The organism is Amycolatopsis pithecellobii (assembly GCF_009707865.1).
Lineage (GTDB): Bacteria > Actinomycetota > Actinomycetes > Mycobacteriales > Pseudonocardiaceae > Amycolatopsis_E > Amycolatopsis_E pithecellobii.
The window spans coordinates 1-54,365 of the sequence record NZ_WMBA01000046.1 but is presented as its reverse complement, the minus strand read 5'-3'; the positions used below and the strand labels follow the sequence as shown (position 1 = coordinate 54,365).

The 54,365-nt window shown below is 66.9% G+C and carries 62 protein-coding genes, 2 tRNA genes and 3 pseudogenes (1 of these 67 running past the window's edge); 41 read left to right on the top strand and 26 right to left on the bottom strand.

The genetic code is table 11. From position 1 onward, the window contains the following. The 6 genes from GKO32_RS40255 to GKO32_RS25620 all read left to right on the top strand — a co-directional run. On the top strand, positions 1–838 hold the 3' portion of the coding sequence (locus GKO32_RS40255; protein ID WP_154759466.1) for a sugar ABC transporter substrate-binding protein. The gene continues 209 nt to the left of window position 1, outside the view; 838 of the gene's 1,047 nt are visible here — the last part of the coding sequence; its start codon lies off the left edge, out of view; the stop codon is at positions 836–838. After that, positions 835–2,385, top strand: a complete 1,551-nt coding sequence (locus tag GKO32_RS25640; protein ID WP_208024539.1) for a sugar ABC transporter ATP-binding protein — start codon at positions 835–837, stop codon at positions 2,383–2,385. The genes GKO32_RS40255 and GKO32_RS25640 overlap by 4 nt, the downstream gene beginning before the upstream one ends. Before the next feature lie 95 nt (positions 2,386–2,480). Beyond that, positions 2,481–3,368: an ABC transporter permease gene (locus GKO32_RS25635; protein WP_154759465.1), complete on the top strand. Its 888-nt coding sequence runs from the start codon at positions 2,481–2,483 to the stop codon at positions 3,366–3,368. A gap of 108 nt (positions 3,369–3,476) precedes the next feature. Then, positions 3,477–4,358 carry an MBL fold metallo-hydrolase gene (locus tag GKO32_RS25630; protein WP_312868531.1) on the top strand — a complete coding sequence of 294 codons (882 nt, stop codon included), beginning with the start codon at positions 3,477–3,479 and terminating at the stop codon, positions 4,356–4,358. Positions 4,359–4,392: 34 nt separating this feature from the next. Continuing rightward, positions 4,393–5,343 carry a fumarylacetoacetate hydrolase family protein gene (locus tag GKO32_RS25625; RefSeq protein ID WP_246244663.1) on the top strand — a complete coding sequence of 317 codons (951 nt, stop codon included), beginning with the start codon at positions 4,393–4,395 and terminating at the stop codon, positions 5,341–5,343. 48 nt (positions 5,344–5,391) lie between these two features. Further along, entirely contained in the window at positions 5,392–6,915 is a 1,524-nt protein-coding gene (locus tag GKO32_RS25620; RefSeq protein ID WP_154759463.1) for an AMP-binding protein, read from the top strand. Between the two features lie 145 nt (positions 6,916–7,060). On the opposite strand, the gene GKO32_RS25615 is transcribed toward GKO32_RS25620, so the two are convergent. The 3 genes from GKO32_RS25615 to GKO32_RS25605 all read right to left on the bottom strand — a co-directional run bounded on the left by GKO32_RS25615 (position 7,061) and on the right by GKO32_RS25605 (position 8,721). Further along, a complete protein-coding gene (locus GKO32_RS25615; protein ID WP_208024537.1) occupies positions 7,061–7,801 on the bottom strand; it encodes a DUF2182 domain-containing protein in 741 nt (246 codons plus the stop codon). A 77-nt stretch (positions 7,802–7,878) separates the two neighbouring features. Further along, positions 7,879–8,481 (bottom strand): DUF1326 domain-containing protein, encoded by a 603-nt coding sequence (locus GKO32_RS25610; protein WP_281354030.1) that lies wholly within the window; start codon positions 8,479–8,481, stop codon positions 7,879–7,881. Between the two features lie 167 nt (positions 8,482–8,648). Next, positions 8,649–8,721, bottom strand: a tRNA-Arg gene (locus GKO32_RS25605). A gap of 146 nt (positions 8,722–8,867) precedes the next feature. On the opposite strand from GKO32_RS25605, the gene GKO32_RS25600 reads away from it, so the two are divergent. From GKO32_RS25600 to GKO32_RS25565, 8 genes are all read left to right on the top strand, one after another. Next, entirely contained in the window at positions 8,868–9,524 is a 657-nt protein-coding gene (locus tag GKO32_RS25600; protein ID WP_154759461.1) for a response regulator, read from the top strand. A gap of 41 nt (positions 9,525–9,565) precedes the next feature. After that, entirely contained in the window at positions 9,566–10,258 is a 693-nt protein-coding gene (locus GKO32_RS25595; RefSeq protein ID WP_154759460.1) for a response regulator transcription factor, read from the top strand. 8 nt (positions 10,259–10,266) lie between these two features. After that, positions 10,267–11,676, top strand: coding sequence for a sensor histidine kinase (locus GKO32_RS25590; RefSeq protein WP_154759459.1), 1,410 nt, complete (start codon positions 10,267–10,269; stop codon positions 11,674–11,676). 95 nt (positions 11,677–11,771) lie between these two features. Then, a complete protein-coding gene (locus GKO32_RS25585) occupies positions 11,772–12,539 on the top strand; it encodes a DeoR/GlpR family DNA-binding transcription regulator (RefSeq protein ID WP_154759458.1) in 768 nt (255 codons plus the stop codon). After that, positions 12,536–13,615, top strand: coding sequence for a galactose-1-phosphate uridylyltransferase (gene galT / locus GKO32_RS25580; protein ID WP_154759457.1), 1,080 nt, complete (start codon positions 12,536–12,538; stop codon positions 13,613–13,615). Before GKO32_RS25585 ends, galT begins: the two co-directional genes overlap by 4 nt. A 75-nt stretch (positions 13,616–13,690) precedes the next feature. After that, a complete protein-coding gene (locus GKO32_RS25575; RefSeq protein WP_154759456.1) occupies positions 13,691–15,049 on the top strand; it encodes a S1C family serine protease in 1,359 nt (452 codons plus the stop codon). 857 nt (positions 15,050–15,906) lie between these two features. After that, positions 15,907–16,407: a MogA/MoaB family molybdenum cofactor biosynthesis protein gene (locus GKO32_RS25570; protein WP_154759455.1), complete on the top strand. Its 501-nt coding sequence runs from the start codon at positions 15,907–15,909 to the stop codon at positions 16,405–16,407. Between the two features lie 3 nt (positions 16,408–16,410). After that, positions 16,411–16,593, top strand: coding sequence for a hypothetical protein (locus GKO32_RS25565; protein ID WP_154759454.1), 183 nt, complete (start codon positions 16,411–16,413; stop codon positions 16,591–16,593). Positions 16,594–16,882: 289 nt separating this feature from the next. Here the strand turns inward: GKO32_RS25565 and mscL are convergent, their stop codons facing one another. The 4 genes from mscL to GKO32_RS25545 all read right to left on the bottom strand — a co-directional run bounded on the left by mscL (position 16,883) and on the right by GKO32_RS25545 (position 19,121). Next, the gene (mscL, locus tag GKO32_RS25560; protein ID WP_154759453.1) at positions 16,883–17,308 is read right to left on the bottom strand and encodes a large-conductance mechanosensitive channel protein MscL; all 426 of its coding nucleotides are present in this window, start codon (positions 17,306–17,308) and stop codon (positions 16,883–16,885) included. 26 nt (positions 17,309–17,334) lie between these two features. Next, positions 17,335–17,601, bottom strand: coding sequence for a hypothetical protein (locus tag GKO32_RS39315; protein ID WP_246244660.1), 267 nt, complete (start codon positions 17,599–17,601; stop codon positions 17,335–17,337). Positions 17,602–17,943: 342 nt separating this feature from the next. After that, positions 17,944–18,312, bottom strand: coding sequence for an FmdB family zinc ribbon protein (locus GKO32_RS25550; RefSeq protein WP_312868528.1), 369 nt, complete (start codon positions 18,310–18,312; stop codon positions 17,944–17,946). 212 nt (positions 18,313–18,524) lie between these two features. After that, entirely contained in the window at positions 18,525–19,121 is a 597-nt protein-coding gene (locus tag GKO32_RS25545; protein WP_154759450.1) for a 5-formyltetrahydrofolate cyclo-ligase, read from the bottom strand. A gap of 24 nt (positions 19,122–19,145) precedes the next feature. Here GKO32_RS25545 and GKO32_RS25540 point away from each other — a divergent pair, with 24 nt between their 5' ends. From GKO32_RS25540 to GKO32_RS25520, 5 genes are all read left to right on the top strand, one after another. Next, entirely contained in the window at positions 19,146–20,048 is a 903-nt protein-coding gene (locus tag GKO32_RS25540) for a UTP--glucose-1-phosphate uridylyltransferase (protein ID WP_154759449.1), read from the top strand. Further along, the gene (gene glp, locus GKO32_RS25535) at positions 20,048–21,316 is read left to right on the top strand and encodes a molybdotransferase-like divisome protein Glp (RefSeq protein WP_154759448.1); all 1,269 of its coding nucleotides are present in this window, start codon (positions 20,048–20,050) and stop codon (positions 21,314–21,316) included. The genes GKO32_RS25540 and glp overlap by 1 nt, the downstream gene beginning before the upstream one ends. A gap of 15 nt (positions 21,317–21,331) precedes the next feature. Further along, positions 21,332–21,991, top strand: coding sequence for a GNAT family N-acetyltransferase (locus GKO32_RS25530; RefSeq protein ID WP_312868527.1), 660 nt, complete (start codon positions 21,332–21,334; stop codon positions 21,989–21,991). Positions 21,992–22,134: 143 nt separating this feature from the next. Beyond that, positions 22,135–22,911, top strand: a complete 777-nt coding sequence (gene sepX / locus GKO32_RS25525; RefSeq protein ID WP_154759447.1) for a divisome protein SepX/GlpR — start codon at positions 22,135–22,137, stop codon at positions 22,909–22,911. A gap of 53 nt (positions 22,912–22,964) precedes the next feature. Next, positions 22,965–23,037 (top strand) — tRNA-Ala (locus GKO32_RS25520). Here GKO32_RS25520 and GKO32_RS25515 read toward each other — a convergent pair. The 3 genes and pseudogenes from GKO32_RS25515 to GKO32_RS40635 all read right to left on the bottom strand — a co-directional run. Continuing rightward, on the bottom strand, positions 23,029–23,706 hold the full coding sequence (locus GKO32_RS25515) for a hypothetical protein (protein ID WP_154759446.1): 678 nt from the start codon (positions 23,704–23,706) through the stop codon (positions 23,029–23,031). The genes GKO32_RS25520 and GKO32_RS25515 overlap by 9 nt on opposite strands. A gap of 2 nt (positions 23,707–23,708) precedes the next feature. Beyond that, positions 23,709–23,873, bottom strand: a complete 165-nt coding sequence (locus GKO32_RS39310; RefSeq protein ID WP_246244657.1) for a hypothetical protein — start codon at positions 23,871–23,873, stop codon at positions 23,709–23,711. 25 nt (positions 23,874–23,898) lie between these two features. After that, positions 23,899–24,171 (bottom strand): annotated as a pseudogene (locus tag GKO32_RS40635) (recombinase family protein); the annotation flags it as partial. 234 nt (positions 24,172–24,405) lie between these two features. On the opposite strand from GKO32_RS40635, the gene GKO32_RS25505 reads away from it, so the two are divergent. Continuing rightward, a complete protein-coding gene (locus GKO32_RS25505; RefSeq protein ID WP_154759445.1) occupies positions 24,406–24,603 on the top strand; it encodes a hypothetical protein in 198 nt (65 codons plus the stop codon). Here the strand turns inward: GKO32_RS25505 and GKO32_RS25500 are convergent. Next, positions 24,590–25,303, bottom strand: a complete 714-nt coding sequence (locus GKO32_RS25500; RefSeq protein ID WP_154759444.1) for a TetR/AcrR family transcriptional regulator — start codon at positions 25,301–25,303, stop codon at positions 24,590–24,592. The two genes, GKO32_RS25505 and GKO32_RS25500, sit on opposite strands and share 14 nt — an antisense overlap. A gap of 95 nt (positions 25,304–25,398) precedes the next feature. Here GKO32_RS25500 and GKO32_RS25495 point away from each other — a divergent pair, with 95 nt between their 5' ends. Then, complete coding sequence (locus GKO32_RS25495; RefSeq protein ID WP_154759443.1) at positions 25,399–26,280, top strand: patatin-like phospholipase family protein; 882 nt, start codon at positions 25,399–25,401, stop codon at positions 26,278–26,280. Between the two features lie 5 nt (positions 26,281–26,285). Beyond that, the gene (locus GKO32_RS25490) at positions 26,286–27,320 is read left to right on the top strand and encodes an NAD(P)-dependent alcohol dehydrogenase (protein WP_154759479.1); all 1,035 of its coding nucleotides are present in this window, start codon (positions 26,286–26,288) and stop codon (positions 27,318–27,320) included. A gap of 15 nt (positions 27,321–27,335) precedes the next feature. On the opposite strand, the pseudogene GKO32_RS25485 reads toward GKO32_RS25490, so the two are convergent. From GKO32_RS25485 to GKO32_RS25465, 5 genes and pseudogenes are all read right to left on the bottom strand, one after another. Continuing rightward, positions 27,336–27,470 (bottom strand): annotated as a pseudogene (locus GKO32_RS25485) (helix-turn-helix domain-containing protein); the annotation flags it as partial. A 437-nt stretch (positions 27,471–27,907) separates the two neighbouring features. Beyond that, a complete protein-coding gene (locus GKO32_RS25480; protein WP_154759442.1) occupies positions 27,908–28,240 on the bottom strand; it encodes a LysR substrate-binding domain-containing protein in 333 nt (110 codons plus the stop codon). A 184-nt stretch (positions 28,241–28,424) separates the two neighbouring features. Then, a complete protein-coding gene (locus GKO32_RS25475; protein WP_154759441.1) occupies positions 28,425–28,943 on the bottom strand; it encodes a DinB family protein in 519 nt (172 codons plus the stop codon). Positions 28,944–29,148: 205 nt separating this feature from the next. Beyond that, entirely contained in the window at positions 29,149–29,502 is a 354-nt protein-coding gene (locus GKO32_RS25470) for an NAD(P)/FAD-dependent oxidoreductase (protein WP_154759440.1), read from the bottom strand. 54 nt (positions 29,503–29,556) lie between these two features. Continuing rightward, a complete protein-coding gene (locus GKO32_RS25465; protein ID WP_208024536.1) occupies positions 29,557–30,072 on the bottom strand; it encodes a MarR family winged helix-turn-helix transcriptional regulator in 516 nt (171 codons plus the stop codon). A gap of 26 nt (positions 30,073–30,098) precedes the next feature. Here GKO32_RS25465 and GKO32_RS25460 point away from each other — a divergent pair, with 26 nt between their 5' ends. Continuing rightward, on the top strand, positions 30,099–30,263 hold the full coding sequence (locus GKO32_RS25460; protein WP_208024535.1) for a hypothetical protein: 165 nt from the start codon (positions 30,099–30,101) through the stop codon (positions 30,261–30,263). 25 nt (positions 30,264–30,288) lie between these two features. Here GKO32_RS25460 and GKO32_RS25455 read toward each other — a convergent pair whose 3' ends face one another. Beyond that, positions 30,289–30,942, bottom strand: a complete 654-nt coding sequence (locus GKO32_RS25455) for an ArsR/SmtB family transcription factor (protein ID WP_154759438.1) — start codon at positions 30,940–30,942, stop codon at positions 30,289–30,291. An 85-nt stretch (positions 30,943–31,027) separates the two neighbouring features. Here GKO32_RS25455 and GKO32_RS25450 point away from each other — a divergent pair, with 85 nt between their 5' ends. Genes GKO32_RS25450 through GKO32_RS25430 form a run of 5 tightly spaced genes read left to right on the top strand, consistent with a single transcriptional unit; the run spans position 31,028 to position 35,337 of the window. Further along, the gene (locus GKO32_RS25450) at positions 31,028–32,386 is read left to right on the top strand and encodes an MBL fold metallo-hydrolase (RefSeq protein ID WP_312868526.1); all 1,359 of its coding nucleotides are present in this window, start codon (positions 31,028–31,030) and stop codon (positions 32,384–32,386) included. Beyond that, positions 32,383–33,687 carry an MFS transporter gene (locus GKO32_RS25445; RefSeq protein WP_312868525.1) on the top strand — a complete coding sequence of 435 codons (1,305 nt, stop codon included), beginning with the start codon at positions 32,383–32,385 and terminating at the stop codon, positions 33,685–33,687. The genes GKO32_RS25450 and GKO32_RS25445 overlap by 4 nt, the downstream gene beginning before the upstream one ends. Beyond that, the gene (locus GKO32_RS40630; protein WP_154759437.1) at positions 33,684–34,274 is read left to right on the top strand and encodes an aminotransferase class V-fold PLP-dependent enzyme; all 591 of its coding nucleotides are present in this window, start codon (positions 33,684–33,686) and stop codon (positions 34,272–34,274) included. Before GKO32_RS25445 ends, GKO32_RS40630 begins: the two co-directional genes overlap by 4 nt. Continuing rightward, positions 34,268–34,621: a Cd(II)/Pb(II)-sensing metalloregulatory transcriptional regulator CmtR gene (gene cmtR / locus GKO32_RS25435; protein WP_154759436.1), complete on the top strand. Its 354-nt coding sequence runs from the start codon at positions 34,268–34,270 to the stop codon at positions 34,619–34,621. Before GKO32_RS40630 ends, cmtR begins: the two co-directional genes overlap by 7 nt. A 29-nt stretch (positions 34,622–34,650) precedes the next feature. After that, on the top strand, positions 34,651–35,337 hold the full coding sequence (locus GKO32_RS25430; RefSeq protein WP_376766000.1) for a cation efflux transmembrane domain-containing protein: 687 nt from the start codon (positions 34,651–34,653) through the stop codon (positions 35,335–35,337). A gap of 202 nt (positions 35,338–35,539) precedes the next feature. On the opposite strand, the gene GKO32_RS38145 is transcribed toward GKO32_RS25430, so the two are convergent. Next, positions 35,540–35,782, bottom strand: a complete 243-nt coding sequence (locus tag GKO32_RS38145; RefSeq protein ID WP_166459724.1) for a hypothetical protein — start codon at positions 35,780–35,782, stop codon at positions 35,540–35,542. A 176-nt stretch (positions 35,783–35,958) separates the two neighbouring features. After that, positions 35,959–36,573, bottom strand: a complete 615-nt coding sequence (locus GKO32_RS25425; protein WP_154759435.1) for a TetR/AcrR family transcriptional regulator — start codon at positions 36,571–36,573, stop codon at positions 35,959–35,961. A gap of 180 nt (positions 36,574–36,753) precedes the next feature. On the opposite strand from GKO32_RS25425, the gene GKO32_RS25420 reads away from it, so the two are divergent. Further along, positions 36,754–37,482 (top strand): SDR family NAD(P)-dependent oxidoreductase, encoded by a 729-nt coding sequence (locus tag GKO32_RS25420; protein ID WP_246244654.1) that lies wholly within the window; start codon positions 36,754–36,756, stop codon positions 37,480–37,482. Positions 37,483–37,761: 279 nt separating this feature from the next. Here the strand turns inward: GKO32_RS25420 and GKO32_RS40625 are convergent. Together GKO32_RS40625 and GKO32_RS25410 are read right to left on the bottom strand one after the other, a co-directional pair. Next, positions 37,762–38,181, bottom strand: a pseudogene (locus GKO32_RS40625) (nuclear transport factor 2 family protein); the annotation flags it as partial. A 188-nt stretch (positions 38,182–38,369) separates the two neighbouring features. Next, positions 38,370–39,074, bottom strand: a complete 705-nt coding sequence (locus GKO32_RS25410) for a GntR family transcriptional regulator (protein WP_166459727.1) — start codon at positions 39,072–39,074, stop codon at positions 38,370–38,372. Positions 39,075–39,282: 208 nt separating this feature from the next. On the opposite strand from GKO32_RS25410, the gene GKO32_RS25405 reads away from it, so the two are divergent. Continuing rightward, the gene (locus tag GKO32_RS25405; RefSeq protein ID WP_154759432.1) at positions 39,283–39,681 is read left to right on the top strand and encodes a YciI family protein; all 399 of its coding nucleotides are present in this window, start codon (positions 39,283–39,285) and stop codon (positions 39,679–39,681) included. 241 nt (positions 39,682–39,922) lie between these two features. Here GKO32_RS25405 and GKO32_RS38520 read toward each other — a convergent pair whose 3' ends face one another. Beyond that, positions 39,923–40,174 carry a hypothetical protein gene (locus GKO32_RS38520; RefSeq protein WP_154759431.1) on the bottom strand — a complete coding sequence of 84 codons (252 nt, stop codon included), beginning with the start codon at positions 40,172–40,174 and terminating at the stop codon, positions 39,923–39,925. Between the two features lie 83 nt (positions 40,175–40,257). On the opposite strand from GKO32_RS38520, the gene GKO32_RS25395 reads away from it, so the two are divergent. The 8 genes from GKO32_RS25395 (at position 40,258) to GKO32_RS25360 (ending at position 48,620) form a co-directional block, all read left to right on the top strand. Next, the gene (locus GKO32_RS25395; protein WP_154759430.1) at positions 40,258–41,181 is read left to right on the top strand and encodes a VOC family protein; all 924 of its coding nucleotides are present in this window, start codon (positions 40,258–40,260) and stop codon (positions 41,179–41,181) included. Between the two features lie 22 nt (positions 41,182–41,203). Further along, positions 41,204–42,070 (top strand): SMP-30/gluconolactonase/LRE family protein, encoded by an 867-nt coding sequence (locus GKO32_RS25390; RefSeq protein ID WP_154759429.1) that lies wholly within the window; start codon positions 41,204–41,206, stop codon positions 42,068–42,070. A 10-nt stretch (positions 42,071–42,080) separates the two neighbouring features. Next, entirely contained in the window at positions 42,081–42,482 is a 402-nt protein-coding gene (locus GKO32_RS25385; protein WP_166459725.1) for a YciI family protein, read from the top strand. A 56-nt stretch (positions 42,483–42,538) separates the two neighbouring features. After that, on the top strand, positions 42,539–44,044 hold the full coding sequence (locus tag GKO32_RS25380; protein ID WP_154759427.1) for a bifunctional 3-(3-hydroxy-phenyl)propionate/3-hydroxycinnamic acid hydroxylase: 1,506 nt from the start codon (positions 42,539–42,541) through the stop codon (positions 44,042–44,044). Further along, the gene (locus GKO32_RS25375; RefSeq protein WP_154759426.1) at positions 44,044–45,387 is read left to right on the top strand and encodes an aminomethyltransferase family protein; all 1,344 of its coding nucleotides are present in this window, start codon (positions 44,044–44,046) and stop codon (positions 45,385–45,387) included. The genes GKO32_RS25380 and GKO32_RS25375 overlap by 1 nt, the downstream gene beginning before the upstream one ends. 120 nt (positions 45,388–45,507) lie before the next feature. Further along, positions 45,508–46,833: an aminomethyltransferase family protein gene (locus GKO32_RS25370; RefSeq protein ID WP_154759425.1), complete on the top strand. Its 1,326-nt coding sequence runs from the start codon at positions 45,508–45,510 to the stop codon at positions 46,831–46,833. Positions 46,834–46,880: 47 nt separating this feature from the next. After that, positions 46,881–47,756, top strand: a complete 876-nt coding sequence (gene purU, locus GKO32_RS25365) for a formyltetrahydrofolate deformylase (RefSeq protein ID WP_154759424.1) — start codon at positions 46,881–46,883, stop codon at positions 47,754–47,756. Between the two features lie 18 nt (positions 47,757–47,774). Continuing rightward, positions 47,775–48,620: a methylenetetrahydrofolate reductase gene (locus GKO32_RS25360; protein WP_154759423.1), complete on the top strand. Its 846-nt coding sequence runs from the start codon at positions 47,775–47,777 to the stop codon at positions 48,618–48,620. Positions 48,621–48,878: 258 nt separating this feature from the next. Here the strand turns inward: GKO32_RS25360 and GKO32_RS25355 are convergent, their stop codons facing one another. Continuing rightward, positions 48,879–49,451: a nuclear transport factor 2 family protein gene (locus GKO32_RS25355; RefSeq protein WP_154759422.1), complete on the bottom strand. Its 573-nt coding sequence runs from the start codon at positions 49,449–49,451 to the stop codon at positions 48,879–48,881. A 551-nt stretch (positions 49,452–50,002) separates the two neighbouring features. On the opposite strand from GKO32_RS25355, the gene GKO32_RS25350 reads away from it, so the two are divergent. Further along, the gene (locus GKO32_RS25350; RefSeq protein WP_154759421.1) at positions 50,003–50,728 is read left to right on the top strand and encodes a class II aldolase/adducin family protein; all 726 of its coding nucleotides are present in this window, start codon (positions 50,003–50,005) and stop codon (positions 50,726–50,728) included. Between the two features lie 31 nt (positions 50,729–50,759). Here GKO32_RS25350 and GKO32_RS25345 read toward each other — a convergent pair whose 3' ends face one another. After that, on the bottom strand, positions 50,760–51,620 hold the full coding sequence (locus tag GKO32_RS25345) for a helix-turn-helix transcriptional regulator (protein ID WP_154759420.1): 861 nt from the start codon (positions 51,618–51,620) through the stop codon (positions 50,760–50,762). A 138-nt stretch (positions 51,621–51,758) separates the two neighbouring features. Here GKO32_RS25345 and GKO32_RS25340 point away from each other — a divergent pair, with 138 nt between their 5' ends. Both GKO32_RS25340 and GKO32_RS25335 read left to right on the top strand, forming a co-directional pair. Next, complete coding sequence (locus GKO32_RS25340) at positions 51,759–52,619, top strand: SDR family NAD(P)-dependent oxidoreductase (protein WP_154759419.1); 861 nt, start codon at positions 51,759–51,761, stop codon at positions 52,617–52,619. Further along, complete coding sequence (locus GKO32_RS25335; protein WP_154759418.1) at positions 52,616–53,611, top strand: alpha/beta hydrolase; 996 nt, start codon at positions 52,616–52,618, stop codon at positions 53,609–53,611. The genes GKO32_RS25340 and GKO32_RS25335 overlap by 4 nt, the downstream gene beginning before the upstream one ends. A 56-nt stretch (positions 53,612–53,667) precedes the next feature. Here GKO32_RS25335 and GKO32_RS25330 read toward each other — a convergent pair whose 3' ends face one another. Beyond that, positions 53,668–54,198: an OsmC family protein gene (locus tag GKO32_RS25330; RefSeq protein ID WP_154759417.1), complete on the bottom strand. Its 531-nt coding sequence runs from the start codon at positions 54,196–54,198 to the stop codon at positions 53,668–53,670. A 16-nt stretch (positions 54,199–54,214) separates the two neighbouring features. Continuing rightward, positions 54,215–54,365, bottom strand: a 151-nt coding sequence (locus tag GKO32_RS25325) for an SDR family oxidoreductase (RefSeq protein WP_154759416.1), incomplete at its 5' end; no start/stop codon positions are given.

Sequence of the window (54,365 nt, the reverse complement as noted above, 5' to 3'; positions counted from 1 at the left end):
CGGGATCAAGGCGACGATGTTCGACGCCGTGTTCGACCCGGCCAAGACCGTCTCCTCGTGCAAGGACGCGATCGCTTCGGGCAAGTACAACGCGATCTTGGTGAACTCCGCGATCCCCTCCGCGAGCGTGGCTTGCGCAACGGCGGCCAAGGCTGCAGGTATTCCTGTGCTCGGCATGTTCGGTCCTATCGGGACCGACACCTCTACCGCTGCGCCCACGACTCCCGGTGTTCTGTCGCAGGTCCTCGTCCCGCTCGACACGCAGATCGACACCCTCATCAACGACATCGTGATCCCGGCATGCGCCGACAGGCACCCGTGTGAGATCGGGTGGCTGCGGACCACGAACAGCCTCCCCCAGGGCGACGCGATCATCGACGAAAAGCTGAGCGCGGCGATCAAAACGAACCCCAACATGAGGATCGTTGGGGAGATCTCGAGTGAGACCGATACCGGAGCGGCCGTAGCGGCTACAAAGACCTTCCTCCAAAAGAGCCCCGGGCTCGACCTCATCCTGTCGTACGCGACGCAGGGAACGTCGGGAGCGATCACCGCGCTGAAGGCGCAGGGACTGGTGCCCGGCAAGGACGTCCTGATCGCGACGGCCGGAGGCAGTGAGGAAGTCATGGCGGCTATGCGGCGCGGTGAGATTTACGGTTCGACGATCAATCTGCCCGCCACGGAGATGAAGATCGCGCTGGGCCTCACGGCGGATGCCGTGCACGGGAAGCAGATTCCCACCTCGGTCAATCCCCTGCAGGCGGCGGGCCTTCCGCTCGCCATGACCCAGAAGAACCTCCAGGACTTCCCGGGCTTCAAGGGTGAGTACACGCAGTGAACACGTTCGTCGGAACTGCGAGCAGCCAGCCCTCAGCTACGGGCCGGGGGTTGGCTCTCACCGTCAACGAGGTCGAGAAGCGGTACGGCGCGATCCATGCACTCAAAGGCGTATCGCTCACCGTTGAGCCGGGGGAGATTCGCGGCCTGTGTGGCGAGAACGGCGCCGGCAAGTCGACGTTGGGCAAGATCATCGCCGGCGTGGTTGCCCCGGACGCCGGCGAGATAATGGTCGATGGCAAGCCGATCCGGCTTCGAAGCACCGCAGAAGCTCTGGCGCACGGCATCTCGATCGTGGCGCAGGAACTCGCTGTAGTGCCCTACCTGACAGTCGCCGAGAACGTAATGCTCGGGCAGGAGCCCCGGCGTGGAATTGCAGTAAACCGGAAGCAGTTGCGGAAGCGATTCCTCGAGTTGAGTGAGCAAGTCGGGTTTTCGCTCGACCCGAACGCTCGGCTGGGGGCGCTCCGCAAGAGTGAACAGCAGAAGGCAGAGATTCTCCGGGCAGTCGCCCGCGACGCACGACTCATCGTCATGGACGAACCGACGGCCGCACTGAGTTCCGACGAGGCACGGCAGCTTGTCGCCGCGACCCGCCGTCTGGCCGCGGAGGGTCGAACGATTGTGTTCGTGTCGCATCATCTCGACGAAGTCTTGGCGGTCTGCGACAACATCACGGTTCTCCGCGATGGGAGATACGTGCGAACCGGTTCCGCGGGAAACGAGACACCCGATTCCCTCGTCACCTCGATGACGGGACAGAGCCTTGCCTCGGAATACCCGGCAAAGATCACGCCGGACCGCAGGGGGACGCCCGCATTGCGCGTCTTGGATCTCGGTTCCGCGTCGGGTCTTGAAAGCATCAGCCTCGAGATCTGGCCAGGCGAGATCCTCGGTGTCGCCGGTCTTGTCGGGAGTGGCCGCAGTGAGCTGGCCCGCGCGATCTTTGGCGCTGACCCCCACGATGGCACCATCCAGATCAATGGTGAGACCATTCGAATCAACTCGGTGCGACGAGCAATCAACGCTGGTATCGCCATGCTTCCCGAGAACCGCAAGGAGCTCGGACTCATGCTGGAACGCTCGGTGACCGAGAACGTCAGTCTTCCGCGGTTGCGCCGCCTTGCTGCCCTGACGCGAGTTCGCAGACGCGAGGAGCGGGACTCCGCCAACGAAATGCTGGCGAAGGTCGGCGTACGAGCATCGGCCGCGAACGCAGCCGTGGGAACACTTTCCGGTGGGAATCAGCAGAAGGTCATGTTCGCGAAATGGCTCATGACCTCGCCGAAGATCTTCATCGCGGACGAGCCGAGTCAGGGTGTCGATGTTGGCGCGAGGGCACGAATTTACGAGCTCATATCCGAAATGGCGCGGCAGGGCATGGCCGTCCTGATCATCTCGTCAGAACTCGAAGAGGTCATCGGGTTGGCGAACCGCGTTTTGGTCATGAGAAGGGGTCAGATAGTGGGTGAGGTTGCAGATGCAGACGGATCGCTGTCCGCGGACGTGATCCTCGGACACGCGTTCGGAACGGCGGTGGCATCGTGACGACTAGTCAGGAGATCGACATCGCGTCGACCGGCCGGACCGGGTCACGAAGTGGCTCGCTGGCCAAGGTAGTCCGTGAGTACGCCGTCCTCCTGTTGGCGGTCGCGCTCTTCGTCTACCTGTCCATCGCCGCCGACAACTTCCTCACGGTCCTCAACCTGCGGAATGTTGCCAGCCAGTCAGCAATCTTGGGCATCATGGCATGCGCGGCAACGCTCCTGATCGTGGCGGGCAACTTCGACCTATCGGTGGGAGCGATGTTCGCCGCCTCGGCAATCGTGACGGTGAGGGTGGTCGAGAATCATCCGCTGATACTGGGAATTGCCGCCGGCATGCTCACCGGAATGCTGCTGGGCACGGTGAACGGCGTTATTGTCACGAAGTTCGGAGTGAACTCCTTCATCGCAACGCTCGCCTCGAGCTTGGTCATGGGCGGCGTCATTCTCGTCGTCACCGGTGGGCGGACTTCCAACACCACCAACGTCGATTTCATCACCCTGTCAGCTCGACAATTTCTCGGGCTCGATCTGATGACCTGGGTGTTCATCGGCTGGGTAGTCTTGCTCGGCTACCTGCTGGCGCGGACGATCTACGGCCGATACATGTACGCGGCCGGCGGCAACGCCCTCGCTGCTCAACTCTCAGGTGTCTCGGTCACCGGAATTCGGATGGCGACGTTCGTCATCAGCGGACTCGGAGCGGCAATCGCCGGAATTCTGTCGGCGTCACAGTCAGGCAGCGTACCGGTCACGGCCGGATCGAACCTCGTGCTGATCAGCATCGCGGCTGTCGTGGTAGGCGGAACCAGTATCCGGGGCGGTGACGGAGCGGTATGGAGAACCGTTGTCGGTGTTCTCTTCCTTGCGCTTATCGAGAACGGGTTCAACCTCCTCGACCTGGATCCGCTCTACGGAAACATCGTCTACGGCAGCATCATCCTGATCGCCGCGGCAATCGACGTGCAAGCACGGCGCAGCGGTTGAGGGCCACGCCGTTCGGGAATCGCCGGCAGTCGTGACGAAACGAAGGAAACGCAATTGAGCACTCAATCCGAAATTGGGGATGGCGCCCTTTCCGAGGTTGCGCCGAGGGTGTGGGCTTGGACGCAGGGTGACGGTTCGTGGTGGATCAACAACGCTGGTCTGGTCGCGGGTGACGACGGCGACATACTCATCGACACCTGCGCCACCGAAGTGCGCACCCGCCGGCTCCTGGAACAGGTAAACGCTGTGCGGCCCGAATCACCGATTCGATTCGCCGTGAACACCCACTTGCACGGGGACCACACGCACGGCAACAGCCTGCTCCCGAGCACTACGAGCATCGTCGGCCACTCGCAGATGCGGGCCGGGTTGGCGGAGGACACCATTATTGACGCGTGCCCGCCATTCTGGAGCCCGCCTCCGGACTGGGGAAACGTCACGAAGCGGCTTCCTTCGGTCACCTACGAGGACCGACTGGTCCTTCACAGCGGAAGCACCGAAGTACATGTCGTTCATCCCGGCTATGCCGCACACACCACCGGCGACTCGGTTGCATTCGTCCCGACAGCCGGGGTGCTGTTTACAGGTGACCTGCTGTTTCACGATGTGACGCCCTTGGTCTTCATGGGGTCACTCGACGGCGCGCTTCGCTGCCTGGACTGGATGGCTGAGTTCGACGCAAGCGTGATCGTCCCTGGCCACGGAGAGGTACTCGAGCGCCAAGAACTCCAGACGGTTCTGGAGTCGCACCGCAACTACTACCGGCTGATCCAATCCGCAGCCGAGAGCGGAATCGCATCAGGACTCTCGCCGCTCGAGGCGGCCAAGCGCACCGAGCTCGGCGACTTCGCGACGCTCCCTGATGCCGAGCGTGTCGTGCTCAACCTGCACCGTGCCTACGCAGAGATCTCGGATTGGAAGTTCGACCTTTTCGCGGCGTTCGAAGACGCAGTGCAGTACAACCAGGCGCTCCTCGCGACCTCAGTTTGACCGACTCGATCGACTAGGACACCACATGCGATTCATGACCGTCTTGCACAACGGCATAGAGCGACTGACCGTCGCCGCCGGCGACAAGGTGTACACCCTTCCTGAAGGCGTCACGCTATTGGGTCTTCTCCAGGAAGGCGGGGTCGCGCTTCGCCGAGCCGGTGAGGACGCCTTGACGAGATTGGACGAGGAACTGGCCGTCGAGGGGCTTGAAGTCCTGGCGCCTATCCCGACGCCACCGACTGTTCGCGACTACATGACCTTCGAGCAGCACGTCCAGGGCGCGATCCGGCTGGCCGACCCCGAGGCCGGGGTGCCGGAGCGCTGGTACGCCGCGCCCATCTTCTACTTCACCAACCCGTACGCCACCTTGGGCGCCTACGACGACGTGCAGATCCCGCCCGGCGAGACGATGTTCGACTTCGAGCTCGAGGTCGCAGCGGTGATCGGGGGAGCAGGACGCGACCTGAGCGTCGCCGAAGCCGAAGAACTCATCGCCGGCTACATGATCTTGAACGACTGGTCTGCCCGCTCCGTCCAGTTCAAGGAGATGACCGTGCGTCTGGGGCCGTCGAAGGGCAAGGACTCGGCCACCACCATGGGTCCCTGGTTCGTGACGCCCGACGAGCTGGAACCCTTTCGTCGCGGAAACGCATTCAACCTTCCCATGCGGGCTTACGTGAATGACGAACTCATCGGTAGCGACACCTGGTCCAATATGGCGTTCAGCTACGGGCAGATGATCGCCTACGCCTCGCGAGGGACCGAGGTTCGCCCTGGCGACGTCTTCGGCTCCGGCACGGCCGGTGGCGGCTGCCTGGCCGAGGCGTGGGGCAACGAGGGTCTCGAGGCCCACTCGCCTCTCAAGCCCGGCGACGTCGTCACCCTGGAAGTCACCGGACTGGGGACGCAGCGATCAACGGTCGTCGACAGGTACCAGCCCGCCCAGGACGCTGACATCTACCAAGCTCGGACCCCAGCGTAAACAGCGGCATCACGAGGTTCCTCGCAGGTACGAACCAGGAGTACGAACATGGAGTTCCCGCTTACGGTCAAGGACTTCCTCGATCGCGCCGTCACGGTCTACCCCGAGCGCGTCGCGGTTGTCGATGAACCTGACCAACCCGCACCATCGCTGGGCACCCTGACGTATCGGGATGTCGATCGGCTCGCCCGCTCCCAGGCAATCGCGCTCGATGACATGGGCATTCCAGTCGGAGCTCGTGTGGCCGTCCTCTCTCAGAACTCAGCTCGGCTCCTCATCTCCTTCTTCGGAGTGTCGTGTTGGGGGCGGGTCCTGGTTCCGGTCAACTTTCGCCTTGCTCGTCCTGAGGTCGACTACATCCTCGAGCAGTCCGGTGCTGAATTGGTCTTCGTAGACCCGGAGCTGGCACATCTCGTCAGTTCCGAAATGTCAGAGCGCACCGTCGTCTTTGGCGAAAACGACGACGACATATGGAACAGGACAGGTGAGCCGAATCCCTGGGCAGCCGACGAATCCGCGGCCGCAACGGTGAATTACACATCCGGTACGACATCCAAGCCCAAGGGGGTCGTACTGACACATCGCAACCTCTGGCTCAACGCCACCACATTCGGGTGGCACGTTGGCGTGAACGACGACGACGTTTATCTGCACACACTCCCCATGTTCCACGCGAACGGCTGGGGGATGCCATACGCGACCAGCGCGATGGGCGTGAAGCAAGTAGTCCTCCGGAAGGTCGATGGCGCGGAGATCCTGCGAAGAATCGACACCCACAGAGTGACGCTCCTGTGTGCCGCGCCCACGGTCCTGTCGGCCGTTCTCGATGCAGCGCAAGACTGGGAGGGAGTCGTTCCCGGACGCGACCGGGTGCGAGCTGTCGTGGCTGGGGCACCGCCACCGACCAGACTCATCGAGCGCATCAGGGACGAATTGGGGTGGGAGTTCATCCAGATCTACGGGCTGACGGAGACCTCACCGCTACTGACCGTCAACCGTATGCGAGCCGAGTGGTGCGACAAGCCGCGCGATGAACAGGCGCGGCTGCTCGGCCGGCAGGGCGCTCCGGCCTTGGGAGTTCGTCTGCGCACCGACGCCTCCGGGGAGGTACTTGCTCAAGCCAACCAATGCATGGCCGGCTATTGGGAGATGGAGGAGGAGACGGCGGCGGCGCAGGAGGGTGGTTGGTTTCACTCCGGCGACGGAGGTCTGATCGAGGATGGGTACCTGACGATCATCGATCGCAAGAAGGACGTCATCGTCTCAGGCGGCGAAAATGTCTCGTCGATCGAAGTGGAGGATGTGCTCCTGTCACATCCGTCTGTCCGCGAAGCGGCAGTCATCGGAATTCCCGACCAGACCTGGGGCGAGCTGGTGATGGCGCTCGTCGTTGCCGACAACGCCGCGGGCGAAGGAGAACTGATGCGGCACTGTCGTGAACGACTCGCTGGGTACAAGTGCCCGAAGCGCATCGAGTTTCGGGAGAACCTGGAACGCACCGCAACTGGGAAGCTCCAGAAGTTCCTGCTGCGTGAGCCCTTCTGGGCAGGTCGCACCAAGCAAGTGAACTGAACCTTCGCCTCTCCGAGACGCCGCCGCTGCCAACGAGCGGGTGCCAAGGCTTCTCGCTTGACACGTCCGCGCGGCCAGCAGGGTCGCGCCAACCGACGCCACGTGGGCCCGCCTCACGGTCGTTTCCACGCCAAGTCTGGATTCCTCAGGACCCCATCGTTGTCATCACCATCTGAGGGTCACCCGGAACGTTAAAACCGGGTAGTGCCTCTGGGGCGGCGAGTACGAGCACGCCCAGTACGACGAGGATGAGTGTCGTTCCATAGATCGCCGCGCTGCGCCACGGAATGACCTTCTCGAGCGCGATGAGTCCAGCGACGACTGCCATCCAGGTGACACTCATGACGCCCAACGCGAAGAGCGACGCCATCAGAGCCCAGCAGCAGCCGACACACCACGCGCCGTTGACGGCTCCCATTCGAAGTGCCCCGGTCCATCCGTCGCGCCACGACCCGAGAAGCGTGCCGAGCGGACTTCGGCACCTGCCCAGGCAGGCGTTCTTGAGGGGGGTCAACTCGTAGACGGCGGCGGCGATGAGTGTTGCTCCGGCGATGTAGCGCCCGGCGTGGTCCCAGGCGAGGTCTTTGCCCGCTGCATGTCGCCCGGCTACACCGATCATGAAGGCAATGACGCCGGCGCCGGTCCACGTGGTGAGGTATCCGGTGGTGAAGGCCAAGGGCAGCCACCGCGAGTTGCTCATGCGCGAGTACAACGCAACTGTCGGAGAGACCGACGGGAACATCATCGCCGCCATCATTACGACCCAGACCCCGAGGAACCAGCCGAATGTCCCCGGGCTCGACCACGGCCCGTTGTCCATGCCGCGCGTCTCCCGGACCGTCCACCACCATCCGACAGCAGCGAGCGCGAGGAGGACGACGACCAAGCCCAACCGGGTGCGGCTAGCGGCGAAAGCGGGACCTGGACCCGAGCCGGGAGGCGACTCGACGTCGGTGATTCCCCTCAGGCGGCCCACGAGAAGTCCGACTTCGACAAGCCCGTCTTCCCCTCGTACTCGATGCCGAAGGCGCTGATCCGGGTCCTCTTCGCCTCGGCCATGGTCAGATCCGACCCCACCGGGTGGAACATCCCCGAGAACCTCACCGGCTCACCGGACTCCACACCGAACGGAACGATGTCCTCGATCTCGAAGTCGATCACGTCGTCCACGTGGACGCTGTGGAGCAAGCCGTCATCCCGGAGATCGATTGCCGCGCGCTGAACGCCCAGCATCTCACCGATGAGTGGGGCCAGCCCGGCCATGGGTCCACCCAACTGGCCACTGAAGACCTGGACAAGTTGGTCGAACTGCGCGTCCGTGGCGCCGTCGTCGATGAACACCCCGACCCGCCAGTTGCCCTCGGTCATCACCTTCGGGGTATCGGCGATAAGCACGACCTTGCGCCCGGCGATGTCCGTGCCCTCGACCTTTCCTTCACGAATGTTGAAGGCGAGAGTCACGCGGCAGTAGTCGTAGGTGGCCCCATGGTCGAATGACATGTTGCATGGGCACATGAGCTCGCACGAGCAGGTTTCGCTGTAACTACCGGCCAAGTTCCAAGCCATTGGACCCTCCTGGCACTCTCCGCCAGTCTCCATCTCTCCGACAAGGGCGTCAACGGGGCGGAGCGTCTGGAGTGACCGTGGAGGAGACGACACGTCATGCCGGAGAAGCCATCGACGACCGCGCTGGCTGACCGAATTGTTCAACGAGCACATATGGATCATCAATGTGCCCCCGGCAAGATTCGAACTTGCGACACCCGCTTTAGGAGAGCGGTGCTCTATCCCCTGAGCTACGAGGGCTGGCATGCACAGCCTATCGGTTGCCCGATGTGGCTCGGAAGGCAAGGTGGACAAACGGGCCAACTTTGTCGACTCTACCGCTACCAGTGGGTAACATTCCGTAATGGGATGCGGAAACCCCGCTCCACCGAACTCCGGAGGGCCCGTTGATCAAGCTGGTGTTCGCGGACGACGAAGAGCTGGTTCGATCGAGTCTGCGCGGGATGATGGGGGGCGCGCCGGACATCGAGGTCGTCGGCGAGGCCAGTGACGGGCGCTCGGCGGTGGAAACCGCGCGCCGGGTGCATCCCGACGTGGTGCTGCTCGACATCAAGATGCGCGGCCCCGACGACGGGATCCGCGCGCTCCGCGGCATCCTCGCCCTTCCGTCGCCGCCGACGGTGGCGATGCTCACCACATTCGACATGGACGAGTACGTCAGTCTCGCCCTGCGTCTCGGTGCCAACGGGTTCCTGCTCAAGGACATCGAGCCCGCCGCCCTCCTGCGCGCGGTCCGCGACCTCGCGCGCGGCGGGGCGGTGCTCGACCCCGGCGTCGCCGCCCGCATGGTGCGCGCGCACCGTGAGGGCCAGCGCGCCGCCCAGCCTGCCCGCAAGCTCCTGGCCAGCCTCTCGGAGCGTGAACGCGAGGTCGTCGCGCTCATCGGGCAGGGTCTGTCCAACGCCGAGATCGGGGGCAAACTCCACCTGTCCGAAGCGACGGTCAAAGGCTACGTTTCCGCGGTCCTGTCCAAGATCGGAGCCGCGAACCGGGTGCAAGCCGCGTTGCTCGCCTACCGGGGTGGGCTGCTCGATCAACTCTGAGTTCTTAGGCGAGTCTCAGCACGGTCAGTAACACTGTCCACATGCGCATTCTCGTTGTCGACGACGATCGGGCGGTCAGGGAGTCCCTGCGCCGCTCTCTGGAGTTCAACGGCTACGAGGTGGAACTCGCCGGTGACGGCGCGCAGGCACTGGAACGCGTCATCGCCGACCGGCCCGACGCGATGATCCTCGACGTCATGATGCCCCGGCTCGACGGTCTCGAGGTCGCTCGCCGGCTGCGCAGCACCGGCGATGACCTGCCGATTCTGGTCCTGACCGCCCGCGACACGGTGTCCGACCGGGTGTCCGGTCTCGACGCCGGCGCCGACGACTACCTGCCGAAACCCTTCGCGCTGGAGGAGCTTCTCGCTCGCCTGCGCGCGCTGCTGCGCCGCGCCGCGCCGGACAACCAGCCCGGTCCCAACGCCGAGCAGCTCACTTTCGCCGACCTGACGTTGGACCCCGGCACGCGCGAGGTCCGCCGTGGTGAGCGTGACATCAGCCTCACCCGCACCGAGTTCGCGCTACTCGAACTGTTCCTGTCGTACCCGAAGCACGTGCTGACCCGCAGCCGCATTCTGGAGGAAGTCTGGGGCTACGACTTCCCGACCTCCGGCAACGCGCTCGAGGTGTATGTCGGGTACCTGCGGCGCAAGACCGAGGCCGGCGGGGAGCCTCGGCTGATCCACACCGTTCGCGGGGTCGGCTACGTCCTGCGGGAAACCCCACCGTGAGTCAGACCATGACCGAACCGGTGGCCGTCGTCGATGTCGGCGAAGGTACGGAGCGCAAACCCCGCCGCCGCATGTCGCTTCGTGCCAGGGTCACCCTGCTGGCCGCGGCCTGCGTCGCCGTGGTGATGGCACTGGTGTCGATCGGCGCGTACGTGACCGTCTACAACAACCTCTACCAGCAGGTGGACGACAACCTGCAGGTCCGCGCCATCGCAGCGGCGCAGACCCCGCAGGTCCGGCAAGGGCTCCAGGAGTTCCCCGGCGCGATCCTGAGCAGCACCGACATCCAGATCTGCCTGCTCGACTCCAGCGGCGCGGTCACGTTGCCGAAAGCGGGAATGCAGCCACCCATCAGCCAGGCTGAACTCGCCGTCAGCCAGGGCAGCGTGTCCTCGTCGATCCGCACGGACAGCAAGACCGACATGCGGGTGGTCGCGCTGCACTACGGACCGGGCCAGGCACTGGTGCTCGCCCAGTCGCTCACCCCGACGAAGCAGACGCTCAACCAGCTCGCGATCGTGCTCGCACTGATCGGCGGCGGCGGGATCATCGTCGCCGCGCTCGCCGGCACGGCCGTCGCACGCACCGGCCTGAGGCCCGTGGAAAGGCTGACCGCGGCGACGGAATACGTGACCCGCACCGGTGATCTGCGCCCGATCCCGGTCAGCGGTGACGACGAACTCGCCCGGCTGACGACGAGCTTCAATACCATGCTCGGCACGGTCGCGGAATCGCAGGAACGCCAGCGGCAGCTCGTCGCGGACGCCGGCCACGAACTGCGCACCCCGCTGACTTCGTTGCGTACCAACCTGGAACTGCTGCTCTCGGCCAATCGTGCCGGTGCGCCCTCACTGTCCGAAAAGGACAGAGTCGAGATCGAGGCGGACATCACGGCGCAGCTGGACGAGCTGACCCAGCTGATCGGTGACCTGGTCGAGCTCGCACGGGAAGACGAGCCCCGCACCGAGTATGAGCGGGTCGAGATGGTGGAGGTCGTCGAGCGGGCGCTGGACCGGGCGCGGCGCCGCACAAGCGACATCGAGTTCGATGTGGCGCTGCAACCCTGGGTGCTGACCGGAGATCACAGCGCACTCGAACGCGCCGTGCTGAACCTGCTGGACAACGCGGTGAAGTTCTCGCCGCCCGGCTCGACGGTCCGGGTCCGGATGCGCCCGCTTGGCGACGGCAGCGCGGTCGTCGAGGTCGCGGATTCGGGGCCGGGCATCGCCGAAGCCGATCTCCCCAGGGTGTTCGACCGGTTCTACCGTTCGTCGGAAGCGCGCACGCTGCCCGGTTCGGGGCTCGGACTGTCGATCGTGAAGCAGGCCGCGCAACGGCACGGCGGTGATGCCTACGCCGGCCGGGCGCCCGAAGGTGGCGCACTGCTGACGATCCGCCTACCCGGGGCACCCGCCTGAGCGAGTCCCTGCCGATGTTTGATCGTGTAGGATTTTGTGTGGTTGCGGGTAGTTGAGGATGGGGAGCGGCAGTGCTGGCGCGGCAACGGCAAGCGATGATCTTGGAGGAGGCCCGGCGGGTGGGCGCCGTCCGGGTCAGCGATCTCGTTGCCAGGCTTGGTGTTTCGGACATGACGATCCGCCGCGACCTCGATGCGCTGGCAAGTCATGGTCTCGTCGAAAAGGTCTACGGCGGCGCCACGGCGAACGTCGGCAAGAGCACGGACGAACCCGGTTTCGAGGCGAAGTCCGAACAGCAGCAGGCACAGAAGGAAGCGATCGCGAAGGTCGCGGCCGGTCTCGTCCGGCCGGGCACCGCGATCGGGATTTCCGCCGGCACCACGACGTGGACCTTCGCTCGTGCGCTGGACGCGGTGCCGGGCCTGACGATCGTGACGAACTCGATCCGGGTGGCCGACGTGCTGCGTGAGTCAGCTCAGACCGAGCGCACGGTGGTGCTCACCGGCGGGGTCCGCACGCCGTCGGATGCGCTGGTCGGTGGGGTCGCCGTCGCCAGCCTGCGGCGGCTGCATTTGGACCAGGTTTTCCTCGGTGTGCACGGGATGGCTGCCGGGCCGGGATTCACCACACCGAACCTCGACGAGAGCGAGACCAACCGGGCCCTGGTCGAGGCGGGACGCAGCCTCATCGTGCTCGCCGACCACACGAAATGGGGGATTGTCGGTATCTCCACGATCGCCGATCTCGAAGAGGCGGACGCCGTGGTGACCGACGACGAATTACCGGCGGCTGCCAGGGAAACGCTGTCCGAGCACGTCGGTGAGCTGAAGATCGCCGAGGTGGACGAGGCGGAGGAAAGTTGATTCGGACCGTGCGGCAGCTGGCGGATGGCCGCGAGATCATCTACTACGACGAGGCGCCGCACGAGCGCAGAGCGACCGACACGCGTGATCTTCCGTCGGTCGCGGCGAGTTCGGAAATCCGGCGTGACCCGCTCAGCGGTGAGTGGGTCGCGATGGCCGCGCACCGGCAGACCCGTACCTACAAGCCGCCGGCCGACCTGTGTCCACTGTGTCCCACCAAACCGGGAAAACCCAGCGAGATTCCCGAATCCGACTACGACGTGGTGGTGTTCGAGAACCGGTTCCCGTCTTTCTCGCAGCACGTGACGGGCGAGTCGGGCAGCGTCGACGGGATGGGTCTCGTGCCGACGGCGCCCGGGCGTGGCCGGTGCGATGTCGTGTGCTTCACCAGTGATCACAACGGTTCCTTCGCGACGTTGGGCCCGCGGCGGGTCCGCACAGTGGTGGACGCCTGGGCGGATCGCACCGAGTCGATGTCCACTTTGGAGGGTGTGGCCCAGGTCTTCCCGTTCGAGAATCGGGGCGAGGAGATCGGCGTGACGTTGTCGCACCCGCACGGGCAGATCTACGCCTATCCTTTTGTCACGCCGAAAACGCAGCGCATGCTCGACGTCGCCCGCGCTTACCGGGCCGAACACGGCCGGCCGGTGCTCGGCGATGTGCTCGACGCGGAACGGAAGTCCGGCGCCCGCGTCATCGTGGACAGCACGCACTGGACGGCGTTCGTGCCGCCGGCGGCACGCTGGCCGGTTCAGGTACTGCTGGTTCCCCGTCGTCAGGTGCCGGACATCCCGGCGCTCAGCGGAGCCGAGCGCGATGACTTCGCCGAGGTGTACCTCGAGGTTCTCCGTCGGTGCGATGCGTTGTACGACAGGCCGTTGCCCTACATCGCGGCGTGGAACCAGGCGCCCGTGCAGATCGACCGTGAGCTGGGCTGGCTGCACCTCGAGCTGTTCTCCATCCTGCGCGCCAAGGACAAGTTGAAGTACCTCGCGGGTTCGGAGTCCGGGATGGCGGTGTGGATCAATGACGCCACGCCGGAGCAGATCGCGGACCGTCTCCGGGCCGTCCGGTAGCACTAGCGGCATACTCATGTCGGAGCCTCAGGCTGGGCTCAGCCAGCTCTCAGGACCGACCAGCATGGTGAGGACATGACCGAGAACGACCCCAGCGCGTCCCATGGCAGCGATGCCCCGCAGGAGCGGCAACAGCCGGAGCCGCAGCCGCCGGAGCAGGACGACAGCACGCCGCCGCGCGGCACCCCGGTGGGTGGGGCGCAGCAGCCGAGTCCGTGGTCGGCTCAGGGGCAGCAGGCGGGACACGGGCAGCAGGCCTATCCGTGGACGTCGCCGTCTCAGCAGGCGCCCTACGGCACCGCGACTTTCCCTGCGCAGCAGCCGGCGGTCCCGCAGCAACGCCGGGGTTCGGGCCGGCTGGTCGCGGGGGTCGCCGTGCTCGCGCTGGTCGTGGGCGGGGCGGCCGGTGGGCTCGGTGGTTATCTCGCCTCGGGGAACTCGGGCGCGGGCAGTTCCTATAACGCGCTCAGCCAGCCGGTGCCCAGCCAGCAGACGAGCACCGCGCCGGCGGGCAGTGTCGAATCGGTGGCGCAGAAGGTTTCCCCGAGCGTCGTCGAGCTCGTGGTGTCGGGTCGGCAGGGGCAGGGCGAGGGTTCCGGGTTCGTGCTTTCGACCGATGGCTACATCCTGACGAACAACCACGTGGTGGAGGTGGCCGCGAACGGCGGCACCATCCAGGCGGTGTTCCAGGACGGGACGAAGACGGGCGCCTCGATCGTGGGCCGCGATCCGACGACGGATGTCGCCGTGGTCAAGGTGCAGGGCGTGCCGAATTTGACTCCGGTGTCGCTGGGCAATTCCGATCAGATGCAGGTGGGCCAGTCGGTGGTGGCGTTCGGTTCGCCGTTCGAGCTGACCGGCACGGTGACGTCGGGCATCGTGAGCGCGCTGCACCGGCCGGTGCGTGCCGGGGGCAGCAGCGGCGACCAGGCGACGGTGATGAGCGCGATCCAAACCGACGCGGCGATCAACCCGGGTAACTCCGGTGGCCCGCTGGTGAATCTGGCCGGCCAGGTGATCGGTATCAACTCGGCGATCTACAGCCCGCAGTCTTCGGGCGGACTCGGCCAGCAGCAGACCGAGGCCACCAACGCCGGCATCGGGTTCGCGATCCCGATCAACCAGGCGCGGCGGACGGCGCAGGAGATCATCAATACGGGGAAGGCGACGCAGACGTACATCGGCGCGACGGTCAGCGACGCACAGTCCGGTGGTGCGCAGATCCAGGATGTGGCGCAGGGCAGCCCCGCCGCACAGGCCGGCCTCAAGGGCGGCGACGTGGTGACCAAAGTGGACAACCAGGTGATCAACGACGCGGACGGCCTGATCGCGGCGATCCGCACCCGCGCGCCGAACGACAAGGTGACTTTCACGTTGAGCGACAACCGCACGGTGCAGGTCACCCTCGGCGGGCAGCCGGTACAGGTGAACTGAGCGTCGAAACCCTCGGCCGTCAAGGTGCGGTCGAGACCAACCCGAGCTCCCGGCGCATCCCCCGCCCGGGAGCCGCGTTGTTTTCAGGCGGCGTTTCCGCGTCGCCGGTGACCGCAGGCACGAGCTGGCTCTCTGGGGCTCGGGCTCGGCGGATGTGGCGGTGTTGTCCACAGAGGACAGTCGGGTGCGGGTCGTCATGCGGCGTGGTGTCTCGGCCCGCGCTTCCCGGCCCCGGCCCATACTTCGGGGCCCCGGCACGCCCTGTGCGCCGGGCCGTGGCACACGCCGCCTCCCGGTGTCTGCGGTGTCGAGGCAGGCGCCGCATCCGGTATCTCCGCAGGCGCGTGGTCCGCACACCGCCAGGCGCGTGGCCCGGCACCTCCGCATGCAGCTTTTCCCTGGCGCCCGCCGCATTCCGCTGTTCCTGGAGGCACATGGCCGCCACGCATCCCCGCCGAGTGGCCCGCCCCCAAGCGAGTGGGCCGCACCCGAGGCGCGTGGCCCGGCCCTGCCAGGCGCGTGGCCCGGTAGCCGCCGCGTTTTCGCACCCGGCAGGCGCGTGGCCGGTGGTTGGCGCATTCCGTTTCCGGCGCCCAGGTAAGCCTGTTCCCCCGCGCCCACGCACCCCGCGCCGGCCCTAGTGTCAGCCGCAGTGGGACCCGGTCTGCGCCAGCCCCGCGCATTCGCGCGCTGTCGACTGTGGAATCCCCCGGCAGCGGTACTTGGGCGTCTGCCAGGTGGGGTTTTGGGCGCCTTGCGGTGGCCGATTGGGCGAACCCAAGTGTCGTCGGGGGTGGCGCTGTCGGTAGCTGGACGTGGCCGTCAGGCTTGGGTAACAACGGGCTAACGTGTCTTCCATGGAACGCAGTGCACAGCGGCTTGGCCGGGCCCTTGTCGTGATTGTCGACGACCGCGCGGCACATGGTGAGCACGACGACACCTCCGGGCCCTTGGTCACGGAGCTACTGGAGGAAGCCGGGTTCATCGTGGACGGCGTGGTTGTCGTGCACGCGGACACCGTCGCGATCCGCAATGCGCTCAACACCGCGGTCATCGGTGGCGTCGACTTGGTGATCACTGTCGGCGGCACCGGCGTGTCGCCCCGTGACGTCACTCCCGACGCGACAGCCGGTGTGCTGGACCGTCCGATCCCCGGTATCGGCGAGGCACTGCGCTCCTCCGGCTTGGCGGCAGGCGCGGTCGACGCGGGGATTTCGCGGGGCTTGGTCGGCGTGTCCGGTAGCACCCTCGTGGTCAACCTGGCCGGCTCCCGCGCGGCGGTGCGTGACGGCATGGCGACGCTGTCCTCGCTGGTGCCGCACGTCATCGACGAACTCTCCGGCGTCGGAGAGTCCTGACCCTTGCCCGGCGACGACAGCCATCGCCCGGAGCGACCCGCCCCGAAACGCGACCGCCGCGAGCTGGACGCGATCTTCGGGGACGTCCTGCCGGAGACCACCTCCGACGAGCGCGAACCAGCGTCACCGAGCAGCGACCGCGAGGCCTGGTACCGCGAGAACCGCCCTCCACACCACGACCGGTAGCCCCACGCAGTAGAGCTAGCTGCGGTCGTTGGACCGGTACCCCTCGCCATCGCGGCCGGGCGACTGCGCGTGTGGGCGCACCGGTACGGGCCCGCATGTATGGCCGAGGCGGTCGCACGGCACGAACCCCCACCGGGAGGGGGCTGACGGGTCGTTTGCGCGTCCGCTGAGCCGCGGTTGCGGCTTCGTGGGCGGCCACGTTGCAGTTGCGGTCTGCGGGCATGTTGCCGTGGCGTGCGCGGCCACGGTGCTGCGGCGGGGTTAGCCACACCGCGGTGGCTTGGCCGGGTTACGACCCGACGCTCTCCTCACTTCGTTCGCGGCCCGACTGCTCACGCAACAGGTCCCGGATCTCGATGAGTAGTTCGACGTCTGTTGGCTCCGAGGGACCCGCCTCCTTGCCCTTCTTCCGGCGCTCCTGGATCTTCTGAACCGGCAGCACGATCGCGAAGTACACGACGCCGGCGATCAATACGAAGTTGATCGCGGAATTGATGACGCCACCGAAGTCGAGGAACGTGGAGTCATTGTCGCTCAAGACATTGAACCCCAGGCCTTTCGCAGCCTCGGTGCCGCCGATGGTGTTGATCAGCGGCTTGATCAAACCGTTGGTGAATGCCGTGACGATCGCCGTGAACGCAGTACCGATGACGACCGCGACAGCGAGGTCGACGACGTTGCCGCGCATCAGAAAATCTTTGAAGCCCTTCAGCATGTGTACTCCTTCCTCACCGGATCTGGCTAACGGAGGGTAACTGCTACTGGATTCCGTAGTGACACTGCCGCCACTTGTGTCGCGATATCGGTGGGTACGGCGATCAGCACCAGCGGCCCCTTGGACTCGCTGCCCATGAACCTGCTGCCACCGTCCGGCGGCGGGCGGATGTCGACGACAGTGGCCATGCTCGCCAGGACTTCCCTTGCCGCGTAACCATTGTCGGTGGCGACAACGTCCACTCGGGTACCGGGCGCGAGCAACTCCGCCACGCTGGCGTCCGCCAGGTGCACGGGAACTGTGGACAACCCTGCGGGCGCAGTGGGACTCGCTCGTGCTCGCGCGGGCTCGGCCGACGTTGGGGGCGCGGAGGCAGGCCGCGTCGCAAGGACTGCCGCAACGAGGAGCAGGGCTACGGCCAACGCCCGCCGGGCGAGGAGAAAGCGCTTACTGCGCACCAGAGAACGCAGGCGGTCACGTAAGGAAGACAGCGGAAAACGCATAGCGAGCACACTCCGTGGGCTTCGGTGCGGCGGCGCTGGTTCGCCGCCGACACCTCGACGTTAGGAGTGCACCCGCTGGGAAGAACAGAAAAAATTCAGGCACCTGTGGACAACTGGGTGCCTGTGGATAAGTCAGGAGGCTGCCGCAGCTTTGGTGGACGAAGTGCTCGACGAAGACGACGAAGAAGAGCCGGACGACGAGTCGGACTTGCTGCTCGACCCGTTGCTGCTGGACCCATTGCCGCTCGAACCGCTGTCGCCGTTGGAACCGCTCGCCGACGACGAAGACGAGGACTTGCTCGACCCGGACGAGGACTTCGAGTCGGACCGCGAGTCGGTGCGGTAGAAGCCGCTGCCCTTGAAGATCACGCCGACGGCGCCGTAAAGCTTACGCAGCGGGCCGGTGCACTGCGGGCACTCGGTCAGGCTGGCGTCGGAGAACGACTGCACGACCTCGAACTGGTGGCCGCACTCCTTGCAGGCGTACTGGTACGTGGGCACTGGTGCTCCTTCGCGCATTGGCACTCGATCCGCGAGAGTGCTAACGCTGAACGATACTGGCCCATTCCCACGCAGGTCAAACGGGGTTTTCACAGACTCGAACCGAGACCCCGCGTCCCTCGGTGATCAGCCGCGCCCCCGGTGTCGATGGCCTGCTTGTTTGCTCCGTCGCCGCATCGACGATCCGAACGGCGTGAGATATTGCTCACCAGTCACGGAATCGGCAGCGGAACTAGCCCCTGCCGCGGAGTCAGGGCCCCCGTCATCCGGATATCATGCGCTTCGGCGGGCAGCCGCTCGACGAGTTCCGTGTCCCGGACCACCGCGATGAGAGCCGCGTCGTCGGCGGCATGCACCAGGGAACGGTCGTAGTGCCCCGCGCCGCGACCGAGGCGTGCGCCGCTGCGGTCGACGGCCAGTGCGGGCACCAGCACGAGGCCGGCGTCGCGCAACGCCGCCGGCCCGAGCCGGGGGCCGGAAGGCTCAAGAATTCCCCGGACGCGGCCTGGTGAAAGCGTTTGCGGACCGGTGTATTCCGCCCAGTCGAGTGCGGCGGCGCCTGCTGGGATCACCGGTAGCAGCACGCGTGCACCCGTGCTGCGGATGACGTCGAGCCACGCGAATGAACCCGGCTCGGTGCCGAAGGGGACGTAGCAACACACGGTGTCCGGCAAGGACATCGAGGCGACCGAGTTGACCAGCGCGCTGGCCTCCGACACGCGCTCGGCCTGGGAAAGGTCCCGGCGAGCGGCCTTCAACCGGGCCCGCCACTCCGTCTTGCCCAGCTCGCCATTCCGCCCGTCACCCATATCTGCAGGTTAGGCTTTACCTCCATGACGGGCGCCTTCCACGACAGTTCCTTCCGCACCGCGATCGTCCCCGCCGCAGGGCTCGGGACACGCTTCCTACCTGCGACGAAATCGGTCCCCAAAGAGCTGCTGCCGGTGGTCGACACGCCGGGCATCGAGATGGTCGCCGCGGAAGCGGCGCAGGCCGGTGCGAAACGTCTGGTGATCGTGACCTCGCCCGGCAAGGAAGCGGTCGTCAACTACTTCCGGTCCGCGCCGGAGCTCGAGGACAACCTCGAACGCAAGGGCAAGACCGCGTTGCTGGAAAAGGTGCGCCGGGGGCCGGGGCTGCTCGACGTCGAGGTCGCGATCCAGGAAGAGGCGCTCGGCCTCGGACATGCCGTCGCGCAAGCGGAGCCGAACCTGACCGATGAGGACCGTGCCGTCGCGGTCCTGCTGCCCGACGATCTCGTGTTGCCGACAGGCGTCCTCGAGCGAATGGCGGAGGTCCGGGGGAAACACGGGGGCAGCGTGCTCTGCGCGTTCGATATCCCGAAGGAGCAGATCTCACCCTATGGCGTGTTTGACGTCACCGAGACGGAGGACGAAGACGTCAAGCGTGTGCACGGAATGGTGGAGAAGCCGAAGCCCGAAGACGCGCCTTCGACCTACGCGGCGGCCGGCCGTTATCTCCTTGACCGGGCGATCTTCGACGCGTTGCGGCGGATCAAGCCCGGTTCGGGCGGCGAACTCCAGCTCACCGACGCGGTGGCACTGCTGATCGAAGAGGGGCACCCGGTACATATCGTGGTGCACCGGGGCGGTCGGCATGACCTGGGCACCCCCGGCGGGTTCCTGCGGGCCGCGGTGGACTTCGCGCTCGACCATCCCGACTACGGCCCGTCGCTGCGCACCTGGCTCGCCGAGCGAATCGAGAACGAAGGCTGATGACCCCTCCCATCCCGGAGCCGCCCGAGCCCGCTGATCAGGAGTTCCGTCCCGTCGACGAGCAGATCGCGCTCGTGCTGGACTCGGCAGTGCGCCCGCGTCCGGTGCGCGTCGCGATCTCCGAGGCGCAGGGGTTGCTCTGCGCCGAAGAGGTCGTCGCGGAACACGCCCTGCCCGGTTTCGACCAGGCTGCCGTGGATGGGTATGCGGTGCGTAGCGTGGATGTGCGCCCGGTCGAGGACGAGCCGGTGCAGCTACCCGTGGTCGGTGAGATTCCGGCCGGCTCACGTCAGCCGCGTCGGTTGCAGCCTGGCCAGGCTGTCCGCGTCGTGACCGGCGCGCCGCTGCCGACACTGGCCGACGCCGTCGTGCCGACCGCGTTCACCGATGGGCATCCGGCCAACGTCACGGTGCACCGCTCGGTGCCGTCGGCCGGATATGTCCGCCGCACCGGGGAGGACGTGCAGATCGGCGACGTCGCGGTCCGCCAGGGCGACACGATCGGCTCGGCACAGGTGGGGCTCCTCGCCGCGGTCGGCAGGTCCAAGGTGCTGGTCTACCCGCGGCCGCGGGTGTCGATCGTGTCCGTCGGCGATGAGCTGGTCGACATCGATCGCACGCCCTCTGTGGGCCAGGTGTACGACGTGAACTCCTATGCGCTGGCGGCGGCCGCGCGTGACGCGGGCGCGGAGGTCAGCCGCGTCGGGATCGTGTCGAGCGAGCCGAAGCGCCTGCGGGAAGTGGTCGAGGGCCGGCTGTTGATGTCCGAGGTCGTCGTGGTCGCCGGTGGTGCCGGCGGCAACTCGGGCGACGAGGTACACGCCGCGCTGTCCGATCTCGGGCACGTCGACATGACCCGCGTGGCGATGCACCCGGGATCCGCCCAGGGTTTCGGACGTCTCGGTCCGGACTCGGTGCCGACTTTTCTGTTGCCCGCCAACCCGATGAGTGCGCTCGTCGTGTTCGAGGTGCTCATCCGCCCATTGATCAGAGCAGCTCGGGGCACGCGAAATCCCCATCGCCGCGTGGTGAGCGCGCGGCTGCTTTCACCGCTCACGTCCGCCAAGGGACGCCGGGGTTTCCTGCGCGGGCAGCTGCTGCGCGACGAGAGCACCAGCGAGTACCTGGTGCAGCCGCTCGGTACGTCCGGCGCGCATCTGCTGGCTTCGCTCGCCGAGGCCAACTGTCTGATCAACGTGGACGAGGATCTCACCGAGGTGCCCGCGGGAGAACAGGTACGGGTGACCTTCCTCGCGCAACGGGTGTAACGGTTAAATACGCCGGTGCAGGCAGGGACTTACGACCTCGAAGCCCGGCATCCCGGCTGGCCGGCGCGACTCGGGCCGCTCAAGGTGCGGGCAGGCGTGGTCGCGCTACGGCCGATCCGGCTGCGGGACGCGGGGGACTGGTCCCAGATCCGGCAGCGGGACCAGCAACATCTCGAGCGGTGGGAGCCAACGGCGCCCGGCTCGTGGGCCGATCGCAACGGGTTCTGGTCGTGGCCGCCGCAGTGGATGGCGTTGCGCGGGCTGGCGCGGCGGGGCCAATCCCTGCCGTTTGTGATCACGGCCGACGGCGACTACGCCGGCCAAATCACGCTCGGTAACGTGATCCGGGCCTCACTCCGCTCCGCTTGGATCGGCTACTGGGTGTCGTCGACGTCGGTCGACGGCGGCGTCGCGACGGCTGCGGTGTCCCTGCTTGTGGACCACGCGTTCGGCCCGGCCGGGCTGCACCGGATCGAGGCGACCGTGCGCCCGGAGAACGAGCCGAGTATCCGGGTACTCACCAAGACCGGCTTTCGTCAAGAAGGCCTTTTCCAGCGATATCTCGATGTCGCCGGAGATTGGCGGGACCATCTGTGCTTCGCCATCACCGCCGAGGAGACCGGGCCCGGGCTCGTTGCGCGGCTCGTCCAGGAGGGACGCGCCGAACGCGTGTGAGATCGGCGTTACCACATCGGCTCCGTTTCACCGGATCCGGTGGCTACTTTTCGCCGCCGCAGCGGCGTGGCTCCCCACAATCTGTTACTCCTGTGACTAGCGTGACGGTATGTAGCAGGAGTCGGGGGAGGTGACAGAGGGAGATGCCCAGCTCGCTGATCATTGTTGCCCTTGCGGCGGCGTGGCTAGTCGTGCTCGTGCCCATGGTCGCGCGGAAGCGTCAGGCTGTGGTTCAGACGACGGACGCCGCCCTCGCAGCGCGTGTCGTTCGGAGCGGCAGCGGCACGGATGAGGCTGACACCTCGCCGGACGTCGCCGATCCCGAACCGGAGGAGCCTGAGGAGGACGAGCGCGAGTACCGACAGGCTCGCGCCGAGGCTGATTCCGAAGAGACATACCGCTCGCGCGGGGATTTCACCGAGGCTGATGAAGGCCGTCGTTATAGGCCTGGCCGCGGCGGATTCGACCCGGAAGCGGCGGAAATTGCAGCTCGCGCCAGGTACGCGGTGCGGCAGCGTGTCGTGGTGGCGCTGCTGTTGCTCGCCGTGGTGACGGCTGTTGCCGCGGGTTTCGTCTCGGGAATGCTGTGGTCGGTCCACGGTGTGGTCGACATCGCGCTCGTCGGGTACCTCGCGTACCTGCGGCGGCAGGTCCGGATCGAGGACGAGATCCGGCAGCGGCGCCTGGCGCGGCTGGCCCGGGCACGCCGCCGTCCCATGCCGCGCCGTGCGCCAAGGGAAGAGCGCGAGGAGCCACCGGAAGAGCCGCGGCGTGAACTGGTCAGCATCGAGCGCCGGTCGTCACCCACGTCCCAGCTCCGCAGCCAGGCGGTCGTCGTTGACGTGGACGACGAGGACCCGGCGTTCCATGAACTGGACGACCCAGGCCAACTCCCCTTCCGGCGGGCGGTCGGCGAGTAACCCCCCTCGCTGCCCGCCGCCGGGCGGTTGCTATGCTTTCCAAGCTTCACCGAGGGGCTGTAGCGCAGTTGGTAGCGCGTCTCGTTCGCATCGAGAAGGTCAGGGGTTCGATTCCCCTCAGCTCCACCCTAGAGGTCTTACGAGAACAAGTGCCTGAATGAAGGCCACGGAGTAGGACTGCGACGCCTGACGGCGTGCAAGGACCACCTGCATTGCGGGTGGTCCTTTTGTTTGTGTCCTCTGCGCTGGTTGCTGCGGTCCGCTGTCTTCGCTGTAGAGGGCGTGGAAGATCGCTTGGTTGAGTAGACGCCGTTGCTGGTCGTTGCAACGTCGGTACAGTTTGTCGGGCTGTGCGAGCAGGGCAAGGCTGGCGTTGATGAGTTGGGCGCTGTCGGTGAGGTCGGCGTTGGCTGTGTCCAGGCGAGCCTCCAGGCGGCGCTTGCGTGGGATGTCGAGTAGCTTTTCCTTGACCTTGGCCCGCGGGAGGGTGCTGTCTGCTGCGAGGTCGATCAAGTTTTCCTCGTTTGTGTCGAGTTCTTTGAGTTGTGCGGTGATCTGCTTGCGCAGCAGGCGTGCGGATTTTTCCTGTTCGCCGAGCACAGCATCGACCTGGTCGCGCATTTCTGTGATGAACGGCTGGCTGAAGCGAATCGTGGCGTAGTGGCGCTCGACCGCGTCTTCGACGAGCGTGACGTTGATGTGGGGTGCTTGGCACAGCCCCTTTTGCCGGCCGCGGCAGAAGAAGTACAGGTCGACATACGGGTCGATGAGCGAGAAGCCAAGTTCCTTGGCCATGTTCAGGCATGCCTCGCGCTGGACTCGGTCTCGCGCCGTCCCGGCGAGGACGCACGCCGGTAGATCACTACGCGGTCGTCGGGCTCAGGAGCTTCCGACCGCCGCTTGGCGCGGACAGGGCTGCCCTGCTGTAGTTCGTTTTCCGGTTGGGCATAGGCGTTGTTCATGACACCTCGCTGTCTTGTGACGGAGGCGATCACGCCGGTCTGCGAGCGCGCCCGTGTACTCGATCTCGGCAACGGCACTCACCACGCGTACGAGAAAGAGGCCGAACGGGGACCCGGTATCGAGGCCGGGATCCGCGGCCGAGACCAACCGCACACCTAGCGACGTCAACTCGTCGAGCAAGTCGGCGAGTTGCCGAGTTGTGCGGGACAGGCTGTACATGTGCTTGACGACGAGCACGTCGATGTCGCCGGATCGGGCTGCTGTCGTCGCTGCTGCGAAGAGTGATGCGCCACTCAGGTTGGGAGGCGACGTAGGTCTGCAGGAAGTCGCTTTCGCCGAGCGTGGGCGCGGGATTCCTGCCGCATATCGGAAGCGTGGCGTACAGCGCCGCGAAAGCGGGGCTCAACTCCCTCATCCGGGCGGCCTCGGGCACACCGTCGCCGAGGGTGCCAGGTCCATCGTCGCCCTTGCGACGATCGGCCCGGACGGGCCGACCGGACAGTTCATCGACCGGTCCGGGATCCTCCCCTGGTGAACCTGCGCAAAGTTGCCGGTGGTCGTGCTGCTGCTGGCGCTACCGTGGCGGACGACCTGTCGCTCGGCACGATCGGGCTGGGCGTGCTGTTACGCGATGTCGTGCTGACGCTGGCGATCGCGATCGTCGAGCGGCGGTGGCAGAGCCCGACCCGCCGGCACACCGAGGACGATGCGATGGTCATGGCGGATTGACCTGACTCGAGTTTTCACCCTGTGCGGAGTCCGCGAGGACCATGGTGCCGACGAGGTGGGCGCTGAGGCTCATGCGGAGATACTCCTCAAAGGACTCCTTGTCCTGTTCACCCAGCTGCCGAGCGGCTTCCACGAGGTTGTCGGAGGGGCGCGCGAAGGGCCAGAGGCTACCGGCGAGGATCACGACCGCCGTGGCGAAGGTCAGCGCCGATCGGTCGTCCAGTCCGGACAGGCGGTCGATCAGCCAGCTCCGGAGCTTGAGCTGGAGCTCGCGCGACCAGGTCTTGAACTCGAGGGCGTACTCGATGGAGATGTTCTGCTCCAGTACCACACCGAGACTGCTGAAGAGTTCGCACAGCAGGGGCCGGTCGGCCAGCGAACGGGCCAACGTGCCGGCGACGGCGAGCGGCGGCACCAGCCCGTCAGCCGGTGAGCCGCCGTTCGGCGCCGGCGGCGGTTCCTCGAGGGCTTCGAGCCAGGCGGACCACTCGACCTTCAGCAGTTCGAGGAAGATCCCCTCCCGGCTGTCGAAGTAGCGCAGCACATTCGACTTCGCGAGGCCCACCTCGGCGCTGAGGTCGCGGAGGCTGATCTCGGTGACGCGCCGCTGGGCGAGGAGATCCCTGGCGACGGCGAGGATCGCGGTTCGCCGCTCCGCGACCTGCTCGGGTCGGCGCGCACGTTGGAATCCGGCCTCCATGTGCTCAAGGTTATCGACCCACCCCCCTTTGCTTAAGAGCCCACTGGTCCGATAATGTAAATTACGAAACACTGGTCTCTTATTGGAGGGAAAGCATGACCGATAGTTCGCGACGTGCGGTGGTACTCAGCGGGGGTGGCCTTCTCGGTGCCGCGTGGCAGGCGGGGCTCCTGCGTGGGCTGACTGAGGCTGGGGTCGACCTCGCCGGTGCCGACACGGTGATCGGCACCTCGGCGGGTTCCCTCTCCGGTGCCTCGTTCACCATGGGCGGAGATCCGCAGGAGTTGCTGCGCATCCTGGATCAGGCAGTGGCGTCTGTCGAGTCGTTCGTGACCCCGGAACGATTCGGCCGGATGTTCGAGATCATGGCGCAGGCAGCCGCCGAGGACTCACCCGAGGCGGGGCGCCGGCGGATCGGCCAGGCCGCACTTGAGGCCGAGACCATCGCCGAGGCCGATTTCGGTCCGAAGTTCTCGTTCCTCGGCGAGAAGTGGCCGGACGGATTCGTTTGCACGGCCGTCGAGGCCACGTCGGGCGCCTTCCAGGCCTGGGCGTCCGGTTCGAACGTCCCGTTGTTCCGGGCGGTCGCGTCCAGCTGCGCGGCACCGCTGGTCTTCCCGGCGGTGGACATCGATGGCCGGCGCTACCTCGACGGTGGGCTCAACAGCAACCTCAATTCCGAACTCGCGCGCGAGTTCGGGCGCATCCTGGCCGTGTCCTGCCTTCCCGTCACCACGCCGGTACCGGATGCCGGGCCGATGGCCGACTCCATGGCCGCCCAGGTGGCCGCGGAACTCGAGGAGCGGCGCGCGGCCGGTAGCCAGGTCGAGCTGATCGAACCCGGCCCGGAGTTCCTGGACGTCACCGACGGCGGGCGCAACTACATGGTTCGCGCCAACGTCCAGCCCGCCTTCGAAGCAGGTCTGCGTCAGGCGCTGGGGGCGGCGCAGCGCGTGAGCGAGATGTGGACGGCGTGAACGGCATGCGACAGACCACTGGTTGGGCCGTCAACGAACCCGGGGCGGCACTGGCCCCGTGGGCCTTTCCGCGCCGCGACCTGCGTGAGGATGACGTCGCCGTACGGATCGAGTACACCGGCATCTGTGGCTCGGACCTGCACGCCGTCCGCCACGGCGATGCCGCGGCCATGCCGCTCGTGCCCGGCCACGAGATGACCGGAACCGTCACCACCGTAGGCACGGCCGTCACTGGCTTCAAGGCAGGCGACCGCGTCGCCGTCGGCAACGTTGTGGACTCCTGCGGGACCTGTCCCGCCTGCGTCGAGCACCGCGAGAACTGGTGTTTCGCGTACCCGACCGTCACCTACGGCGGCATCGACCGCGTGGACGGAACCCTGACCCAGGGCGGTTTCTCCAGCGAGTACGTCGCCCGCGAGGCGTTCGTCTACCACCTGCCGCCCGGACTCGACCCGGCCGGCGCGGCGCCGCTGTTGTGCGCGGGCGCCACCATGTTCGGTCCGTTGCGGCACTGGCAGGCGGGTCCGGGCAAGACGGTCGGCATCGTGGGGATCGGCGGTCTCGGCCACCTCGGGGTGAAGTTCGCCCACGCACTGGGGGCCCACGTCATCGCCTTCACCACCTCGGCCGCCAAGGCGGCCGAGGCGCTCGAACTGGGTGCGGACGAAACGATCCTGTCCACCGACTCCGCGCACCTCGACGCGGCGAAGTGGCGCTGCGATCTGATCCTCGACACCGTCGGCGTGCCGCACGACATCAACGGCTACCTCCGCGCCCTCAAACTCGACGGCACCCTGTGCACGCTCGGCATCCCACCCGAGGACTGGCGGGTCGAGCCGACGAGCCTGCTGTACGGCGCCAAGCGGCTGACCGGAGGCAGCGGCGAGGGCACTCGCCTGGTCCGCGACATGCTCGACTTCAGCGCGAAACACAGCATTACCGCCCAGATCGAGCTCGTTCCCGCCACCGCGATCAACACTGCTCTGGATCGGCTGGAACGAGGCGACGTCCGCTACCGGTTCGTCGTCGACATGACCTGACCCGGGCTCCGCCAGCTAGCCGGCGCGGAACGCGGCGCGATAGGACTTCGGCGTCGTACCGACGACGCGCTTGAACCGGTCCCGAAACGCTGTCGCTGAGCCGAATCCGACCTCGCCGGCGATGCGGTCGACGGCGTGGTCGGTCGTTTCGACCGAGGCCGGGTCGAGCCGCTTCTGCGCTTGCCGAGTGCCCGGCACCGGGCCGGGCGTGACAGATTGCGGCCCCTGCTCGACCACCGACGCTCCTGCGGACAGCCCGCTGACCAGGAACTTTACGATCGGGGGCAGGGTTGGAACGTACTCTCGACACTTCCACAGTTCTCAAGATCGCCCGACCTGCGAGTTTACGTAGGTCGGGCTTTTTTTGGCTATGCCGGAAATTTGTCTCTTGTGGGGCAGCCGTGACCCCGTTTGAAAACGGGTCACCCAAAACTGTCCCAGGGTGCTCACCTGTCTGGGTAAGGTTCTTTCGGTTACGGGGCCGGGTATTGAGCGGCGCGGAAGTCGGTGGCCAGTGTGCGCGGCCGGTCGGTGTTGCGAGCTCGGTCGGCGGGCAGCTTCGAAGCCGCCGAGAGTGGCGGACTTCGTCAGCGAGTCAGCAAGCTGCGAGCGAGGCGGCTGAAGGCGGTCTGGGCTTGGGAGGGCACGAGCGAGACGTGGCTGACCAGGGGGTCTAGTTCGGCGACCGATCGTGGCACGAGAGCCACTCCCAACCGGCGCTTGACGAGCGCGAATGCCGCGGACAGGTCAGCGCTTTCGAAGCTCGCCTGCGGGACGCGGTCGATCGCGGCGAAGGCGTCGAGCAACGCCTGGTGGGTGCTGGCGCCGCGATGGAAGGTGATGAACGGCTCGTCGACCAGGCCGCTGATCTTGGCGGTGTCCCGTCCGGCCAACGCGTGATCGCGAGACACGATCACCACTAGCTCTTCCTAATCGGTAGTGGGCGATGCCTGGGTTTTTCCCGTCGTTTGACGACTTAGGAGAGAACGGCGCGTCTGCAGGTGCGCTTGTCTCAGACCGCCGTCACTCGAAGTGAGTTGTGCGGTCAACCCGAGGCAGCCATGCAGGTTCCAGCGAGAGACCGACGGAGGTTGGATCGGCTCCTCAGCCCTGGCTGAGTGTCAACTGATCCCGGTGGAAGTCGAAGTGCTGGGTCGGGAAGTGGTAGACGTCCGCGAGGATCATTTTCTCGCGGAAGAACGGATCCCAGCGGGTGGGGAACTGCATCGCCCGGGAGAGCTCTGCCTCGGTCTCGGCATTCAAGCGTCGCTGCAAGGCGGCGATGGTCCGGTCGAAGAGGGCGTTGAGGATCCGTCGGGGCAACACCGAGCCCGCCAGCCAGGCGCCCGCATAGTTCACCACGTCGAAGGGCACGGTCACCGCGTTGAGCAACTGTGCGAAGCGCCTATTCGCGGCGGCGGGCAGCCGGTCGAAGGTCACGACCAGTCCGCGGAGAGCCCGCACGAGCAGGTATCCGAGCAGCATGTGGAACAGCAGTTGCTTGTTGTTCCACCGGGTGCCATCGGACCGTCGACGGAGATCGGCATCGGACGCGCCGTTGAGCAACTCATGGAAGCTCGCCCGCGCCCGTTCCATCTCCTCGTGCACCGCCTGCCGATCCATGCTCTCAGTGTCCTCGCGAACCGGGCAGCCGGCGTGGCTGAATCAGCGGCCGCGGACCTGGCGAACATGGCGTGGTTGTCGTGCGTGCCGGTCAGGCGTGGCCGGAGGGTGGTGCCGGCTCGGCGAAGGTCTCGGGTGGTCAGACCGATGATGGTTTGGGAGGTCGTGCCCGAGCGGGCGTTGGGGGACGAGCTGTGCAGCTGGGTCACCTGGTGGGCGAGCCCGGTGGACAGCGCGGGGATCTCCGGGGTTGGAACGGGCCGGTGGCCACGACCACGCTGCGGGCGTGGACCGTTGTGCTGCCGGCGGTAAGCAGATAGTTGTCGTGGTCAGGGCCGCGGTCCAGCGCGGTGACGCGGGCCGGTAGGTCGAAGGTACCCGCGTAAGAGGCGAGGTAGTCGGCCACCTGGTCTTTGGTGGGGTAGGTGTCGCGCGGTGCGGGGAACGGAAGTCCGGGGAGGCTGGCGTACTGCCCCGGGGTGAACAGTCGCAGCGAGTCCCATCGGTTGCGCCACACCTGCCCGATACCCGGGGCCGCGTCGAGAATCTCGAAGGCCAATGCCGAGGGTCAGTCCGGCCTGCCCACCACCGACCGCGGCCACATCCAGCACGGTCACGGACCGTTCTCCCCTCGTGGCACGGTGACGCGATGCAGGATGCGATCGGCCACGCGCATGAACGCGGCCAGGTCGGCGGCTGGCAGGTCGCCGAGGGTGGCCCGCGCGGAGTCGTGGCGTCGGTCGGCCATCCAGCTGGCGGTGTCGGCCCCTTGCCCGGTCAGTACGACGGAGATCGCGCGGCGGTCGGAGGGGTGCGGGCGCCGTTCGACGAGTCCGTCGTGTTGCAAGGTGTCGATCAGGCCGGTGACGTGGCGGAGACTGCAGCCCAGTGCGTGCGCCAGTTCGCGTTGGACGAGGGTGCCCTCGCTGGCGAGCAGGTAAATCACCTCGGCGCGGTTGGCGGTGAGCCCGCGCTCGGTCAGGGCCAGGCGCATCGCCTCCGCCAGGCGCGCGGCCAGCTCGAACGCCTTCTCGAATTCAGTCCGGCGATGCTGGAGCTGGCGCGCCGCGGATCTTGGGAGATGCACCGGGTGTTGCGTCCCGGTGGGCGGTTGCTGCTGCTCGATCACGTCGGCAGTTACCACAAGCTGATCTGGTGGGGCAGCGACTGCTGGAGAGGTTCACCGTGCGGATGCTGGGCGATTACCAGACCCGCCGCCCGCTGCCGCTCGTCAAGGAAGCTGGGTTCGTCGTGGAGCGGACCGAACGCCTCAAGGTCGGCACCGTAGAACGCGTCGCCGCGCGCAAACCAGCCGACTGAGCCGGGTGGCTCCTGCTCTGCGTCGTCAGGTGGCGATGGGTAGGTCGGCCAGGCGCCATTCCAGCATCCCGTCGGCCAGCCGCCGGGCCGGGCGTCCGTGGGCGGTGAGCAGGCGGACGGCGTCGTGGGCGAGCACGCAGTAGGCGCCGCGGCAGTAGGCGACGATCTCCTGGTCGGGTGGGAGTTCGGCCAGCCGGGCCGCGAGCTCCTCCAGGGGAATCGACACGGCGCCGGGGATGTGCCCGGCGGCGAATTCCTCGGCGGGGCGCACATCGAGCACGGTGGCCTGCCCCGAGTCGACGCGGCGCAGCAATTCCTCGCGGCTGACGTGGTCGGTGTCCGGTCCGAGGTAAGCGGAACGGGCAGCCGGCACCTCGGCCAGGTGCTCGCCGGCCACCGTGCGCACCAGCGCGTACAGGGCGGCGACGTCGGCGCCGGCGAGCCGGTAGTAGATCTTGGTGCCGTCGCGGCGGGTGGCCACCAAGCTTGCCCGCTTCAGGGTCTGGAGATGTGCCGAAGCGGTGGTCAGCCCGAGGTCCGCGGCCCGCGCCAGCGCCTCGACCGTGCGCTCGCCCTGGGCCAGCAGGTCGAGCAGTTCCAGGCGCTTGCCGCTGCCCATTGCCTTGCCGACTTGGGCGAACAGGTCGAACAACGCGGTCTTCGCGTCCCGGTCACCCATGTTTCTCCAATCATCTGTGGAATAGTGTAGAACAAGGGGCGGCCGGGGCTGCGGCCCCGGTGGGAGCAGGGGCGAGGAGGTGCCGGTGAACACGGTCGAAGTGGTTCCTCTCGTCGACGAGGGGCTGGGCAACTCCGCCTACCTGGTCGATCTCGGCGACGGTCGGGCGATGGTGGTCGACGTGAGCCTCGACCTGCGCGCCTCGTCCGCTGCCGCGCGACGCCGGGGGCTGACGGTCGCGTTCGCCGCCGACACGCACCTGCACGCGGACTTCCTGTCCGGAGCCCGACAGCTGTCGGCGACCGAGGGCACGCGGGTGCTGGCCTCGGCGGCCGGGCACCGCGAGTTCACCCACAGCGGCTTGCGCGACGGCGACGAGGTCGACCTCGGTGGCTTGCGGCTGCGCGCGTTGGGCACACCCGGCCATACCCAGGAGCATTTGTCGTTCCTGCTGCTGGACGGTGACCGTCCGGTCGGGGTGTTCACGGGCGGTTCCCTGCTCGTGGGCTCTGCGGCCCGGACCGACCTTGTCTCCCCGGAACAGACCGAGGCGTTGGCTCGCGCCCAGTACGCCTCGCTCCGGCGGCTCGCGGAACTGCCGGACGACGTGGCCGTGTGGCCGACGCACGGCGCCGGCTCGTTCTGCTCGGCCCCGCCCGGTACCGAACGGGTCAGCACCATCGGCCGGGAGAAGTCCACGAATCCGTTGCTGCAGAGGGAAGACGAAGACGGCTTCGTCGCCGCGCTGCTCGGCTCGTTGGGCACTTACCCGCCCTACTTCCGGCGGCTGGGCGAGATCAACCGCCGCGGACCTGCTGTCCTCAACGAAGACCCGGCCCTGGCCGGGCTGGACGCCGCCACTGTGCGGGCGATGCTCGCCGAGGGTGCCCGGCTTGTGGACGTCCGGCCCGTGACGGAGTTCGCCGGCGCGCATGTGCCGGGCGCGTTGTCCATCCCGTTGCGGCCGGTGTTCGCCTCCTGGCTCGGATGGCTCGCCCCGCACGATCGGCCGCTGATCATCGTGCGCGGCTCCGGGCAGGATCGGGCGGAGATCGCTTGGCAGGCAACGAAGATCGGTTACACCGACCTCGCCGGGGAACTCACCGGCGGCATCGACGCCTGGACCGCCGCCGGCCATCCCACCACCAGCACCCGCCTGGTCGGCCCCGACCAAGTCGACGGCCGGGTGCTCGATATCCGGCAGACCCCCGAGTTCGCCGCCGGGCACCTGCCCGCCGCGCTCCACCTCGAACTCGGTGACCTTCCCGACCGCGCCGACGAGGTACCCGGCGAACCGCTGGTGGTCATGTGCGGCCACGGGGAGCGCGCGATGGGCGCGGCCAGCCTGCTCGAACAAGCCGGCCATCGTGATCTCGCCGTGCTGACCGGCGGCCCCGAAGACTGGGCCACAGCGACCGGCCGAAACCTGGAGACCGGGCAGTGACCCGCGTCGGCGCGGACCTGCGGCTGGGCATCCGCGCCAACCTCGCCCAGTTCAGCCTGCTCGTCGCGGTCAACGCCCTGGTCGGTGGCGTGCTCGGGCAGGAACGCACTGTGCTGCCGCTGCTGGCCGAGCAGACTTTCCACCTGACCGGCTACACCTTCCTGCTGACCTACGTGCTGGCCTTCGGCGCCACCAAGGCCGCCACCAACTACTTCGCCGGCACCTGGTCGGATCGGTTCGGCCGCAAGCCCGTGCTGCTCGCCGGGTGGCTCGTCGCGATCCCGATCCCCGTGATGCTGATCTGGGCGCCCTCGTGGGGTTGGGTCGTGGCCGCCAACGTGCTGCTGGGGATCAACCAGGGCTTGACCTGGTCCACGACGGTGATCATGAAGATCGACCTCGCCGGCCCCGCCCGCCGCGGCCTGGCGATGGGGCTGAACGAAGCCGCCGGCTACACGGCCCTCGCCGTCACCGCCTTGGCAACCGGCTACCTCGCTGCCCATTACGGACTGCGGCCCGCGCCGTTCCTGCTCGGGGCGTCCTATGTCGTGCTGGCTCTCGGGCTGTCCGGGTTCGTGGTGCGCGAGACTCGTGAGCACGCTCGCCTGGAAGCCACCCGGCACACCGCCCGCGGCGACGGCCGACACGACCACCTGCACGCCGAGTTGACCAACCGTCAGGTCTTCGGCCACACGAGCCTGCATGAGCCCGCCTTGTCGGCGGCCAGCCAAGCCGGGATGGTCAACAACCTCAACGACGGCCTGGCCTGGGGACTGTTCCCGATCCTGTTCGCCGCCGCCGGGCTCTCGGTGTCGCATATCGGCATCCTCGCCGCGGCCTATCCCGCGGTGTGGGGGCTGGGCCAGTTGGTCACCGGGCCGCTGTCGGACCACTGGGGACGCAAACACCTCATCACCGCGGGCATGCTCACCCAGGCTGCCGCGCTCGCCCTGGTTGCCCTGTCGGACACCTTCGCCCTGTGGCTGGTGGCCGCCGTGTTCCTCGGCGCCGGCACCGCCATGGTCTACCCGACGCTGCTGGCCACGATCGGCGACGTCGCCCACCCGGCGTGGCGTGCCCGCGCGGTTGGTGTGTACCGGCTGTGGCGCGACGGCGGGTTCGCGGTCGGCGCCGTGCTCGCCGGCATCGTCGCCGACCTGTGGGGGCTGCGTGCCGCGGTCTGGGTCGTCGCCGCGCTCACGGCTGTCTCTGGCGTCATCGTCGCGGTCCGGATGTACGAGACGCACCCGAAACCCGATCGCTCCAAGCACATCACCGCGTCGGAGGAAAGCGCCTCATGACTGTCCTCAGTGGACTCGCCGAGGGGCCGATCTATCTCGACTACAACGCCACCACGCCGGTCGACCCCGCCGTCCCCGCGCCGCGATCGGGGCACCCGGCGTCGACGCACAAGATGTACGCGCCCAAAGGCATCGCCGCCCTGTACGTGCGCTCCGGCGTCTCCCTGGAACCGGTGGTGTACGGCGGCGGGCAGCAACACGGTCTGCAAGCGGCACCGAGAACGTCGCGCTCGCCGTGGGACTCGGTACCGCCGCCCAGCTCGCACAACACCTTCGCCACCCCGGTCAACCAGAACCCGCTGCACCACGACGCGGACCTGGTCATCCACTCCGCCACCAAGTACCTCGGCGGGCACAGCGACCTCACCGCCGGAGCCGTCGCCGGCCCCGCCGAATTCCTCGCCGACCACCTGCGCGTCACCAAGGTCAACCACCGGCGACCAAGCCACCATCATCAAGACCCAGATGCGCGGCCACCAGCGCGGAGTAGACAGAAACCGACGAGCAGCCGATCCCGTCTGGCACGAGCGAACTGTTCAGCTCTTGCTGTCATATCAGCCCCCGCTGTACTGTTCTGCTCATGCTGACGTGTGAGACGCGGGAGTCGGCGCTGGCCCGCCTGGGCCGGGCGCTGGCCGACCCGACCCGCTGCCGGATCCTGGTGGCGCTGCTGGACGGGGTGAACTACCCCGGCCAACTCGCCACGCAGCTCGGGCTGACCCGCTCCAACGTGTCCAACCACCTGTCCTGCCTGCGCGGGTGCGGGCTGGTTGTGGCCACCTACGAGGGCCGCCAGGTCCGCTACGCGCTGGCCGACGCGCACCTGGCCCGCGCATTGAGCGAACTGGTGCAGGTCGTGCTCGCGGTGGACACCGAACAGCCCTGCGTCGACGACGACAAGCCAGCGGCGCGCGCCGTGGAGGTGGGCAAGTGAGCAAGGACACCGGCCGTCCGCTCGACCTGTTGTCAACGACCTCGGACGCAGAACAGGACGGCTGCGCCGACGGCTGTTGCGCGCCGGCTGCCACCACCAAGACCGGCTCGGCCCTGGTGGATGCGCAACGGCGTGCGGTGTTGTCCCATCGGGTGCGGCTGCTGGTCGCTGCGACGATCACCTACAACGTCATCGAGGCGATCGTCGCGATTTCCGCGGGGTCGGTGGCATCGTCCACCGCGTTGATCGGGTTCGGGCTGGACTCGGTCATCGAGGTCGCCTCGGCCGCCGCGGTGGCGTGGCAGTTCTCCGGCCGCGACCCCGAGGCGCGCGAGCGGACCGCGTTGAAGGTGATCGCGGTGTCGTTCTTCGCGCTGGCGCTCTACGTCACCGTCGAATCCGTGCGGAGCCTGCTGGGCGCGGAGTCCGCCGGGCATTCCACTGTCGGGATCGTGCTGGCGGCCGTGTCATTGGCGGTCATGCCGTTCCTGTCCTACGCCCAGCGGCGCGCCGGTCGCGAACTCGGCTCGGCCAGCGCGGTGGCCGATTCCAAGCAGACCCTGCTGTGCACCTACCTGTCCGGCGTGCTGCTGGTGGGACTGCTGCTCAACTCCCTGTTCGGCTGGTCGTGGGCGGACCCGCTCGTCGCGCTGGTGATCGCCGCTGTCGCGATCAAAGAAGGGCGCGAAGCCTGGCGGGGCGAGCACTGCTGCTGACCGATTATCGACAGGAAAGCCTGGAACTTTGGCACGCTTCGTATCCGGCGGAACATTGGCGAGCTGCTGACGTCCTTCTGCCCGCGCCTGAAACTCCGAGCGCACGGACTTGACAGGCTGCCGCGCCTGCGCGGCACCTACACCCAACCGAATGCGAAGCGTGTCTGCTGAAAGCCGGGGCCGACCTCCGCCCAGCCAATCTTCAGCAGCCGACGACCCGGCGAGCGCCAGGTGCCGAGTGCCCGGAGGGCGAGTTGAGGACGTTGCCGAAGCCGAACATGAATGTGAGGCCGACAACGACGCCCATGATCATGGTGACGGCCTCACGACGGCGGCCCGGTCCGAACCGGATCGAATCGACATAGCTGCACGCCGTGTCATCGGGCACCACCTGTTTCGACGCGCGGACGGCCGTGGGTGTCCCGCGTGGGGATGCCGCGTTCACGGAGCTTGTTCAGCGCGGTGGTGTGGTTGACGCCGAGGTGGTCGCCGGCTCAGGCGAGAGTTTGTAGAGGTGTATAGCGTCGTCGGCACTTAACGTCGTCCGTTGCGCAACGGTCGGATTTCGCTTCGGGACGCAGTCCAGCGCGGCGCCCTCAACGGATCCAGCAGTGGCGAGCACTACCGGACGGTCGCGGAGTAGGTGGCAGGCGCCGGCAAAGCTGACAGGGCCACTTCCACAACCTTCATGAGGCTCTGTTTGGACGCACCGCCCGAGGCATCGACGCAGATTCCTTGCGCGACGGCTGCGACGTAGGCGCCGAGTGACGCGGCATCGGCGTCGGCGGGCAGCCGGCCAGCCTTGATGGCCCGCGCGAACAGGCGCTGAAGGTCCTTCCGAACATCCATTCGCAGGGCGGCGAGCTGATCGGCCACGTCGCGGTTGGCGTCGCTACATACCAGCGCGCCTCCGACCATAAGACAGCCCTTCGGATGGCCAGGCATAGTTCCGTCGAGGACGACTCCCTCCAGGTACTTTCGCGATGCTTCGACGGGGTCGTCAAGGGAGAGTGCCTCCGCCCGGCGGGCGAGCCTGGTCTGCATGTAACGGTCCATGACTTTGTCGAAGATCTGGCGCTTGTTCCCGAATGCTGCATAGAGGCTGGGGGCGCTGATACCCATGCTCGCGGTCAGGTCGGTGATGGACGTCCCGTCGTAACCCTGACGCCAGAACACATCCGTTGCCTGGTCCAGCGCCTGGTCAGCGTCGAACTCTCGCTGCCTGCCACGGGGCATTCTGGCCTCCTTTGCTGAATCTGACCCTAGCAACCGCCGCAGGCCGGCAGAACTTCCCGGCGGGGCGGTCGGCGGCTTGCATGCCTGAGATCCCCGTGATATCTATATCGAACGTTAAATATAACGTTCACTACATTGGAGAGGCCGAGAGGCAGCATGAGCTCGAACAGGAAGAATGTCTTGATCACCGGGGCGGGATCGCGGGGTGGAATTGGCGCCGCGATCGCGCACACGTTCGCGCGCGATGGGGCCACGGTTCTGATCACGGGTCGGCACCAGGAGCGCGGGGACGAGGTCGTCGCCGACATCCTCGCGGCGGGCGGTGAGGCCCGCTTCATCCTCGCCGACCTCAGCGACCACGCCGACGTCGATAGGCTCATCAAGGAGGCTGGTGACGTCGACGTCCTTGTCAACAACGCGGCGAGCTACCGGGCCAGCATCGGGCCAAGCCTGGACCAGGACCTCGCCGCGAACGTTGAGTCCTGGGATGTGAACATTCGGGCAGCCTTCGCCCTGACGACAGGCTTCGCCCGAGGGATGGCCGCCCGTGGCGGCGGCGCGGTCGTGAACATCAGCAGCATAGCCGGAACGCGCCACATGCCTTACATGTCCACCTATGGCGCGCAGAAGGCTGCAATCGACGCCTACACCCGGTCGTGGGCCGCCGAGTGGGGCCATGCCAACGTCCGGGTCAACGGTATCGCGCCGGGCAACGTGTCGAGCGAGAACGTCACCGAATTTATCGGTGCCGAGAGGTTCCAGGAAATGTCCGAAAGCAGCCCGCTCGGCCGTCTCGGCACGCCGGAGGAGATCGCCGAGGTCGTTGTTTTCGTCGCGAGCGACCGCGCGAGTTTCCTGACCGGCCAGACCATCCTCGTGGACGGCGGCCACATGGCGAAGGCGATCTGACGCCTCCCACCTAGAACAAGCCGGATGGTCGTGCTCGCCCGGCTGCTCCGCGCGCTGAGACCGCCGCACTGGTGCTCCAGCAGGGAGACCGTTTTGGTCCGTCGGTAGCAAGCAGCCACCGTCAAGTCTCAGCGGTTGTGTGGACTGCGGAGAACTCGGCGGTGGCTGCCACGACCGGTCGGGTGGGCAGTGATCTCGTAGCAGGCTGACCCAACCAGGTCCCATCGCAGTCCTGTCCGCCCGATCAGCGGAACCGAACGCATGCAGTCGCCGGCGCTTGATCCGCCAACCAGCCTCTGTTCGTACGAGCTCGTCATCGTAGGTCAAGCTGAGGATGCACTCGGCAGGTCGAGCGGTGTCCTCTGGTGCCTGATTGAGCAGCCAGTGGATAGCAATCAGGTTCACCCGTGACCGGGCCTTGTCGCCATCGATCGCACAGTTGTGGTTGCCGATGAGGTGGTTGAACCTCCGTGAGATGCGCACTTTCCGGGGAGTACTTCTCGACGCGGAGAATCTGGCCTCTGCCTCGAACCAGAAGTCGGCGATGTCGCTGACCGCCAGCGATAATCCGTCGACACCGACATTCAGGTGATATTTCCGTCCTGCCCGATAACAACGTCGCCGCTGCCGGGAACTCGAGCGAGTCCAAAGCCACCGTCGACGATCCTCGGGCAGTGTCGACACCAGGTCGCGCGGCATGCGGGTGTCCACCACCCCGGGCAGATCGCGTTGACCCGGATGCCCGACGCGAGGTCGACGGCGCAGCACTTGGTGAACCCGATCACTGTCGGGCTCACGGCTGCGCCACGCTCGCCGCCGTCAGCGTTTTCGCGGCTCCTGATGAAGGAGTCGTCGTCGCCAGATCCGTTGTACATCGCCGATGTCTCTCATCGGGGTTTCGTGGTCTCGTCTGCTCTCATCAGGTGGCTTGTCATGAGGATCTCCGTTGTGCGCCGGATGTGTCGTTCCAGCAGAGTGGCTGCGAGCTCGTCATCGCGCGCGATGGCGGCATCTGCGATGGCCGTGTGTTCCGAGTGGACATCGCGGGGCTCGCGCTCCGCCGGTCCCGCCCAGCGGCGGTAGACCTCGGCGGCGTCGTAGGGCCCGCTGCGCAGTTCCATGAGTAGCGGGCTGCCACAGCCGGCCGCCAGCGCGGTGTGGAACTCCGCGTGTGCGATCGACCATGCCTCCGAGAGCTCGTCCTTCGCCCCGGGGGTGTTCTGTGGTGTCTTGCCCAGCCGGTAGAGCGCGGCGACCAGCGCCGTCTCCCACTCCAGGTCGCCGCGCTGGATCGCCCAGCGCAACGCCAGCGTCTCGAGGTGTACCCGGACGTTGGTCAGGTCCAGCAGGCCGCTCCTGTCCAGCGGCCGGACCGTGAAGCCGACCTGCGGTACGGATCGCACCAGGCGCTGTTCGGTCAGGCGGGTCAGGGCTTCCCGGACGACCGACAGGCTCACCTCGAAACGCTCACAGAGGGGCTGGATCTTGAGCTTCTCGCCCGGTGCCAGCCGCGTGGCCAGGATGTCCGATCGAATCTGCTCGTAGACCTCGGAAACGCGACTCGAGCTCTTCCGTCCAGCATCCGTCTCCATCAGACGAACTCTACAGGTATCGATCGTCCGCCTCATAACTGGAAGATGGCTCGCTCGACGGATTGTCCTGGATTGGGTTGACTGATTGGAGTATCCCAGGAATTATCGCTATCTAGCGTTGCAGTCGATATTTATGGTCCGGTAGCGCCCGTCCCGACGCGACCCGTGACGTCATGAACCCACAGCACACCAAGAGGAAGGGATGGCGATGACCGAACCGCACATGGACTGGGAACAGCTGATCAAGGACGGCCGGGACCGGGGATTTCTGACCAAGCGCCTGTACGCCGTGAACACCGTCCCCACGAATGGCCTCGGTCCGGTCCTGGCCGTGCTCGACGAGCACGCCGCTTACCAGGTGAAGCTCGAGCAAGAGGGCGTCATGTGGGCTGCGGGACCGTTCGCGAACGACGCCGAGGACGAGTGGGAAGGCGAGGGGTTCTTCGTGTATCGCGCCGAATCCAAGGCTGAGGCGATCCGCTACGCCGAAGCCGATCCGATGCACAGCAGCGGCGCGCGCACGTTCCGGGTGCGCACGTGGCTGCTGAACGAGGGCTCCTTCCGCGTTCAGGTCAACTATTCGACCGGCAGGGCAGAGATCCTCTAGCCGCCGAGGCGCCGAAACAAGTCCATCGGAAAGGGGCGCCCAGGTGCGCATCGTCAACGTCGGCGGCAGGCTTGCCCTCCGGGCCGGGTCCGGTGTGGTCGACGTCGAACGGGCCAGCGGCGGATCGTTCGGCCCCGACCCGCAGGTCGGCTACGCCGTGTGGCCGGACGAGATCGAGCCACGCGACTCGCCTCGAGTCGCCGGTGCCCCGTCCGGGGCAGGTCCTGGCCATCGGGCTGAACTATGCCGAGCACGCGAACGAGAGCGGCACCGCGGCTCCGACCGAGCCTTCCGTGTTCACGAAGTTCCAGTCGTCGATCGTGCGGCGGCCAGGGACCACGTCGCGGGACTCACGGTCGGCCAGGATCTGTCCGAACGCACCCGCCAGCTGGTGCCGCCGGTGCCGCAGTACTCCCGGCGGTGTCGGCCGCGCGCGTACCCCTCCGCGATATCTGGTGCCCGGGGACGTACTCGAGACGTGGATCTCCGGCATCGGCAGGCTGCGCAACTCGTTCGTCGCTGCGCCACGTCACGAGACCCGACCGCACTGACTGTCCACGAGCACAGGAGATCTTGATGCCACTACACCGGATGAACTCCGTCACCATCGGGGTTCCGGACGTCTCGGCCACGACGGCGTACTACGAGGAGTTCGGTCTCCGTTCGAGCTCGGACGGATGGCTCGAGACCACCGACGGTGGTGCGCAGCTCCGGCTCGTGAAGGCGCCGACGCGGCGGCTGGTCGGCCTCGACATCGGCGTCGACGATCCGGACGACGTCGCACGGATCGCCGCGTCGCTGCGCTCGCTCGGGGTTGAGGCCGCGGTATCCGACCACGACGTTCGCGCCACGGAACCCGTCACCGGCGCCGTGGTGACGGCCTCTGTCACTCCGCACCTGCAGCAGGTCGTCGCCGAGCCGGTCGCCTACAACGGCCCCGGCCGTCCTGACCGTGGAGTCAGCCGGGCCCCGGCGGTCCTGCGACACGACACCGTCCGGCCACGCAAACTCGGTCACGTGGTGCTGGGGTCGACCGACCAGGTTGCCACGCAGCACTTCTTCACCGCGGGTTTCGGGCTGAAGGTCAGCGACAGCGTGCGGGACGCCGCCTCGTTCCTGCGCTGCTCCACCGACCATCACAACGTGCTCGTCCAGTCGGCTCCGGTGAACTTCCTGCACCACACCTCCTGGCAGGTCGACGACATCGACGAGATCGGACGGGGCGCCACGGCGATGCTGGAGGAGCACCCGGAACGCCACGTGTGGGGGCTCGGGCGCCACCACATCGGGTCGAACTTCTTCTGGTATCTGCGCGATCCGGCGGGCAACTTCTCCGAGTACTACGCGGACCTCGACTGCATCGTCGACGACGAGCTGTGGACACCGAGGCTCTGGGAGGAGGACAAGAGCCTCTACAGCTGGGGGCCACCACCACCGCCGTCCTTCGTGAACCCGGAGGACCTGGCCGCCCACATGGCCGGCGCGCACAGCACACCGTGACCTGGCTCGATCGAACGGAAGCATGGACATGAAAACGTATGCGCGCGGGCTTACCTGGGGTGAAGGACCACGCTTCCACCACGGAGCCCTGTGGGTGTCGGACCCGCAAGGCGGCACCATCTGGACCGACAGCACCGGCTCCTGGACGGCATCCCCGCAGACGTCCCAGCCGAACGGTCTCTGGTTTCTGCCGGACGGCAGGCTCACCGGAGCGATCATCCGGGAACGGCGGGTCGGGGTCTGGGACGGTTCGGGCTTCGCCGAGTACGCGGATCTGAAGCCGGTCGCCACCGGGCCGCTCGGCGACATGGTCGGTGACGCGGACGGCGGGCTCTATGTCGACGACGTTGGCTTCGCGCCGCATCTCGGCGAGAAGCCGCGGCCCGGCCGGATCATTTATGTGGCGCCGGACGGCACGGCCCGGATCGCCGCAGACGACGTGGTGTTCCCCAACGGCTTGGCGTTGATCGACGGCGGCCGGACGCTGGTCGTCGCCGAGACCTCGGCGCAGCGTCTCGTCGCGTACGACGTCCTCGGTGGCGGTCGACTGGCGGGCAGGCGGGTGTTCGCCGACCTGGCGGAGCTGGTCGGTCCCGAGGCCCGGCCGGACGGCCTCTGTGCGGCCCCGGACGGGGTCTGGGCCTGCACCCTGACCGGGAAGGCGGTCGTACTCGTGACCGCGGACGGGGTCCGGACGGTGATCGGTACGGACGACGCATCGCCCATCGCCTGCTGCACCGACGGCGACTCGCGGTTGTTCGTCACCCTCGCCCACAGCGACGGCCGGCCGGTGATGGATGCGGTCGCGGACAAGACCGTCCGGACGACGGTCGAGGTCGTCGATCTCGTCCCCGCCCCACCAACTGACCCTCCGATCGAGACCGATTGAAGAAGGACCAATGGCCGACACACCATCGGAAGACCCGCGCACTCTCGACGAACTCATGGGAAGCCTGCACGGGCTCCAGCTGTACATGGTCCGGATGGACATGCCCGGACCGGTTGAATCACCACTGGACTACCTGAAGCCACACCTGCGCGAGCACATCCTCTGGCTCGAGGCCCAGGAGAAGGCCGGCGTGCTCTTCCTGTCGGGAGCGAACTCCGCCCCCGAGGGATGGGACGGCAGCGGCACCGCGATCCTGCGCGCCGGCTCCCTCGCGGAGGCCGAGGCCATCGCGGCGACCGAGCCGTTCCACCGGGAAGGCCTGCGGACCAACACAGTCCACGGCTGGCAGCTCAACGAAGGGCGGCTGCGGCTGTCGATCAGCCTGTTCGCGGACGGTTTCGAAATCAGCTGACACCCCGCTCGTCGCCGAGTTCGTGACGGCCGACGGTCCTCGAAGGAGAGTTGAAGATGGCGGACGACACGACACCAGACCGCGAGTACGACGTCGCGGTCGTCGGCGCCGGAACCACCGGGCTCGTGCTGGCGTATCTGCTGGCCGGGCAAGGCATACGGGTGGCGATCATCGATCCCAACCGCCTCGTGTGCCAGCATCCGCGAGCGTCCCATGTGGACGATGAGTGCATGCGGATCCTCGACCTCGTGGGCTACAGCGAGGAAGAGAAGAACTTCATCAAGCAGTCCGGGTTCGACATCTTCACCCCGGGCGGGGACCTGCTGATGAAATGGGAGATCGACCCGGACCGCACCGATCAGGGTTGGCATTCCGACTACATGTTCTTCCAGCCCGACTTCGAGGCGACAATGCGTGGCCGGCTCATGATGACGGAGTCCGCCGATCTTTTCATCGGCTGGAAGGTGGCCGGTGTCGAGGAGGTGGGTGAGGAGGTCCTCGTCGACATCAGACACCGCAAGTTCGAAACGGAGGACCGGCTCAGGGCCAAGTACGTGGTCGGCTGCGACGGCGCATGGTCGATGCTGCGTAAGGTCACGATGACGGGGCTGAGGGACTTCGAGGGCACGAAACGTTCGCTGATCGTCGACGTCCATCACTTCACGCCACCGGCCGGGCTGTCGCCCACCGGAGGCTTCATCCAGAGCGGGGAAACCCCGATCACCTACGTCCCGCTCGTACCGCCGGTGGCCCGTTTCCAGTTCATGCTCGAGAACGAGGACGACCTCGACCGATTCGAGGATCCAGTGGTCATCTACGACCTGCTGAACCGCTGGCTGGAACCCGACAGTTACCGCATCATGCGCACGGATGTGTACGAGTGGAACGCGCACCTCGTCGAGGGGTGGCGGGCCGGCCGGATCATGATCGCCGGGGACGCCGCTCATCTCATGCCGCCGATGCTGGGACAGGGCATGTGTTCCGGGTTCCGTGACGCGGCGAACCTCGCCTGGAAGCTCGCCGCCGTTGTGTCCGGCGGGAGCGGCGAGGAGCTCCTCGACACCTATGAGACCGAGCGGTGGCCGCACGTCGCCGGGTTCATCGCGGAGTCGGCACGCCAGGCGAACCTCATCGCCGCGCTCGGGCGGGCGAAGCAGCCGCCGCCGCGCCAGGATGGAGATGTCGTCGATCGGGAGCACGCTCCGATCGGCCCTGGTTTCGTCGACGCCGGCGGCCGGCTCCCCGGCGTGCTGGCGCCGCAGCCGACCGGCCCGGACGGGGGTGGGCTCGACGTCGAGGTCGGCTACCGGTTCGCGGTGGTGGGTACCGCGGAAACTCTGCGGGCGGTGGCCCCGGCGACCAGAGAGCGCTGGCAGCACATCGGCGCGGCGGTGATCGAAGGCGGGGGCCCGGCGGTCACGAAGTGGCTGGAGCGCCATGGCGTGGACGCCGCGCTCGTCCGGCCCGACCACTACGTCTACTCGGCGACGTCCGGGACTCCAGACCTGGAACGGGCGACCGCGGCGATGGCCGCGGCCCTCGCAGGAGAGAACGGAGCGTAATGGTCGCGGCAAGTCTCGAAGAGCTGATCCAAGAGCGTGGAAATGTCGCTCACATGTTGCGGAACGGCACGATGGCCGCCTTCCCGTTTCCGATGAGGAGCGAATACAGCAACTGGCGTGACGAGCAGCGTGCCTGGAAAACCTCGGCCGTGCTGTTCGACCAGTCCCACCACATGACGGATGTCAGCTTCAAGGGGCCCGACGCCATCCGGCTCATGTCGAGGATCGGGGTCAACTCCTTCGCGGCATTCGGCAAGAACAAGGCCAAGCAGCTCGTGGCATGCACCGAGGATGGTCACGTCATCGGCGACGCGGTGCTGTTCGGACTCGACGACGACGAGGTCAGTATCGTCGGACCGCCTTTCGTATCGCGGTGGGCCGAGTACCAGGCGGAGATCGGTGGCTGGGACGTCACGGTGACCCGTGACGATGCCACACCGCTCAATCCGCTGGGACGCAAGAACTTTCGTTTCCAGCTTCAGGGCCCGGCCGCGATGGGGATCGTCTCCGCCACGGCGGGCGGCAGCCTGCCCGACATCAAGCCTTTTCACATCGGTGAGTTCAGGATCGCGGGACGGCCGGTCCGCGCACTCAACCACTCGATGTCCAAACGGGCCGGACTCGAGATCTGGGGACCGGTGGCCGACGGCCCGGCAGTGCTGACCGCGCTGCTCGAGGCCGGCGCACCCCACGGGCTGCGCCAGGCCGGTGCGATCGCGTATTCGACCACCGCATTGGAGTCGGGGTGGATCGGTGTGCAGCTGCCGGCGATCTACACCGGGGCCGCGATGAAGGGATACCGGGAATGGCTCCCGGCCACCGGCCCGGAGGCGATGGGGTCGATCGGGGGCAGCTTCGTCTCGGACCGCATCGAGGACTACTACACGACTCCGTGGGATCTCGGATACGGCGCGCTGGTGAAGTTCGACCACGACTTCATCGGGCGCGCCGCGCTCGAGGAGTCACAACGGCGACCGCACCGCCGCAAGGTCTGGTTCCGCTGGAACGCGGACGACTCCGCGCGCGTGATGCGGAGCGGCCTGCTCGACGACGAGGCCCACCGAGCCAAGTATCTGCAGGCACCGTACGCGGTGTACTCGACGTGGCCCGCGGACTCGGTGCTGGTGGACGGCAAGGTCGCCGGAATCGCCATCCGCACCGGTTACACCACCAACGTCGGCTCCTGGTACTCGCTCGGCATTCTCGACGAGGCTTATGTCCAAAATGGACGCGAGGTCACGATCGTGTGGGGTGAGGAAGACGGCGGCACCCGCAAGCCGGCCGTCGAGCGGCACGCTCAGACCTCCGTGCGAGCCGTGGTCAGCACGACAAGACTCGGCTGATCAAGCCTGTTCGCGAGATACCGCGGCACTCGGTGCTGCCGCAACAGTTTTCCCGCGCGGGACCCCCGCGTATGCCGGACCCGTCTGTTGGACCCCTCGAAACGATTGGATGCAGGATCAATGACGACACTGCAAGCTCAGATCGATCTTGCCGGTGGCCCCTTGCCGATGCTCCGGGCTTCGAGCCTGGGTGGCTTCACCCCGCCGATTCCGCTGGAGCACACGAACTGGCGTGACGAGCAGCGTGCCTGGAAAAACTCGGCCGTGCTGTTCGACATGTCGCACCACATGACCGATGTGTACTTCGAGGGTCCGGACGTCAACCGGCTGTTGTCGGACGTCTGCATCAACTCCTTCGCGGGCTTCGGTAAGAACCGGGCCAAGCAGATCGTCACGTGCAACGAGGACGGATACGTCATCGGCGACTCGATCCTGTTCGGTCTTGAACCCGATCGCGTCGCAATCGTCGGGACACCGGTGGTCTCCAACTGGGTCACATTCCAGGCCGAGCATGGCGGGTACGACGTCGAGATCTCCCGCGACGAGGCGACGCCGTTCAACCCGGCTGGGCGGCGGGTGTTCCGGTACCAGCTGCAAGGACCCAATGCGGTGCGGATCGTGGCACAGGCATCGGCCGGGACGCTGCCGTCGATCAGCTTCTTCCACATCGGAGAGTTCGAGATCGCGGGCAGGCCGGTGCGAGCCCTGAGCCACACCATGTCCCGCACGACGGGCATGGAGGTGTTCGGCCCGGCGGAGGACGGGCCGGCGGTCCTCGCCGAGTTGCTCGCGGCAGGAGCCGATTTCGGCCTCGCGCAGGGCGGCGCACTGGCACTGCCTACGACGGCCCTGGAGTCCGGCTGGGTGGGTGTGGAGCTTCCCGCGATCTATTCCGGTGAGGCCATGCGGCCCTATCGAGAATGGCTCACCGCCCATACCTACGAGGCGATGGGGTCCATTGGGGGGAGCTTCAAGTCCGACAACATCGAGGACTACTACGTCACCCCGTGGGACCTGGGCTACGGCCGGCTCATCAAGTTCGACCACGACTTCATCGGGCGTGCCGCGCTGGAACGGCGAGCCGATGAACCTCACCTTCGCCAGGTCTGGTTGCGGTGGAACGACGAAGATGTGGTTTCGCTTCTGGCGAGCTCCTTCTTCGCCGACACCGGCCGTGCGAAGTACCTGGCCGCCCCGTACTCCGTGTACTGCAGCTTCCCGTTCGACACCATCCTCGCCGACGACCGTCGGGTCGGGATGTCGGTGTTCACCGGGTACAGCGTCAACGTCGGGTCCTGGTCGTCCCTCGCGCTCGTCGACGAAGCGCTGCCCGACGGATCGGATGTGTCGGTGGTGTGGGGCGACGAAGGGTCCGCGCTGGTGACGGTGGAGGACAACACCGAGAAGGTGGTCCGGGCGACGATCAGCCGGAAGCCCCTGGTCTGAGCGAACGAGCGTTCCCGCACCCACAAGCGAGGGCAGGAAGAAACCGAATGGACGACACTGCCGCACATGCGGCCGATCTCGTGCTGACGCTGAGCTGCGCCGACCAGCCGGGCATTATCCGGACCGTCTCGGGATTCCTTTTCGACCACGGCGCCAACGTCGTGGAAAGCAAGCAGTTCGGCGACCGAGGCAACGGGCGATTCTTCATGCGAGTCGAGTTCGAACCCGCCACCGAGGCCGGACTGGATCCGCACCAGCTGCGCCGTGACTTCATCGATATCGCCGGCGAGTTCGGGATGACGTGGCGGCTCACCGATCCCGCTGACCGGCCCCGTGTGCTGATCATGGTCAGCAAATACGGCCACTGCCTCAACGACCTGCTCTTCCGCGCGAGCACAGGCACGCTGCCGGTTGACGTGGTCGCAGTGGTGTCCAACCACGCCGACCTCGCCCACCTGGCCGCCAACTACGACGTGCCGTTCCATCACATCCCGGTGTCGCCGGACACGAAGCCCGAGGCAGAGGCCGCCCTACTGGACCTGGTCGACACGCTCGACGTGGACCTCGTCGTGCTCGCGCGATACATGCAGATCCTGTCCGCCGACCTGTGCAAGCAGCTGACGGGGCGCGCGATCAACATCCATCACTCGATGCTGCCGAGCTTCAAGGGCTCGCGGCCCTACCACCAGGCCCACGACAGAGGCGTGAAACTCGTCGGCGCCACGGCGCATTACGTCACCGCTGATCTCGACGAGGGGCCGATCATCGAGCAGGAGGTCGCCCGCGTCGACCACTCGATGACCGCCGCGCAGTTCACCGCGCGCGGCCGCGACACCGAATGCCTTGCCCTCGCCAGAGCTGTGCTCTGGCACATCACGAACCGCGTGCTGCTCGACGGTCGCCGCACCGTTGTTTTCACGTGACATCCTGAGGAGAAGCCCGTGATCACCGATGCCGTAGCCGAGTTGGTGCAGGCCGCCCACATCGAAGTCATCCCGCTGCTCGGCAGCGAGGAAGCAATGCTCGGGGCCCCGCCCGCAGTGCCGATCACCATCACCTGTTCGCCCAAGTTCGGCCTCGAACGCACGCTGCTATTCACCGAGATCGCTGCCGCGGCAGGCCGGCGGGTCATCCCTCACCTCGCGGCTCGTCAGGTGCGCGACGAGACGATGCTGCGCGAGATCCTGGACCGGCTCGGCGCCGCGGGCGTACCCGAACTGTTCGTGATCGGCGGTGACGCCACGGAGCCGGCCGGCACCTATGCGGGCTCGGCCGAACTGCTCGAGGCGATGAGCGGGCTGCCGCACGGCATTTCCCGTATCGGGGTCGGCTGCTATCCCGAAGGACATCCCGCAATTCCCGATGATCGTCTGCTGGCGGACTTGCTCCATAAACAGAAATACGCCGGCTACATGGTCAGTCAGCTTTGTTTCGACGCAACGGCTTTGCTCAGGTGGATTTCGTCGATCCGGGCCGCCGGCGTGACTCTGCCCCTCCGGATCGGGGTGGCCGGGCCCGTGCAGATGCGCAAGCTGATCGAGCTCTCAATGCGCATCGGTGTCGGCTCCTCGGTGCGATATCTGACCAAACAGCACGGTCTGCTCGGACAGCTGTTCCGGGGCAGTGCCTACCGCCCCGAGCGATTGCTCGCACGGATCTTCGACGGTACCTCGGTGACCTCGTCCGGAATCGAGGGACTGCACGTCTTCAGCTTCAACCAGCTCGCGCTCGCCGCCGGGTGGCAGCGTCGGATCGCGGCGAGTGCGGACGGGGCGGAGCTGGCCTGAACAGGTCGGGATGAGGGTCTTCGTCGTCTCTATCAGTAGTACGGCGAACTCGGCCGGTTTGCTCAGCCACGGCGAGTGTCCGGTATCGATCCTCAGCTGGGCGACTCCCAGGGCGCTTGGCTTGCAGGTGCGCGAGTGCCCGGAAGCAGGTGGTCGCATCAGCTCAAGGATGGCGTCTCGGTAGCCCTCAAGTGTCGCCACTTCGTCGCGTCGGGTGTGACAGCCACCGTGAACGATAGAGGCGAAGTCCTTATGTGTCTACACTTGTCTCGTTGGTCGTCGTTGAAGCTTGGCCGGAGGCCGCGCTGCTTCTGCTTGCTCCAGTGGGTCGTTTCCGTCCCGCCGTTGCACGGTGAAGGCGGCGGGGAGGTCGAATGGCGGGGCACTGGAGGTGACGATCATGTCGCCGTATACGAGTGTCCGGTCGGCGATGAGCCAGTCGCCGTCGTCGCGGCGCTGGAACAGGTCGACGTAACGCACGAGGGCTTGTGTCCGCTGCACCTGTCCCTGTGAGCCGGGGCGTTCCCGCTGGGCGACGGTCACGTAGGACTCGACCCTGGCTTCCGTCGGCGAGAGGAAGGTGCAGGCGACGTTGGTCAACATGTGGGCGGAGTGCTCGACGGTTTCGTGCCGGGCCTGGAGTCCGGGAACCAGGTCGTGTCGCGGGCTGCCGGTGATCCAGCCGTGGTTGTCGACGGCGTCGTCGTGGAACGCGGACAGCAGCAGCTCCCAGTCCTTGCGGTCGATGCCCCGGCAGAAGCGCAGCAAGGTGTCGTGGATCCGGGTCCTCGCTTCCAGTTCGTCGAGGAACGCAGGGAAGTGTGACGTCATGACTGCCTCCTTGTGTTGACACTTGACCGCAGTGTACGCGGTAAGCGCGGCACCGAAGGGTCATCCAGCTGTCGTAAAGTGTTGACATTATTGCCTCGTGGTTTCACGCTGTGACAGCCGCCAGGCGAGTCGCGCGACATGGTGGCCGCCTGCACGGCGGCGGAGCGATCGATGATCTGGACAAGGCGCCGCGCCTGAGTAGCGCCGATGCCCCGACGAATACCTAGCGGCTCGGCCGATATCAGCTTCTGATGAGCCGCGTGCGCGCTGGCTTATGCGGACAGCAGCGACCACGGCTGGCTCACCGGCGTTGACGTCGTACGCGCGGTGAAGCGCGGTCGCACCAAGAAACTCGGCATCAATTCACGCATCGACCTGATCAAGCGAGCCGGCGCTCACGAAAGGTTCTTCGCTGCCCTCGGCGCAGGCTGAGCAGGCATGCCGGAGCGGCACGTCGATACCGCCACCCGAGCCGAGGTCCAGCACGCATGCGTCGACAAGCAGAATCGGCTACGGCAAGGGCATTGCCACGGCTCACTCGAGGAGGAGAAATGGTCAGCACGACCGGAGAAGTCGACGACGTGGTGCGCGCCCACTGGGCGCTGGCCGCTGGAGACCTGTCGGACTTCATCTGGGGCCACGCATCGCAGCGCGCGGCCAGCGGCGACGGGGTCCTGACCAAGTCGAGCGGGTGGGCGTTCGAGGAGATCGATGCCGGCAAGGTGATCGAGGTGTCCTGGGACGGCAAGCTCATCAGTGGTACCGGGAACGTGCACATCGAGGTGCCCATCCACACCCAGATCATGCGCGCCCAGCCTGCCGTCAACGCCGTTGTGCACTGCCACACGCCCTCTGTCACCGCGTTCGCGTCGCTGGACCAGCCGCTGCGGCCGCTGTCGCACGAGGGGGTGCTGTTCGCCGATAACCTGCCCCGGTTCACCCTCACCGGCGATCTGATCCGGACACCGGAACTCGGCGACGCACTGGCCGCGGAGCTCGGGTCCGCACCGGCCGCTTTGATGGTGCGCCACGGTCTCGTGGCTGTCGGTCCGGACCTGGCGACGGCCGTGATGCATGCGGTGTTGCTGGACAGGGCGTGCCGGGTCCAGCTCACGGCCGCCGCGGCGGGTGGCCCGTTGATCTGGTCCGACGAGGAGGAGGTTCGCGCCAAGCGGACCACCGTCTTCCAGCCCTTCGAGAAGACCTATCGCTACCTTGTCGACGTCGGGCGACGGCTGCATGAGCGAGCCACCGAGCCGACCACGACGCCCTCGTGACAGCCGGATCGTTCGAGCTCACCACGTGGCATCATTCGGTGCGGATCGCGAACTCGTCGGTGCCCAGGACCGTGAGCAGGGCGAGTTTCTCGTGGCTTTCCGTGCCGGGGGTTGCGGTGAAGATCAGCAGCGATTGTCCTTGGTCCGGTTCGAGGAGGAGCTGGCAGTAGAGGTCGAGCCGCCCGATCTGGGGATGCACGAAGTGCTTCGTGTCGCTCCACCGCAGGCCGACCTCGTGGCGCTCCCACAACCGGGCGAACTCGTCGCTGGTGTGTTGCAGGGTTTCGACGAGGCCCGCGGCGAGCGAGCCTGGTCCGTCGCGCGCCACGGCTTCGCGTAGCAGCGCGACGTTGATCCGGCTGTTGGTGTCGTGATAGTCGGGGTGGTATCGGTCGCGGGCGGCCGGGTCGGTGAACCAGCGATACGGTGCGCTGCGCGCGTTGCCGGTGTATTGCGTCTGGTCGCCGAGCAGTGCCACCGCGGGCGGTGTCTGCAGCAGGGTTTCGCCGAGCGGGCCCATGACCTGTGCGGTGGAGCCGGTCAGGCTGTCCATGATGCGCATCAGCCCGGGGCTTACGTGCAGGGCGCGGAGTTCGCGGCGAGCGGTGCGGTGGCCGGACAGCAGGAACAGGTGGTCTCGTTCGTCCGGGGTCAGCCGCAGGCCGCGGGCGATGGCCGCGACCATCTGCTCCGACGGCTGTGGCCCGTCGCCCCGTTCCAACCGGGCGAAGTAGTCGGCGGACATGGTGCACAGTTCCGCGACCTCCTCGCGCCGCAGGCCCGGCGCGCGCCGCCGCTGCCCTCTGCGCAGCCCGACGTCCTCCGGTTGCAGCGCCGCACGACGAGCGCGCAGGAAGGCGCCCAGGGATGAGCGATCGAAGGTCCGGTCCATGGTCACCATCTTCATCCCATCCGGCTTGGCGCAACCACGACCTGTCAGTCAGTGGTTGCGCGTGTCCTTCCTCCGCCCTCACGGGGTCCCTTGAATGTCAATACGACCTCGAACCACACACAAACGGAGTCAAGACCCATGACCAAATGGACAGCGAACGATCTGCCGGACCTGAACGGGCGGACGGTGGTGATCACCGGTGCCGGCCGTGGCCTCGGCCTGATAACGGCGCGTGAGCTTGCGCGGGCCGGCGCCCATGTCGTGCTGGGTGTGCGTGACACGGACAAGGCCCGCCGCGCCGTCGTCAGCCTGCCGGGCGCCTTCGATATCCGGACGCTCGACGTGGCGGACTTGTCGTCGGTGCGAGCGTTCGCCGATTCCTGGTCCAGGGATCTCGACATCCTGATCAACAATGCCGGTGTAATGGACATCCCCGCCGCGCGCACCGTGGATGGTCTGGACCAGCAGACGGCCACGAACTACACCGGTCCGTTCTTGCTGACCAACCTGCTGCTCGAGCACGTCACCGATCGGGTCGTGCACGTCACCAGCCAACTGCACCGGCAAGGCAAGATCGACCTGAAGGACCTCGACTGGCGCACCCGCAAATACAACGGGATGAGCGTTTACGAGGCTTCGAAGCTTGCCGTTGTGCTGTTCTCCCTGGAATTGCAGCGCCGGCTGAGCGCCACTGGAAGTGAGGTTCGCTCGGTGCTTGCCAGCCCGGGTATCGCTCGTACCTCGCTGGCCGCTCATTCGCGGTCGAACGTCATCAACCGATTCAAGTTCCTCACCAACGCCCCGGAGCTCGGCGCGCTGTCGGTGCTCTACGCCGCCACCCAGGACGTGCCCGGCAACTCCTACATCGGACCCGATGGGCTGGGCGGCCTGCGGGGCTATCCGGCGCTTCGCCGGCAGGGCAAGGCCGGTCTCGACACGGCCATGGCCGGCGATTTGTGGAAAGCGACGACCGAACTCGTCGGGGCGGTGGCCCGATGAGGTACCTGGAGGCGGCTGACCACGCCGATATCTATGTGCCGCACACCTATCCCGAACAGATCGTGGACCTCGGCGAGATCCGGATGAACTACGCCGTCGCCGGTGATCCCGCACTGCCGGCCATGCTGCTCATCCCGGCGCAGACGGAGTCGTGGTGGGGCTATGAGGAAGCCATGCGACTGCTGGCCGACCGCTATCAGGTGTATGCGGTGGACCTGCGTGGGCAGGGCCGGTCCACCTGGACGCCGGGGCGCTACAGCGTGGACATCTTCGGTGGTGATCTGGTGCGCTTCATCGACCGGGTCATCAAGCGGCCGGTCGTGGTCTGTGGGCTGTCGTCCGGCGGTGTGATCGCGGCCTGGTTGTCCGCCTTCGCGGCACCCGGCCAGGTCCACGCCGCCGTCTACGAGGACGCCCCGCTGTTCGCGTCGCAGGCCGGTCCCGCGGTCGGCCACTCCATCCGGCAGGGCGTCGGGCCGATGTTCCGGCTGTGGCACAAGTGGCTCGGTCCACAGTGGAGTATCGGGGACTTCGCCGGTATGCAACAGGCCATGGGGCGGGAGATCCCCGGCTGGATGCTCGACGCGCTGCGCCGGATGGCGCCGGCCGGCACCGGCGGGGCTCCGGCCGCGCCGCCGCAGGATCTCCGGGAATACGACCCCGAGTGGGGTGACGCGTTCGTCTCCGGGCGCGCCACGATCAACTGCGATCACGAGACCATGCTGCGCCACGTCAAGGTGCCGGTCCTGTTCACCCATCACTTCCACCACGTCGACCCCGACACCGGGAACGTGCTCGGCGCGCTCACCGACCTGCAGGTGGGGCGGGTCCGGCAGCTGATCGAAGCGACTGGCAACTCCTTCACCTACCGCCCATTTCCCGAAATGCCGCACTCCCTGCACGGTTACGACCCGGCCACCTACGTCGCCACCGTCACCGAATGGGCCGGCAGCTTGGCCGGCACCTCCGCTCTCGCCGGGCGTGGTTCGTGACCTGCCGCGCGGAGGTGGAGTCCGTCCGCCCGCACCACAGTGCGGGCGGACGGTGGTTATTCGGTGGGTTCGCCGATGACGAGTTCGGAGGTGACGGCGCAGCGGGAGCCGACGAGGGTTTGGGAGAGCCAGCAGCGTCGTTCGAAGTTCTGGAAGGCACGCTGGAGGGCTTCCTTGTGCTCCGCGCTGTAGTGGGTGTGGAGTTGGAGGTGGATGCGGTCGACGTAGCGGATGCCGCCGGGTTCTTTGGCGATGTGGGAGTCGATGGTGGCGGTGACGTGGCCGGCGTGGACTTCGATGCCGCGGGCTTCGATGCTGCGGGCGAAGGCGCCGACCATGCAGGAGGCGACGGCGGAGATGAACACGTCGGTGGCCGTGGCGCGGGGGGTGAATTGGCCGGGGGTGACCTGGTAGGTCTCCTCGTAGGAGGGGCGGACACCGATGATGAAGGGTTCGACTTCGGGGATGGTGGCCTGGCGTTCGATGAAGGCGTTCGGTGGTTGCCCGACGATGTCGATGCGGTAGGTGCCGCCGGGGCCGTGATGGCTGGTGGTGGGGGCGGGTGTGGTTTCGGCTGTGTCGGTCATGGTGTCCTTTCCGGGGTTAGAGGGTGAATCCGCCGTCGATGAGGAAGTCGGCGCCGGTGATGTAGGAGGCGGCGTCGGAGGCGAGGAACGCGGCGAGGGGTGCTACGTCGTCGGGTTCGCCGAGTCGTCCGAGGGGGACCGGCGGCCGGACGGCGTTCTCTACGGGG

What these genes read in the sequence shown, in the direction of transcription:
- purU (WP_154759424.1), top strand. Translation starts at nt 46,881, where the DNA reads ATGGACGACACTGCCGCACATGCGGCCGATCTCGTGCTGACGCTGAGC.
- GKO32_RS25375 (WP_154759426.1), top strand. Translation starts at nt 44,044, where the DNA reads ATGGTCGCGGCAAGTCTCGAAGAGCTGATCCAAGAGCGTGGAAATGTC.
- sepX (WP_154759447.1), top strand. Translation starts at nt 22,135, where the DNA reads ATGCCCAGCTCGCTGATCATTGTTGCCCTTGCGGCGGCGTGGCTAGTC.
- GKO32_RS25380 (WP_154759427.1), top strand. Translation starts at nt 42,539, where the DNA reads ATGGCGGACGACACGACACCAGACCGCGAGTACGACGTCGCGGTCGTC.
- GKO32_RS25335 (WP_154759418.1), top strand. Translation starts at nt 52,616, where the DNA reads ATGAGGTACCTGGAGGCGGCTGACCACGCCGATATCTATGTGCCGCAC.
- GKO32_RS25570 (WP_154759455.1), top strand. Translation starts at nt 15,907, where the DNA reads ATGGAACGCAGTGCACAGCGGCTTGGCCGGGCCCTTGTCGTGATTGTC.
- GKO32_RS25490 (WP_154759479.1), top strand. Translation starts at nt 26,286, where the DNA reads ATGCGACAGACCACTGGTTGGGCCGTCAACGAACCCGGGGCGGCACTG.
- GKO32_RS25620 (WP_154759463.1), top strand. Translation starts at nt 5,392, where the DNA reads ATGGAGTTCCCGCTTACGGTCAAGGACTTCCTCGATCGCGCCGTCACG.
- GKO32_RS25350 (WP_154759421.1), top strand. Translation starts at nt 50,003, where the DNA reads ATGGTCAGCACGACCGGAGAAGTCGACGACGTGGTGCGCGCCCACTGG.
- cmtR (WP_154759436.1), top strand. Translation starts at nt 34,268, where the DNA reads ATGCTGACGTGTGAGACGCGGGAGTCGGCGCTGGCCCGCCTGGGCCGG.
- GKO32_RS25330 (WP_154759417.1), bottom strand. Translation starts at nt 54,198, where the DNA reads ATGACCGACACAGCCGAAACCACACCCGCCCCCACCACCAGCCATCAC.
- GKO32_RS25455 (WP_154759438.1), bottom strand. Translation starts at nt 30,942, where the DNA reads ATGGGTGACCGGGACGCGAAGACCGCGTTGTTCGACCTGTTCGCCCAA.
- GKO32_RS25385 (WP_166459725.1), top strand. Translation starts at nt 42,081, where the DNA reads ATGGCCGACACACCATCGGAAGACCCGCGCACTCTCGACGAACTCATG.
- mscL (WP_154759453.1), bottom strand. Translation starts at nt 17,308, where the DNA reads ATGCTGAAGGGCTTCAAAGATTTTCTGATGCGCGGCAACGTCGTCGAC.
- GKO32_RS39310 (WP_246244657.1), bottom strand. Translation starts at nt 23,873, where the DNA reads ATGAACAACGCCTATGCCCAACCGGAAAACGAACTACAGCAGGGCAGC.
- GKO32_RS25590 (WP_154759459.1), top strand. Translation starts at nt 10,267, where the DNA reads ATGACCGAACCGGTGGCCGTCGTCGATGTCGGCGAAGGTACGGAGCGC.
- GKO32_RS25540 (WP_154759449.1), top strand. Translation starts at nt 19,146, where the DNA reads ATGACGGGCGCCTTCCACGACAGTTCCTTCCGCACCGCGATCGTCCCC.
- GKO32_RS25405 (WP_154759432.1), top strand. Translation starts at nt 39,283, where the DNA reads ATGACCGAACCGCACATGGACTGGGAACAGCTGATCAAGGACGGCCGG.
- GKO32_RS25475 (WP_154759441.1), bottom strand. Translation starts at nt 28,943, where the DNA reads ATGGATCGGCAGGCGGTGCACGAGGAGATGGAACGGGCGCGGGCGAGC.
- GKO32_RS25395 (WP_154759430.1), top strand. Translation starts at nt 40,258, where the DNA reads ATGCCACTACACCGGATGAACTCCGTCACCATCGGGGTTCCGGACGTC.
- GKO32_RS25625 (WP_246244663.1), top strand. Translation starts at nt 4,393, where the DNA reads ATGACCGTCTTGCACAACGGCATAGAGCGACTGACCGTCGCCGCCGGC.
- GKO32_RS25410 (WP_166459727.1), bottom strand. Translation starts at nt 39,074, where the DNA reads ATGGAGACGGATGCTGGACGGAAGAGCTCGAGTCGCGTTTCCGAGGTC.
- GKO32_RS25595 (WP_154759460.1), top strand. Translation starts at nt 9,566, where the DNA reads ATGCGCATTCTCGTTGTCGACGACGATCGGGCGGTCAGGGAGTCCCTG.
- GKO32_RS25390 (WP_154759429.1), top strand. Translation starts at nt 41,204, where the DNA reads ATGGACATGAAAACGTATGCGCGCGGGCTTACCTGGGGTGAAGGACCA.
- GKO32_RS25545 (WP_154759450.1), bottom strand. Translation starts at nt 19,121, where the DNA reads ATGGGTGACGGGCGGAATGGCGAGCTGGGCAAGACGGAGTGGCGGGCC.
- GKO32_RS25500 (WP_154759444.1), bottom strand. Translation starts at nt 25,303, where the DNA reads ATGGAGGCCGGATTCCAACGTGCGCGCCGACCCGAGCAGGTCGCGGAG.
- GKO32_RS40630 (WP_154759437.1), top strand. Translation starts at nt 33,684, where the DNA reads ATGACTGTCCTCAGTGGACTCGCCGAGGGGCCGATCTATCTCGACTAC.
- GKO32_RS25585 (WP_154759458.1), top strand. Translation starts at nt 11,772, where the DNA reads ATGATCTTGGAGGAGGCCCGGCGGGTGGGCGCCGTCCGGGTCAGCGAT.
- GKO32_RS25345 (WP_154759420.1), bottom strand. Translation starts at nt 51,620, where the DNA reads ATGGACCGGACCTTCGATCGCTCATCCCTGGGCGCCTTCCTGCGCGCT.
- GKO32_RS25340 (WP_154759419.1), top strand. Translation starts at nt 51,759, where the DNA reads ATGACCAAATGGACAGCGAACGATCTGCCGGACCTGAACGGGCGGACG.
- glp (WP_154759448.1), top strand. Translation starts at nt 20,048, where the DNA reads ATGACCCCTCCCATCCCGGAGCCGCCCGAGCCCGCTGATCAGGAGTTC.
- GKO32_RS25370 (WP_154759425.1), top strand. Translation starts at nt 45,508, where the DNA reads ATGACGACACTGCAAGCTCAGATCGATCTTGCCGGTGGCCCCTTGCCG.
- GKO32_RS25575 (WP_154759456.1), top strand. Translation starts at nt 13,691, where the DNA reads ATGACCGAGAACGACCCCAGCGCGTCCCATGGCAGCGATGCCCCGCAG.
- GKO32_RS25355 (WP_154759422.1), bottom strand. Translation starts at nt 49,451, where the DNA reads ATGACGTCACACTTCCCTGCGTTCCTCGACGAACTGGAAGCGAGGACC.
- GKO32_RS38520 (WP_154759431.1), bottom strand. Translation starts at nt 40,174, where the DNA reads ATGCCGGAGATCCACGTCTCGAGTACGTCCCCGGGCACCAGATATCGC.
- GKO32_RS25425 (WP_154759435.1), bottom strand. Translation starts at nt 36,573, where the DNA reads ATGCCCCGTGGCAGGCAGCGAGAGTTCGACGCTGACCAGGCGCTGGAC.
- GKO32_RS25515 (WP_154759446.1), bottom strand. Translation starts at nt 23,706, where the DNA reads ATGGCCAAGGAACTTGGCTTCTCGCTCATCGACCCGTATGTCGACCTG.
- GKO32_RS25495 (WP_154759443.1), top strand. Translation starts at nt 25,399, where the DNA reads ATGACCGATAGTTCGCGACGTGCGGTGGTACTCAGCGGGGGTGGCCTT.
- GKO32_RS25610 (WP_281354030.1), bottom strand. Translation starts at nt 8,481, where the DNA reads ATGGCTTGGAACTTGGCCGGTAGTTACAGCGAAACCTGCTCGTGCGAG.